This is a genomic window from Burkholderia sp. Bp9140, assembly GCF_003853425.1.
Lineage (GTDB): Bacteria > Pseudomonadota > Gammaproteobacteria > Burkholderiales > Burkholderiaceae > Burkholderia.
Genome location: NZ_QTPQ01000009.1, coordinates 112628 through 167811, shown reverse-complemented (window position 1 = coordinate 167811; position 55184 = coordinate 112628). Strand labels below are relative to the sequence as shown.

Annotated in this window: 54 protein-coding genes, 1 pseudogene and 3 riboswitches (2 of these 58 running past the window's edge); of the genes and pseudogenes, 19 read left to right on the top strand and 36 right to left on the bottom strand. The window is 70.2% G+C overall.

Annotation, left to right across the window (positions count from 1 at the left end):
• On the top strand, positions 1-396 hold the final stretch of the coding sequence (locus DIE21_RS10310; protein WP_124497600.1) for a D-2-hydroxyacid dehydrogenase. 579 nt of this gene lie to the left of the window's left edge; 396 of the gene's 975 nt are visible here — the last part of the coding sequence; its start codon lies beyond the left edge, outside the window; its stop codon occupies positions 394-396.
• Between the two features lie 273 nt (positions 397-669).
• On the opposite strand, the gene DIE21_RS10305 is transcribed toward DIE21_RS10310, so the two are convergent.
• The gene (locus DIE21_RS10305) at positions 670-882 is read right to left on the bottom strand and encodes a hypothetical protein (protein WP_014897011.1); all 213 of its coding nucleotides are present in this window, start codon (positions 880-882) and stop codon (positions 670-672) included.
• 180 nt (positions 883-1062) lie between these two features.
• Between DIE21_RS10305 and DIE21_RS38255 the strand changes: the two genes are divergently transcribed.
• Complete coding sequence (locus tag DIE21_RS38255) at positions 1063-1275, top strand: DUF4148 domain-containing protein (protein ID WP_409364626.1); 213 nt, start codon at positions 1063-1065, stop codon at positions 1273-1275.
• A gap of 150 nt (positions 1276-1425) precedes the next feature.
• On the opposite strand, the gene DIE21_RS10295 is transcribed toward DIE21_RS38255, so the two are convergent.
• From DIE21_RS10295 to DIE21_RS10240, 13 genes are all read right to left on the bottom strand, one after another.
• On the bottom strand, positions 1426-1863 hold the full coding sequence (locus tag DIE21_RS10295; protein WP_124497599.1) for a hypothetical protein: 438 nt from the start codon (positions 1861-1863) through the stop codon (positions 1426-1428).
• Positions 1864-2023: 160 nt separating this feature from the next.
• Positions 2024-2947: an ABC transporter permease gene (locus DIE21_RS10290; RefSeq protein WP_124497598.1), complete on the bottom strand. Its 924-nt coding sequence runs from the start codon at positions 2945-2947 to the stop codon at positions 2024-2026.
• Complete coding sequence (locus DIE21_RS10285; protein WP_124497597.1) at positions 2947-3819, bottom strand: ABC transporter permease; 873 nt, start codon at positions 3817-3819, stop codon at positions 2947-2949. The genes DIE21_RS10290 and DIE21_RS10285 overlap by 1 nt, the downstream gene beginning before the upstream one ends.
• A 46-nt stretch (positions 3820-3865) precedes the next feature.
• Positions 3866-4945 (bottom strand): ABC transporter ATP-binding protein, encoded by a 1080-nt coding sequence (locus tag DIE21_RS10280; protein ID WP_124497596.1) that lies wholly within the window; start codon positions 4943-4945, stop codon positions 3866-3868.
• Positions 4946-4994: 49 nt separating this feature from the next.
• The gene (locus tag DIE21_RS10275; protein ID WP_124497595.1) at positions 4995-6161 is read right to left on the bottom strand and encodes an ABC transporter substrate-binding protein; all 1167 of its coding nucleotides are present in this window, start codon (positions 6159-6161) and stop codon (positions 4995-4997) included.
• A gap of 350 nt (positions 6162-6511) precedes the next feature.
• Complete coding sequence (locus tag DIE21_RS37715) at positions 6512-6832, bottom strand: type II toxin-antitoxin system death-on-curing family toxin (protein ID WP_409364627.1); 321 nt, start codon at positions 6830-6832, stop codon at positions 6512-6514.
• Positions 6833-6901: 69 nt separating this feature from the next.
• A complete protein-coding gene (locus DIE21_RS37155) occupies positions 6902-7075 on the bottom strand; it encodes a hypothetical protein (RefSeq protein WP_185640561.1) in 174 nt (57 codons plus the stop codon).
• Between the two features lie 125 nt (positions 7076-7200).
• Entirely contained in the window at positions 7201-7794 is a 594-nt protein-coding gene (locus tag DIE21_RS10265) for an alpha/beta hydrolase (protein WP_124497594.1), read from the bottom strand.
• Positions 7795-7816: 22 nt separating this feature from the next.
• Positions 7817-9145 carry an MFS transporter gene (locus DIE21_RS10260; RefSeq protein ID WP_124497593.1) on the bottom strand — a complete coding sequence of 443 codons (1329 nt, stop codon included), beginning with the start codon at positions 9143-9145 and terminating at the stop codon, positions 7817-7819.
• A gap of 162 nt (positions 9146-9307) precedes the next feature.
• Entirely contained in the window at positions 9308-10363 is a 1056-nt protein-coding gene (locus DIE21_RS10255; protein WP_059524336.1) for a 3-keto-5-aminohexanoate cleavage protein, read from the bottom strand.
• A gap of 122 nt (positions 10364-10485) precedes the next feature.
• Entirely contained in the window at positions 10486-11334 is an 849-nt protein-coding gene (locus DIE21_RS10250; RefSeq protein ID WP_124497592.1) for a TauD/TfdA family dioxygenase, read from the bottom strand.
• Positions 11335-11344: 10 nt separating this feature from the next.
• On the bottom strand, positions 11345-12325 hold the full coding sequence (locus DIE21_RS10245) for a quinone oxidoreductase (RefSeq protein WP_124497591.1): 981 nt from the start codon (positions 12323-12325) through the stop codon (positions 11345-11347).
• A 33-nt stretch (positions 12326-12358) separates the two neighbouring features.
• Positions 12359-13279: a universal stress protein gene (locus DIE21_RS10240; protein ID WP_124497590.1), complete on the bottom strand. Its 921-nt coding sequence runs from the start codon at positions 13277-13279 to the stop codon at positions 12359-12361.
• A 255-nt stretch (positions 13280-13534) separates the two neighbouring features.
• Between DIE21_RS10240 and DIE21_RS10235 the strand changes: the two genes are divergently transcribed.
• The 3 genes from DIE21_RS10235 (at position 13535) to DIE21_RS10225 (ending at position 18510) form a co-directional block, all read left to right on the top strand.
• Positions 13535-16228, top strand: coding sequence for a LuxR C-terminal-related transcriptional regulator (locus DIE21_RS10235; RefSeq protein WP_124497589.1), 2694 nt, complete (start codon positions 13535-13537; stop codon positions 16226-16228).
• 247 nt (positions 16229-16475) lie between these two features.
• Positions 16476-17600 (top strand): porin, encoded by a 1125-nt coding sequence (locus DIE21_RS10230; RefSeq protein ID WP_124497588.1) that lies wholly within the window; start codon positions 16476-16478, stop codon positions 17598-17600.
• A gap of 205 nt (positions 17601-17805) precedes the next feature.
• Positions 17806-18510 carry a glutathione S-transferase N-terminal domain-containing protein gene (locus tag DIE21_RS10225; protein WP_124497587.1) on the top strand — a complete coding sequence of 235 codons (705 nt, stop codon included), beginning with the start codon at positions 17806-17808 and terminating at the stop codon, positions 18508-18510.
• 133 nt (positions 18511-18643) lie between these two features.
• Here DIE21_RS10225 and DIE21_RS10220 read toward each other — a convergent pair whose 3' ends face one another.
• Positions 18644-19156 carry a MarR family winged helix-turn-helix transcriptional regulator gene (locus DIE21_RS10220; protein WP_124497586.1) on the bottom strand — a complete coding sequence of 171 codons (513 nt, stop codon included), beginning with the start codon at positions 19154-19156 and terminating at the stop codon, positions 18644-18646.
• Between the two features lie 131 nt (positions 19157-19287).
• Here DIE21_RS10220 and DIE21_RS10215 point away from each other — a divergent pair.
• A pseudogene (locus tag DIE21_RS10215) lies at positions 19288-20444 on the top strand (MFS transporter).
• Between the two features lie 244 nt (positions 20445-20688).
• Here the strand turns inward: DIE21_RS10215 and cobM are convergent.
• Genes cobM through cbiE form a run of 4 tightly spaced genes read right to left on the bottom strand, consistent with a single transcriptional unit; the run spans position 20689 to position 24510 of the window.
• Positions 20689-21417 carry a precorrin-4 C(11)-methyltransferase gene (gene cobM, locus DIE21_RS10210; protein WP_124497585.1) on the bottom strand — a complete coding sequence of 243 codons (729 nt, stop codon included), beginning with the start codon at positions 21415-21417 and terminating at the stop codon, positions 20689-20691.
• A 41-nt stretch (positions 21418-21458) separates the two neighbouring features.
• A complete protein-coding gene (locus DIE21_RS10205; RefSeq protein ID WP_124497584.1) occupies positions 21459-22190 on the bottom strand; it encodes a cobalt-precorrin-6A reductase in 732 nt (243 codons plus the stop codon).
• Positions 22187-23275, bottom strand: a complete 1089-nt coding sequence (locus DIE21_RS10200; protein ID WP_124497583.1) for a cobalt-precorrin-5B (C(1))-methyltransferase — start codon at positions 23273-23275, stop codon at positions 22187-22189. Before DIE21_RS10200 ends, DIE21_RS10205 begins: the two co-directional genes overlap by 4 nt.
• Positions 23275-24510 (bottom strand): precorrin-6y C5,15-methyltransferase (decarboxylating) subunit CbiE, encoded by a 1236-nt coding sequence (gene cbiE / locus DIE21_RS10195; RefSeq protein ID WP_124497582.1) that lies wholly within the window; start codon positions 24508-24510, stop codon positions 23275-23277. Before cbiE ends, DIE21_RS10200 begins: the two co-directional genes overlap by 1 nt.
• 203 nt (positions 24511-24713) lie before the next feature.
• A riboswitch (cobalamin riboswitch) is annotated at positions 24714-24907 on the top strand.
• Between the two features lie 106 nt (positions 24908-25013).
• Here cbiE and cobG point away from each other — a divergent pair.
• From cobG to DIE21_RS10170, 5 genes are all read left to right on the top strand, one after another.
• Positions 25014-26375, top strand: coding sequence for a precorrin-3B synthase (gene cobG / locus DIE21_RS10190; protein ID WP_185642750.1), 1362 nt, complete (start codon positions 25014-25016; stop codon positions 26373-26375).
• A complete protein-coding gene (locus DIE21_RS10185) occupies positions 26368-26994 on the top strand; it encodes a precorrin-8X methylmutase (RefSeq protein ID WP_124497580.1) in 627 nt (208 codons plus the stop codon). The genes cobG and DIE21_RS10185 overlap by 8 nt, the downstream gene beginning before the upstream one ends.
• Positions 26991-27725 (top strand): precorrin-2 C(20)-methyltransferase, encoded by a 735-nt coding sequence (locus DIE21_RS10180; protein WP_124497579.1) that lies wholly within the window; start codon positions 26991-26993, stop codon positions 27723-27725. Before DIE21_RS10185 ends, DIE21_RS10180 begins: the two co-directional genes overlap by 4 nt.
• The gene (gene cobJ / locus DIE21_RS10175; protein ID WP_124497578.1) at positions 27722-29431 is read left to right on the top strand and encodes a precorrin-3B C(17)-methyltransferase; all 1710 of its coding nucleotides are present in this window, start codon (positions 27722-27724) and stop codon (positions 29429-29431) included. The genes DIE21_RS10180 and cobJ overlap by 4 nt, the downstream gene beginning before the upstream one ends.
• Before the next feature lie 368 nt (positions 29432-29799).
• The gene (locus tag DIE21_RS10170) at positions 29800-31155 is read left to right on the top strand and encodes a chitinase (protein ID WP_185642749.1); all 1356 of its coding nucleotides are present in this window, start codon (positions 29800-29802) and stop codon (positions 31153-31155) included.
• A gap of 112 nt (positions 31156-31267) precedes the next feature.
• Here DIE21_RS10170 and DIE21_RS10165 read toward each other — a convergent pair whose 3' ends face one another.
• From DIE21_RS10165 to DIE21_RS10150, 4 genes are all read right to left on the bottom strand, one after another.
• Entirely contained in the window at positions 31268-32011 is a 744-nt protein-coding gene (locus tag DIE21_RS10165; protein ID WP_124497576.1) for an IclR family transcriptional regulator, read from the bottom strand.
• Between the two features lie 60 nt (positions 32012-32071).
• Positions 32072-33238 (bottom strand): acyl-CoA dehydrogenase family protein, encoded by a 1167-nt coding sequence (locus DIE21_RS10160; RefSeq protein ID WP_124497575.1) that lies wholly within the window; start codon positions 33236-33238, stop codon positions 32072-32074.
• Positions 33239-33347: 109 nt separating this feature from the next.
• Complete coding sequence (locus tag DIE21_RS10155; protein WP_124497574.1) at positions 33348-34649, bottom strand: CitMHS family transporter; 1302 nt, start codon at positions 34647-34649, stop codon at positions 33348-33350.
• 116 nt (positions 34650-34765) lie between these two features.
• The gene (locus DIE21_RS10150; protein ID WP_124497573.1) at positions 34766-35938 is read right to left on the bottom strand and encodes a CaiB/BaiF CoA-transferase family protein; all 1173 of its coding nucleotides are present in this window, start codon (positions 35936-35938) and stop codon (positions 34766-34768) included.
• Positions 35939-36213: 275 nt separating this feature from the next.
• On the opposite strand from DIE21_RS10150, the gene DIE21_RS10145 reads away from it, so the two are divergent.
• Both DIE21_RS10145 and DIE21_RS10140 read left to right on the top strand, forming a co-directional pair.
• Complete coding sequence (locus tag DIE21_RS10145; RefSeq protein ID WP_124497572.1) at positions 36214-36456, top strand: hypothetical protein; 243 nt, start codon at positions 36214-36216, stop codon at positions 36454-36456.
• Positions 36457-36617: 161 nt separating this feature from the next.
• Positions 36618-37046, top strand: a complete 429-nt coding sequence (locus DIE21_RS10140; RefSeq protein WP_124497571.1) for an NUDIX hydrolase — start codon at positions 36618-36620, stop codon at positions 37044-37046.
• 15 nt (positions 37047-37061) lie between these two features.
• On the opposite strand, the gene DIE21_RS10135 is transcribed toward DIE21_RS10140, so the two are convergent.
• The 7 genes from DIE21_RS10135 to cobW form a co-directional block, all read right to left on the bottom strand.
• Complete coding sequence (locus tag DIE21_RS10135; RefSeq protein WP_124497570.1) at positions 37062-37388, bottom strand: low molecular weight protein tyrosine phosphatase family protein; 327 nt, start codon at positions 37386-37388, stop codon at positions 37062-37064.
• 36 nt (positions 37389-37424) lie between these two features.
• A complete protein-coding gene (locus DIE21_RS10130; protein WP_124497569.1) occupies positions 37425-37997 on the bottom strand; it encodes a DUF1993 family protein in 573 nt (190 codons plus the stop codon).
• 127 nt (positions 37998-38124) lie between these two features.
• Positions 38125-38577, bottom strand: a complete 453-nt coding sequence (locus tag DIE21_RS10125; RefSeq protein ID WP_124497568.1) for a YaiI/YqxD family protein — start codon at positions 38575-38577, stop codon at positions 38125-38127.
• Positions 38578-38652: 75 nt separating this feature from the next.
• Positions 38653-39261, bottom strand: coding sequence for a VWA domain-containing protein (locus DIE21_RS10120; RefSeq protein WP_124497567.1), 609 nt, complete (start codon positions 39259-39261; stop codon positions 38653-38655).
• A gap of 68 nt (positions 39262-39329) precedes the next feature.
• Positions 39330-40412, bottom strand: a complete 1083-nt coding sequence (locus DIE21_RS10115; RefSeq protein WP_124497566.1) for an ATP-binding protein — start codon at positions 40410-40412, stop codon at positions 39330-39332.
• Positions 40409-44218 carry a cobaltochelatase subunit CobN gene (cobN, locus tag DIE21_RS10110; protein ID WP_124497565.1) on the bottom strand — a complete coding sequence of 1270 codons (3810 nt, stop codon included), beginning with the start codon at positions 44216-44218 and terminating at the stop codon, positions 40409-40411. The genes DIE21_RS10115 and cobN overlap by 4 nt, the downstream gene beginning before the upstream one ends.
• A gap of 6 nt (positions 44219-44224) precedes the next feature.
• Positions 44225-45313: a cobalamin biosynthesis protein CobW gene (cobW, locus tag DIE21_RS10105; RefSeq protein ID WP_124497564.1), complete on the bottom strand. Its 1089-nt coding sequence runs from the start codon at positions 45311-45313 to the stop codon at positions 44225-44227.
• Positions 45314-45640: 327 nt separating this feature from the next.
• Positions 45641-45905: riboswitch (cobalamin riboswitch) on the bottom strand.
• Between the two features lie 126 nt (positions 45906-46031).
• A riboswitch (cobalamin riboswitch) is annotated at positions 46032-46267 on the top strand.
• Positions 46268-46376: 109 nt separating this feature from the next.
• Between cobW and cobA the strand changes: the two genes are divergently transcribed.
• Genes cobA through DIE21_RS10085 form a run of 4 tightly spaced genes read left to right on the top strand, consistent with a single transcriptional unit; the run spans position 46377 to position 49526 of the window.
• On the top strand, positions 46377-47186 hold the full coding sequence (gene cobA, locus DIE21_RS10100) for a uroporphyrinogen-III C-methyltransferase (RefSeq protein WP_124497563.1): 810 nt from the start codon (positions 46377-46379) through the stop codon (positions 47184-47186).
• A complete protein-coding gene (locus DIE21_RS10095) occupies positions 47183-47560 on the top strand; it encodes a cobalamin biosynthesis protein (RefSeq protein ID WP_124497562.1) in 378 nt (125 codons plus the stop codon). Before cobA ends, DIE21_RS10095 begins: the two co-directional genes overlap by 4 nt.
• A 34-nt stretch (positions 47561-47594) precedes the next feature.
• The gene (gene cobO, locus DIE21_RS10090) at positions 47595-48197 is read left to right on the top strand and encodes a cob(I)yrinic acid a,c-diamide adenosyltransferase (protein WP_124497561.1); all 603 of its coding nucleotides are present in this window, start codon (positions 47595-47597) and stop codon (positions 48195-48197) included.
• Positions 48198-48200: 3 nt separating this feature from the next.
• Positions 48201-49526: a cobyrinate a,c-diamide synthase gene (locus DIE21_RS10085; RefSeq protein WP_124497560.1), complete on the top strand. Its 1326-nt coding sequence runs from the start codon at positions 48201-48203 to the stop codon at positions 49524-49526.
• Positions 49527-49594: 68 nt separating this feature from the next.
• On the opposite strand, the gene DIE21_RS10080 is transcribed toward DIE21_RS10085, so the two are convergent.
• The 3 genes from DIE21_RS10080 to DIE21_RS10070 form a co-directional block, all read right to left on the bottom strand.
• On the bottom strand, positions 49595-49867 hold the full coding sequence (locus DIE21_RS10080) for a type II toxin-antitoxin system RelE/ParE family toxin (protein ID WP_311767440.1): 273 nt from the start codon (positions 49865-49867) through the stop codon (positions 49595-49597).
• 16 nt (positions 49868-49883) lie between these two features.
• Positions 49884-50129, bottom strand: coding sequence for a type II toxin-antitoxin system ParD family antitoxin (locus DIE21_RS10075; RefSeq protein WP_124497558.1), 246 nt, complete (start codon positions 50127-50129; stop codon positions 49884-49886).
• 119 nt (positions 50130-50248) lie between these two features.
• Entirely contained in the window at positions 50249-51412 is a 1164-nt protein-coding gene (locus DIE21_RS10070; protein WP_124497557.1) for a M20 aminoacylase family protein, read from the bottom strand.
• Between the two features lie 355 nt (positions 51413-51767).
• Here DIE21_RS10070 and DIE21_RS10065 point away from each other — a divergent pair, with 355 nt between their 5' ends.
• Positions 51768-52838, top strand: coding sequence for a type IV toxin-antitoxin system AbiEi family antitoxin (locus DIE21_RS10065; protein ID WP_124497624.1), 1071 nt, complete (start codon positions 51768-51770; stop codon positions 52836-52838).
• Complete coding sequence (locus DIE21_RS10060) at positions 52807-53721, top strand: nucleotidyl transferase AbiEii/AbiGii toxin family protein (protein WP_124497556.1); 915 nt, start codon at positions 52807-52809, stop codon at positions 53719-53721. The genes DIE21_RS10065 and DIE21_RS10060 overlap by 32 nt, the downstream gene beginning before the upstream one ends.
• 42 nt (positions 53722-53763) lie before the next feature.
• Here the strand turns inward: DIE21_RS10060 and DIE21_RS10055 are convergent, their stop codons facing one another.
• The 3 genes from DIE21_RS10055 to DIE21_RS10045 form a co-directional block, all read right to left on the bottom strand.
• On the bottom strand, positions 53764-54192 hold the full coding sequence (locus DIE21_RS10055) for a PIN domain-containing protein (RefSeq protein WP_124497555.1): 429 nt from the start codon (positions 54190-54192) through the stop codon (positions 53764-53766).
• Entirely contained in the window at positions 54189-54455 is a 267-nt protein-coding gene (vapB, locus tag DIE21_RS10050; protein WP_124497623.1) for a type II toxin-antitoxin system VapB family antitoxin, read from the bottom strand. The genes DIE21_RS10055 and vapB overlap by 4 nt, the downstream gene beginning before the upstream one ends.
• A 267-nt stretch (positions 54456-54722) precedes the next feature.
• Positions 54723-55184 carry the 3' end of a GNAT family N-acetyltransferase gene (locus tag DIE21_RS10045; protein ID WP_124497554.1) on the bottom strand. It continues 555 nt past the right edge of the window, so the window shows 462 of its 1017 coding nt (coding positions 556-1017); its start codon lies beyond the right edge, outside the window; the stop codon is at positions 54723-54725.

Below are 55184 nucleotides of genomic sequence, written 5' to 3'. Positions count from 1 at the left end.
CCGCTCGACACGCTGCTGCGCGACAGCGACGTGATCACGCTGCATTGCCCGCTGACGCCGGCGACCCGGAACCTGATCGATGCGGCCGCCTTCGCGCGGATGGCGCGCCGCCCGCTGCTGATCAACACCGCGCGCGGCGGGCTCGTGGATGAAAGCGCGCTCGTCGACGCGCTGCAGTCGGGGCAGATCGCGGGCGCGGGGTTCGACGTGGTGACGCAGGAGCCGCTGCCGGCCGCGCATCCGTTCCACGCGATTCTGTCGCATCCGGCGTTCATCCTGACGCCGCATGTCGCGTGGGCGAGCGACGAGGCGATGCAGGCGCTGGCCGACCAGCTCGTCGACAACGTCACGGCGTTTGCGAGCGGCGAGCCGCGGCATGTCGTGACGGCGGATTGAGTGCGGCATGCGCGATGGTGAGCGGCGACAGTGTGCCGCGCCCGGCGTCGGCAGCGACGCGCCGGCCAGGAGGACGTGAAGACGGGAAGACGCGTTGCGGACAGGACGCCGCAGCGGCATAGGAGAATCGAAGAGAGGTGGTACTTAGCCGACGCGCGACCGGAACCGGTGCGCGTGGGTGCGCGATGCGCGCCGCCGGCGCGTGTCGGCCATCGGCCGCGCGTCGGCGGGAATCAGCGGGGATGGGTCAGCGGGAGCAGCGGGAGGCGACGCTCAGTAAGCGGACATCTCGACGCAAGGATCGACCTTGGACGGCGAGCAGATGACCGAATACTTGGCGCTTTCGCGCATCAGCGCTTCGCCTTCGTGCAGCGCGATCTTGATCTCGGGGTGACGCTCGTACGCAAGGAATGCGGAGCAGACGACCGCGGACATCACGACCAGGGAAAACACAAATTTTTCAAGGGATTGGAAACGTTCGGGCATGGTTCGACCTTTCTTCTAGGTCGTGATTATAGCGCGGATTAAGGGTTTTCCCTATATGCCGGCCCACATGCCGAGGATGGGCCCGGCCGACACGAGTCCGCGTTTGCACCCTTTTTCTTCGTTATTCCGGACTTAAGCGCCGGTCGAACCAGCTGGGCCACCGGTCGCGGCACATCTGTCGTGTCGTTCGCGCAGTCGGCCAGCGGCCCCGTCACGCGTGCCGAGGTCGTCGCCCGGTTACGCCAGCTTCAACAAGCAGGCTGCAAGCCGCTGAAGTGTCAGTATCCGGACGATATCCGCGCCGCCGAGGCACGTGTCGTGCAATCGTCCGGGACCGGCGCGGATGCCGCCGGCTCGACCGGGTCAGTCGCCCGGCGCAGACCGCACCGGTGACCGGTGCCGCCGGGCGCGGGCGCTGACCGGCGCGTGACTCGCACGGCTGCGCGCGGACCGCCGGTCGTCAGCGTCGGAAGAAGGATGATGCGGTCCCGATCGCCGGGACCGTACTCGGCAGAAAGCGCGACGAACCCCGTCTCGGGCGCGTCACTGCGGCGCCGACGCACCGCTGGCCGCATTGCCCGGCCACGCCTTGCCGATCCTGTCGATCAGCGACTTGGCGGCGCCCGTCGCGATCGCGGCGTCGACGCCCGAGGTCTGCCACGAACCGTCGGCGGCCTTGACGAAGGTCAGGTTCGCGCGCGACGGCGCGTAATCGCCGTTGCGCCACGTGATCACGACGTCGCACGTGTAGGTGCGCTCGCCGGTCTTCCTGCAGTCGCCGTCGGGTTTCGCCGAGATCACGTCGGCCGACACGGGCAGCGGCTGGCCGAGCAGCGCGTTCAGGCCGCCGTGGTTTTCCGCTTCGAGCGCGCGGCGCACCGCGGCGTCGACGTCGCTCGATCCGGGGCCGTCGTGGAGCAGGTTGCAGGCGGCGAGCAGCGTGGCCGCACAGCCGAGCGTCAGCAGCGTGGGAAACTTCATGGAACTCCGCGAATCGGGTGAAGGTCGGACGGCATGCGGCAATGCCGGTGAACGCATCGCCGAGCCGGTATGCTGCGTAGTCTGCAACGTCCGCGCATCGCTCGCGGTATCCATTTGTAACCGACTGCACGACGCCCGCGCGCTGCCCGGCCGCTGTCGCTTACTGCCGCTCCTGCTTCACGCGGCTGACCAACTGCGTCGGGCTCACGAACTGCAGCGCGATCACGACCCATACGAGCGTGATGGCCATGTAGATCATCGCCATCGCGTCGATCGACTGCGGTGCGCGCACGCCGGTCGAGAACACCGCGTAATACAGCGCGACGACGAGCGTCTGCGTGCTCGGGCCCGCGGTGAAGAAGGTCAGCTCGAACATCCCGATCGTGCGCACCAGCACGAGCAGCCCGGCCGCGAGCATGCCGGGCACCAGCAGCGGCAGCAGCACGTAGCGGAAATAACGCCACGTGTTCGCGCCGAAGATGCGCGCGGCGGCCTCGAGATTCGGATCGATCTGCTCGATGAACGGCGTCATCACGAGGATCACGAACGGCAGCGCCGGCACGAGGTTCGCGAGGATCACGCCCGGCAGCGTGCCGGCGAGCCCGACCTTGTACATCACGGTCGCCATCGGGATCCCGTACGTGACGGGCGGCACCATCAGCGGCAGCAGGAACACCAGCAGCGCGAAGCGCTTGCCGCGGAACGGCACGCGCGCGAGCGCATAGGCGGCCGGCACGCCGAGCGCGACCGACAGCAGCACGACCGCGCCGACCACTTCGAGCGTCACCCACAGCACGCTCGCGAGCTGGAAGTCTTCCCACGCCTTCGCATACCAGTGCAGCGTGAAGCCCTGCGGCAGCGGTGTACCGAACCAGCGCGTCGCGACCGAGTTCACCGCGACGGTGGCAATCAGCAGCGTCACGTTCAGCAGGAAGAACGCCATCAGCCCCCAGACGAGTGCCTTCCATGCCCGGCCGGCGAGGTTGCTTCTCATCTTCCGTGGTGTCCTCGCGTTGACGGCGCGTGCATCGGGCGCGTCCTGCTTCGGCGGCCAGGTCGGCGCCGCATCATGGTCGGTCGCCATCAGCCCTTGACCCCTGTCACCGGCCCCGTGTAGAAGAAGCGGCGCGCGCCGAGCATCGACGCGACCACCAGCAGCTGCACGAAGCCCATCACGATCGCGATCGCCGATGCGAGCGAATAGTCGTAGCTCTCGAACGCGGCTTCGGCGGCCGCGATCGAGATCACGCGCGTCGGCCCGGCCGGCGCGCCGAGCAGCACGGCCGACGGGAACACCGAGAACGCCTGCACGAACGACAGGCACGCGGCCATCGTGAGACCCGGCACGAGCAGCGGCAGGTAGATCTGCCGGAACTGCTGCCACGGGTTCGCGCCGAGCGTGGCCGCGGCGCGCGCGAGCGTCGGGTCGATGCCGCTGATGTACGACAGCATCAGCAGGAACGCGAACGGAAAGCCCGACACGATCAGCGACAGCAGCACGCCCCAGTAGTTGTGCGTGAGGCGCACTTCGTCGGTATACAGGTGCAGCCCCTGCAGCGCCTGCGGGAACCAGCCGTTCGGGCCGAAGTACGTGAGCATCCCGTCGGCGACGAGCACCGTGCCGAGCGTGACCGGAATCACGAGCAGCGTCGTGACGAACTTCTGGTACGGCGAGTTGCGGCGCAGCGCGAACGCGACGGGCACCGAGATGCCGACGTTGATCAGCGTCGCGGGCACCGCGAGCTTCAGCGTGACGAGCACGGTCGGCCACATCGCGTTGTCGGTGAAGAACTGCACGTAGTTCGCGAGCGCGCCGCCGCCGTTCATCGGCTGGAACGACAGCACGAGGCCGTAGGCGAACGGATAGATGAACAGCGCGACGATGAACGCGAGCGCGGGCGTGACGAGCCACGCCTTCGTGTCGCGCGGCGTGCCGCCGGTCGCGAGCGTGCTCATGCGGTCTCCCGGTGGCGCGCTCCCGTGCGCGCGGGGCGGCGGCCGTTCATTGCGCGGCTCCCGCATAGACGAGCGTGCGCGCCGGCGCGACGCGCAGCCGCAGCCGCTCGCCTTCCGCGAATTCGCCGGCGACCCGCGCCCAGATCGGGCCGAACGGCGTGATCGCGCGGATCAGCGAATCGCGGCCGCCGTACTCGACCGTTTCGACGGTCGCGTCGAAGGCGTTGTCGGCCCCTTCTTCCGCGCGCTCGATGTCGTCGGGGCGCAGCGCGACCACGACGTCCTTGCCGTCGAAGCCGGCCATCGGCACGCCGGTGACGCGCACGCCGGCGGCGGCGACGCTCACGTAGTCGCCGGCCATTCCTTCGAGCGTGAACGGCAGCACGTTGCGATAGCCCATGAAGCGCGCGACGTGCAGGTTGTGCGGGCGCGTGTACACGTCCTTCGGCGACGCGACCTGCTGCACGACGCCCTCCTTCATCACGACGATGCGGTCGGCCATCGACAGCGCCTCGTCCTGGTCGTGCGTCACGTAGATCGTCGCGCGTTCGAGCTGCGTATGGATGCGGCGGATCTCGGCGCGCATCTCGATGCGCAGCTTCGTGTCGAGATTCGACAGCGGTTCGTCCATCAGCACCAGCGGCGGCTCGATGACGATCGCGCGCGCGATCGCGACGCGCTGCTGCTGCCCGCCCGACAGCTGCCCGGGCAGCTTGCCCTCGTGGCCGACGAGCTGCACGAGTTCGAGCGCCTGCTGCGCGCGCCGCCGCGTTTCCTGCTTCGGCAGCCCGCGCATCTTCAGCCCGAAGCCGACGTTCTCGAGCACCGACATGTGCGGAAACAGCGCGTAGTTCTGGAACACCATCCCGAAGCCGCGGCGCTCGGGCGGCAGCACGTCGATGCGCGTGTCGTCGAGCCAGATGCCGCCGCTCGTGAGCGGCTGCAGCCCGGCGATGCAGTTCAGCGCGGTCGACTTGCCGCAGCCCGACGGGCCGAGCAGCGCGATGAACTCGCCGCGCCGGATGTCGAGATCGAGCCCGTTCAGTGCGGCGACCTGCGCGCCCTCCGCGTTGGTGAAGCTGCGGCACACGCCGTCGAGCCGCAACCGTTCGAAACTGTGCTTCATTACGCGCACTCCGTCGGCGCGGGCGCCGCCGCGCCCGCGGGTTGTTGCGTCATTTCGATTTCTGCGAGCCGATCTCGCGGTCCCATTTCTGGAACGCGGCGACCATCGCCTGCGCGTTGAGCGGCTGCACGTGCGGACGATCCGCGAGCAGCTTCGCGTACTCGGGGCGGCCGAACTTCCTGATCACCTCCTGGCTGTGCGCGGGTGCCATCTCGAGCGTCACGCCCTTCACCGACGGGCCCGGATAGAAGTAGCCGTCGTCGTAGGTCATCGCCTGCTGGGCCGGTTCGAGCAGGAAGTTCATCAGCTTGAACAGCACGTCGAGCTTGTCCTTCGGCACGCCCTTCGGGATCACCATGTAGTGCGCGTCGTTGACCCACGTCATGTTGTCGAACGCCTGGATCCGGAAGTCGGCCGGCACGATGCCGAGCGCGCGCGGGTTCAGGTCCCAGCCGGTGACGGTCACGGTCATGTCGCGCGTGCCTTCGCCGAGCTCCTTCATCACGGCCGACGTGCCGCCCGGGTAGTACGGCACGCAGTCGTTGAGCTGCTTCAGGAACGCCCAGGTCTTGTCCCAGCCGTTGACCGGGTCCTGCGGGTTCTTGTCGCCGAGCACGTACGGCAGCCCCATCAGGAACGTGCGGCCGGGGCCCGAGTTGGCCGGGCGCGCGTAGATCAGCTTGTTCGGATGCGCCTTGCACCACGCGAGCAGTTGCTCGGGCGTCTTCGGCGGGTCGCTGACCTTCGCCGGGTTGTATTCGAGCAACGGGCCGGCCGGCATGTAGGTGACTTCGAGGCCGAAGCCCTGCGCGACATCCTGCATCTTGCGCGGGCCGGGCGCGTACCTATCGAGCACGCCGGGGAATGCGCCCGCGTTGTCGGGCAGCAGCTTCAGCCACAGGTTCTGCTCGATGCCGGCGGCCAGTGCGTCGGTGCCCGTCAGCACGAGGTCGATGTCGGCGCGCCCCGCCGCCTGCATCGCCTTGATCTTGCCCGGCAGCTGCGGCGCGGGCGCGTTCGTGAACGTGACGTTCGATACGAGATTCGGGTTCTTCTCCCTGAACGCCTCGATGGCCTTCTGCGTGAGCTGCAGGTTGCCCGCGACGTCGACGACATTCAGCGACACGGGGGCCGCGACGGCGGCCGCGGCCGACAGCGTCAGGCCCAGCGCCAGGGCGATCCGGCGGACACGGCGCGCGATCGTGGTGGTGTTCATGTCTCCTCGCTACGGTCGGTGGATGGGACCTTTCTTTCGGGAAATCATGACGGTGTTATACGATGTCGGTCAACAAAAAACCGAGCGGCGCGGGGCGGGAATTTCCCTAACAAAAACCTTCCGGGAATGCGATCCAAGGGATATCGAGGGTCTCCTCGGATTTCCAGAATCGAACCCATGTCGCGTGTTAAGACGTCGTATATCGACGTAAGGCGGAATGGACCGATTTCGCCGACTATGGCCAAACGCCTCACCACGACGACCGGACGCCAGGATAGTGAGCAGAATTTCCGCGCGCCGTTGAATGATTGAAAGGATGGCTGATGAGAGAACGACGCGACGTGATGTCGTTAGCGGGACCGGGACAGTTCCCAGATTGCACTGAAATATTCAGCCAATTCCTCGCTGGTTACGCCGCCGTCCGCCACATCGACCATAAGATCTTCGAGATCGGCGAGGCGAGGAATCGCAATTCCCTGCTGCTCCATATACGTCAATGCACAGGTGAGGCCGGTGCGCTTGTTGGCATCGTTGAATACGTGCCCGCGTGCGATGGCAACCGCATAGGTCGCGGCAATACCGAACACGTCGTCCAGGCCTCCGCGTAATGGGCATGATTGTCGACGCGATGCAGGGCGGCTTCGACACCGCCCCGGCCGGCATGAGCGAATCCGCTCAGACCGCCAAGGTCCCGGATGATTGCGTCGTGAATCGTGATGACGTAATCAAGATCGAGCAAATCAACGATCTTTCAACGCGACCAGCACATCGCGGTGTTCGGAAATGACTTTTCGGGCGGCGCGAAGCACGTCGCCTTTGTCGGTTTCCGTTGAAGCCTTGATTTCCGCCGTGGGACGGATGATCGTGCGGGGTTTCAGTTCAACCCCGTACAGCGTCTTTCTTTTGGGGGCCATGACAGCATTCCGTCTTGAAAAACATGAGCAATCAGCCACTTGCCTGCATTCGAAACAAGCGGCCGCGTTGCCGCCAATCATAGCGCCCGAAGAGACGATGGCGCGCCCGATTGATGTGGAGAATGTCAGCCTGTCAGCCTGGAACGGCTTTCACCGAGCGCTGCCACCTCCCCGATCAGCCGCTCCGCGTCATGCCACTCGCCATACCCGGACGCCGGGTTCAGGTGCCCGACCTCGCCGAGATCGACGAGCTTGCTGCCCCACCCCGCCGCGAGCGCCTCGGCGCGTTCGAAGCGCGCCAGCGGATCGTTGCGGCTTGCGGCCACGATGCTCGGAAACGGCAGCGGCCGGGTCGGCACCGGCGTCCAGCCGTGCGCGTCGAGCGCATCGGGTGTCGGATAGCCTGCGGGCATCGGCGTATCGAGATCGGCCGGCGCGGCGAGCAGCGCGCCATCGATCGCCCGCGTGGCGTGCTGCGCCCAATGCACGGCGATCATCACGCCCGCGCTGTGCGCGACGAGAATCACCGGCCCGTCGATCGCGGCCAGCGCCGCATCGAGCGCCGCGACGCGTGCATTGCGGCTCAGCTTGTCGGCATCGAGTGGCGCGACGGCGCGCGCGTTCGGCAGGCGTCGTTGCAGATGCGTCTGCCAGTGGTCTTCGACGTGATCGCGCAAGCCGGGCACGATCAGGATGGTGGGCGCGGTCGCCAGGGTCATGCAGCCTCCAGGTGGGTTCGGTTCAGGAAAGACGGGATGCGCGCCGTTCGCGTTCGACGCGCGCGAGATCGGCCGCGTAGCTCGCGCGTCCGATCGCGAACAGCACGGCGGCCGCGAGCGGCACGACGGGAATCCATTGCAGTGCGCCGACGAGCCCGGCGCGATCGGCGGCCCATCCCGTCAGCAGCGGGCCCGGCGCCATGCCGAGCAGGTTGTTGGCGAGCGTGAGCGTCGCGAACGCCGATGCGTGGATCGCGGCCGGCGTCAGGTTCGCGACCATCGCACCCGAGGCGCCGGACGCGCCCGCGCCGACCAGCATCCCCGCGCAGATCAGCGCGAGCTGCAGCGGCCCGGGCGGCAGCCGGAACGCGACCGCGAGGCACACGCCGGTCAGCACGCAATACGCGATCGCGGTCAGCCATTTGCGCGCGCCGTCGGTACGCCCGACGCGATCGGTGACGATCCCGCAGCCGACCATCCCGACGCCCGACAGCAGCACGAAGCCGGCCGCGAGCACGGCGGCGCGGTCCGGCGCCATCGCGTAATAGCGGTTCAGGTAGCTCGGCAACCACGCGAACAGCGCGCCGGGCACGAACAGGTGCAGCCCGCTGCCGACATACGCGCAGATCACCGAACGCGACGCGAACAGCCCCGTCATCAGCACGCGCACGCTGCCGCGCAAATCGCGCGGCGCATCGGCAACGGGCCGGCATGGTTCGACACGGCATGCCGCGAGCCGCCGCTCGGTGACGACGCCGCGGTACGCGACGAGCAGCACGATGCCGAGCGCGGCCATCACGCCGAACGACCAGCGCCAGCCGAGATGCGCGCCGACGAGGCCGCCGAGCGCCATCCCGAACACGGAGCCGAACGCGCCGCCGGCCATGAACGCGCCGGTCAGCGTCGCGCGCAGCCGTGCCGGAAAGATGCTGAGGATCAGTGCGACGCCGACGCTGCCGTACGCGGCTTCGCCGAGCCCGACGAGCCCGCGCGCCACGAGCATCTCGGCGTAGTTGGTCGACAGCGCGCAGCCGAGCGTCGCGACGCTCCATAGCGCGGCCATCAGCACGATGCTGCGCGCGCGGCCGAAGCGGTCGGCGAGTACCGACAGCGGAAACGTCAGCAGCCCGACCAGCAGCGCGACGACGCCGGACAGCGAACCGAGCTGCGTGTCGGACAGCCCCCACGCGTGCTTGAGCAACGGAAACACGGCGTTGAGCACCTGCCGCGACATGTAGTCCGACAGCAGCAGGCCGACGGTCAGCCCGAACACGAGCCAGGCATAGGCCGGCGCGCGGCGGCCGGTGGCGGCCGCCTCCTGCAGCGACGGCTCGACGTGATGAAGCAGCATGCGTGTCTCCTCCGGCACCGGTGCGGCAACGCACCGGCGCGGCTTGCGCGGCCCCGCTCCGTTGACCGGAGTCGGCCCCTGCGCCGCGCGCAGGGACGGGTGCCGCGCCACAACGATCGGCGGGCGGCAGCCGCGGGGGCCGCCGCCCGGTTGCGCGGCGCGTCAGGCCGCGCGCAGCGGTACGCTCAGCTGGCCCGGCCGGCGGTTCGGCGCCATCCCGAGCTGCGCGAGCGTCTCGTCGACGCCGTCGTACTGCACGCCGATCCGGTAGATCGCCTTCGCCTCCTTGCCGGTCGCGATGTCGCGGCCGAGTTCGCGCGCGATCCGCACGCATTGCTCGACCTGCTGCACCGACGTCATCCGGTTGCCCTTCTGGTCGATGATCGTGTCCTCGATCCCGCAACGCGGATGCAGGCCCAGCGCCATCGCGACCGTGTTGATCGGCAGCACGTTCTTCATCAGCGATTCGAGCGTGATGCATGCGCCGTCCGGGCAGCGCCGCACGAATTCCATGAAGTTGTACGGATTCGGGCCGTCGAAGCCGCCGCCGATGCCGACCCACGTGACGTTCAGCGGGCCGCGATAGACGCCGCGGCGGATGATCCGCTCGAGCGTCTCGAGCGCATGCATGCCGGTGAGCTGGAAATGCGGCTGGATGCCGGCCGCCTGCAGCCGGCGCAGGTGTTCGTCGACCCAGCCGGGGCCGGCCGGCACGGTCATCTCGCGGTACGCGTCCCACAGCGCGGCTTCGTTCAGCGACGTGCCGGCGATGTCCTTGCGGTTCATCAGCTCGGTGATGTTCATCTGCACGGTGTTGATCGCGACCGTCACCTGGTCGGGCTTCGGCGTCAGCTCGGCGAGCATGTGGCGCGTGTCGTCGGACAGCCATTTCGCTTCGGCGCCGTCGCCTTCCGGCGCGAACGAGATCGAGCCGCCGACCTGCAGGATCATGTCGGGCACGGCCTCGCGCAGCCGGCCGAGCAGCTCGTTGAATTTCGACAGCCGCTTGCTGCCCTTGCCGTCGAGTTCGCGCACGTGCAGGTGCAGCACCGTCGCGCCCGCGTTGTAGCAGTCGACGGCCTTCTGCACGTGCTCGTCCATCGTCACCGGAATGTCTTCCGGAAAATCGGCAGGCATCCATTCGGGGCCGTACGGCGCGACCGTGATGACCACCTTGTCCTGGTTTTCCGGGTGCAGCGAATCGTCGAGAAATTGCATGTCGTCCTCCAGTGGGAATCGTTTTATTCAAGCGTACGGGCGTGCGTATCCCGTCGCGCCGGGCGGTGGGCCCGGCGCGTTGCATGGGGTCGAGAACCGGTTACGGCGCGGGCGCGCCCGGATCAGTACGGCACGTCGCCGACGATGCCCGCGCGCTCCATCCGGCGCACGCACGGCGGGTAGTCCATCACCGCGTAATGCTGCGTGCTGCGGTTGTCCCAGATCGCGACGCTGTTCTTCTTCCAGCGCCAGCGCACCTGGTATTCGGGGATGTACGCCTGGCTGATCAGGTACTGCAGCAGCTGGCCGGCGCCGGGATTCGCGTCCTGTCCGAAGCGCACGCGCCCGGGCGTGTGGAAGTTCGTGAAATGCGTCGTGAACGCATTCACGTACAGCACCTTCTCGTCCGTTTCGGGATGCGTGCGCACGACCGGATGCTCGGCGTCCGGGTACTGCGCCTTCAACGCGAGGCGCTTGTCGATCGGCATCGCCGCGCCGAAGCTCGCCTCGATGCCGTGGCGCGCGCGCAAGTCGCCGATCTGCTGCTTCACGTGCTCCGGCAGGTGCTCGTACGCGAGCACCATGTTCGCCCACATCGTGTCGCCGCCGACCGCCGGCCCGTCGACGCAGCGCAGCACGCAGCCTAACGGCGGCGCCACGCGCCAGCTCGCATCGCTGTGCCACGCATTCTCGTAGCGGTCGTTCGGCTGGTCGGGCGACTTGTAGATCCGCACGAGCCCCGGGTGCTCGGGGTCGCTGCCGGCGACCGGATGATCCTCGAGCTCGCCGAAGCGGCGCGCGAACGCGACGTGCTCGGCGCGCGTGATGTCCTGGTCACGCAGGAACAGCACGCGATGGCGCAGCAACTGCGCGCGGATCTCGGCGAACAGGCCGTCGTCGTGCACGGCGTCGGCGAGGCTCACGTCCAGCAGCTCCGCGCCGATCGCACAGGTCAGGGGTTCGACTCGCATGCGCGTCTCCTCAGACGATGAATACCGACGAGCCCGTCGTCTTGCGCGACTCGAGGTCGCGGTGCGCCTGCGCCGCGTCCTGCAGCGCATAACGCTGGTTGATCTCGATCCGGATGCGGCCGGCCGCGACGTGCGCGAACAGTTCGCCGGCCAGGTCGTTCTTCTCGGCCGGATCGGCGATGTAGTCGGCCAGCGCCGGACGCGTCAGGTACAGCGAGCCCTTCATCGCGAGGCGCTGCGGGTCGAACGGCGGGATCGGGCCCGACGCGGTGCCGACGCAGACCATCAGCCCGCGCCGCTTCAGCGAATCGAGCGAGCCCTCGAAGGTGTCCTTGCCGACGCTGTCGAACACGACGTCGACGCCGGCGCCGTCGGTCAGTTCGCGCACGCGCTTCGCGACGTCCTCGCGGCTGTAGTCGATCGTATGGTCGCAGCCGTGCGCGCGGGCGATCGCGGCCTTGTGTTCGCTCGACACGGTGCCGATCACCGTGAGCCCGAGCAGCTTCGCCCATTGCGACACGATCAGCCCGACGCCGCCCGCGGCCGCATGCAGCAGGATCGTGTCGCCCGGTGCGAACGCGTGGATGCGGCGCAGCAGGTAGGCCGAGGTCAGCCCGCGCATCGTCATCGCCGCGGCCGTGTCGCATGCGATGCCGGCCGGCAGCCTGACGAGCGGCGCGGCCGCGATCAGCCGTTCGGTGCTGTACGCGCCGAGCGTGTTGAGGAAGCCGGTGTAGGTCACGCGGTCGCCGACGGCGACGTTCGTCACGCCGGGGCCGACCGCCTCGACTACGCCGGCCGCCTCGACGCCGATGCCCGCCGGCAGCGGCACCGGATACAGGCCGCTGCGGAAATACGTGTCGGCGAAGTTCAGGCCGACCGCCTCGTGCCGCAGGCGCACCTGGCCGGGGCCCGGATCGCCGACGTCGACTTCTTCCCAGCGCAGCACGTCGGGGCCGCCGGTTTCGTGGAATCGCACTGCATGTGCCATCTGGTTCTCCGTAGGTATTCAGTCGGATGCGCGTCACGCATCGCCGGGTTCGTCCGCACCCGGCGGCGTCGCGGCTGCGCCGCGCGCCGGGGGCGCGTCCAGTTCGTTCCAGTCGGCCTCGCCCAGGTAGCGCCGCGCGGCCGGGAAAATCACACCTTCGATGCGCCCCATCTGTTCGAATGCGCCGCGCGCATACCCGGCCAGTGCGGCATCGAACGCGGCCGACGGCCGCCCGTCGGCGGCGAGCCGCGCCAGCGCGTCGAGCGCGTGCGCATCGCGGTGCCGCTGGCGGTCGAGCTCGTCGAGTTCGGCCGCGGTGCACTCCGCCCGCATGCGCAATGCCGCGAACAGGCGTGCTTCCGCGGACGTGCCGAAGCGTGCGTCCTGCAGCGCCCCGAGCGATGCCAGCGCCGCCAGCGTGCCGCCCGCGTCGGCGGTCGGCCGCCTCGTGGCGTCCGGGCGTTCGCTCATCGTCATCAGTGCCTGCAGCCGCTCGCCGAGCGCGCGATGCGCGGCGAGACAGCGCGCCATCACGTGCGCCTCGGCCGGCGCATGCCGCGCCGGGCACACGAGCACCGGCACGCCGCTCGTCGCGAGCAGCAACCGCCGTTGCGCGGCTGCGGCTGCATCGGCGTCGTGCGGCAGCGCCGCGACGCCGATCAGGTCGCAGCCGAGCTCGGCGGCGAGCGCGCCGGGCGACGTGTCGCAGGCCGCCGGGTGGCCGGCCCCCGCGATCGCATGGGACAGGCCCTGCGCCCGTGCGGCGGCTTCCACTTTCGCACCGTGTTCCGGCATCCGCGCTCCGGATAAACGCGAGTCGGGCGAGTCCGGCGCGGCGCCGGACAGCACGAACGTGACCCGCGCGCCGACCGCACGCGCCAGTTCGAGCGCATGGCCGATCGCGTCGATGCCGCCGGGCACGCCGTCGACCGTCACGAGCAGATGGCGGTACATCGTGCCGCTCCGCTTATCCGGCGCTCGGCGCGCTGCGTTGCGTGCCGGTCGATACGATGTTCATGGCCCTCTCCTCGTCGCGTTCGTCGGTTGCGTTCGTCACGCATCGGAACCCATGCTATCGACCGGGTGCCGGCGCGGCCCCACTCGTCGCGGGGGGGATTGACGCGCGAACGTGGTTCGGCCGATCCTTCCCCCCACACCCACCCCGGACGCTGGCCCACACGGCATCGCCGGAATCCGACTGCTGCCCCGATGGCCCACCCACCCGATCGCGCCGACGCGCCCCCCACCGAACTCGTGCTGAAGACGACCGCGCCGCGCGTGCCGGCGCAGCTGCTCGCGCGTGCGCGGCTGAGCCTGGCCGCGCCGGCGTTCGACGCCCGGCCCGTCACGCTCGTGCAGGCGCCGGCCGGCTACGGCAAGACCTCGCTGCTCGCGCAATGGCGCCGCGAATCGCTCGCGCTCGGCCGCGCGGTCGTGTGGCTGTCCGCCGACGAGCGCGACGACGCGCCGCGCCTGCTGCAGGGGCTCGTGCAGGCGGTGCGCACCGGGTGCGCGCGGCCCGGCTTCGGGCGCCTGATTCCGGGCGGCGCGGCGCGCGCGCTGGAAGGGCTGACCGCGTGGCTGGCCGAAGTCGCGCAGCTGTCGATCGACGCGCTGCTGATCGTCGACGACGCGGAGCGGCTGCCGGCCGCGGGCCTCGACGCGCTGACCTACGTGCTGCATAACGCGCCGCAGAACCTGCGTGTCGTTGTCGCGGCCCGGCGCGGGCTCGATCACGCGGCCGGCGACCTGCTCGCCGGCGGGCAATGCACGCTCGCCGGCCCCGACTGGCTGCGCTTCACGCTCGACGAGACGATCGCGCTGGTCGGCGCGCGCTTTGCGCAGCGGGTCGACGCCGACGCGTGCGCGCGGCTGTTCGAGCGCGTCGACGGCTGGCCGCTCGGGCTGCAGCTCGCGATGGCCGCGATGGCGCGCTCGGCCGACCCGCGCCAGGCCGTCGACGCGCTCGCCGCGCGCATGGACGGCACCCGCGACCGGCTCGTCGAGCTGCTGCTCGCGAACCTGTCCGCCGACGACACCGCGTTCCTGACGCATACCAGCGTCGCCGACCGCCTGCATCCGTCGCTGTGCGCCGCGCTGCTCGACGATGCGAACGCGCCCGACCGGCTCGCGCGGCTCGTGCGCGACACGCCGCTGTTCATCGCGTCCGACGATTCCGACTGGTGCCGGCTGCATCCGCTCGTGCGCGATACGTTGCGCGACCGTCTGGCGGCGAGCCCGGACGCGGACCGCGGCGCGCTGCATGCACGCGCGGCTGCGTGGCTCGACACACACGGGATGACGGAGGAAGCGGCGCGTCATGCGTATGCGGCCGGCCAGGTCGAGACCGCGTACGCGCTCGCGCAGCGCTGCCTCGAGGACGCGATCAAGCAGGGCCGCATCAACGACGTGCTCGACTGGCTCGCGCTGCTGCCCGATGCGGAGCTCGACAAGCGTCCGACGCTGCGGATCGCGGTCGCCTGGGCGCTGGCGCTCGGCGAGCGCCATGTCGAGGCACGGCACCAGATCGCCGGCATCCTGGCCGATGCCGGCACGCCGGCCGCGATGCGCTACGAATGCGCGCTGATCCTCAGCGCGGCGGCCTACTACGCCGACGAAATCGACCGTTTCGTCGAGCTGTTCGAACCGTGGGCCGACTTCACGCCGCCCGCGGCGACGTGGCTCGCGCAGATGCATGCGAACCGCCTGTCGGCGCGCGCGATCATCGTTGGCGAACCGGCGCAGGCGCGCCGCTTCCAGCAGGCCGCGCCGCGCGGCGAGACGGCAGCCGGGTTCGGCTACGTCGCGCGCTGGGGCGAACTGATCACCGGCCTGAGCTACCTGTGCGAAGGCCAGATCCGGCTCGCGGACGACGCGTTGTCGCCGGCGCTCGCGCGCGCGGAAGCCGACCTCGGGCGCCGCCATCCGCTGACCTGCATGCTCGCGGCGATGTGCGCGGCGATCGCCTACGAGGCCGATCGCGTCGATCAGGCCGCCGCGCTGCTCGCGAACCGGCTCGACGTGCTCGAGCACGCGGGCACGCCCGACACCGTACTGCTCGGCTATCGGACGGCCGCGCGCATCGCGCTGCTGCGCGGCGTCGAGCATCGCGCGATCGATCTGCTCGAAGCGCTCGACGCGATGGGCGTTGCGCGCCGGCTGCCGCGCCTGTCGGTCGCGAGCCTCGCCGAGCAGGTGCGTATTCACGCGGCGCGCTATCGCGAGGCGACCTGTCATGCGCTCGTCGAGCGGATCGATGCGATCGCCGCGGCCGAGTTTCCATCGCACGGGCCGCTGTGGCGGCGCCCGGTCGTGCTGCTGCAGGCGATGGCGCACGCGGGTGCCGCGCTTGCCGCGCGCCGCTGGGACGATGCGTGCGCGGCGCTCGACGAAGCGGCCGTGCTGGCCCGCGAAATGAGCATGGGGCGCGCGCGCATCGAGATCATGGCGCTGAGCGCGTTCGCGCTCGAACAGTCGGGGCACGGCGGCCGCGCGCGGCTCGACGAGGCGATGAACCTCGCGGACATGCTCGGCCTCACGCGCACGCTCGCCGACGCGCATCCGGCCGTCGCCGACTGGGCACGCCGCGCCGGCGACGAGGCGGCCGCGGGCGACGGTCATCCCCGGCCCGCGCAGCCGCAACCGCGCATCGTGCCGCCCGCGCCGCGCAGCACTGCCAGCCCGCGCGCGGTGCCGAGCGTCGTGCTGACACCCAAGGAGCGCGCGATCCTCGAGCTGCTCGCGCGCAACCTGTCGAACAAGGAGATCGCGGTCGCACTCGCCGTCGGCGAGGAAACCGTGAAGTGGCACCTGAAGAACCTGTTCGGCAAGCTCGACGCCAGCTCGCGCAAACACGCGGTGCGCCGCGCGCTGGTGCTCGGGTTGCTCGAAAGCGCGCCTTAGCCGCCTGCACACGTCTGTACCGGCGTTGCCCGGCGGTTGACGGCAACCTCGTCACCGCCGCCCCCATTCAATTCTCCGCAACCCTGCCCCCCGCGCATGGGGGGGAGCGACCGCGCGCCGTTGCGTAGTCTTTCCGCACGGCTCGCGCCGGCGTTGCACCCCGCGCCGTCCCGCCTGCCTCGATGCTTCCCCGCTTTACCCGCACGGGCTCGATCCCGTGCGGTCCATGACGATCCTGGAGACTTCGATGAAGACGAAACTGGCCGCGCTCGCGGCGCTTGCCGGCTGTTCGGCGCTCGCGCATGCGCAATCCTCCGTCACGCTGTACGGCGTGGTCGACACGGGCCTGCTGTACCAGAGCACGTCGGCCGCGTCGTTCGGCCCGAACGCGCCGAACACCGGCAAGGTGTTCCGGATGAAGGACGGCGGCATCTATTCGAGCTTCTGGGGCATCAAGGGCAGCGAGGACCTCGGCGGCGGCTACAAGGTCAACTTCAAGCTGCAGGGCTCGTTCGACAGCGGCACCGGCAGGATGCAGCTGAGCGACACGCCCGGCGCCGTCGCGATCTTCAACCAGGTCGCGTCGCTCGGCGTGTCGGGGCCGTTCGGCACGTTCACGGCCGGCCGCCAGATCGTGCCGATGATCTACGCGATGGCGGACACCGACGTGCGCAACGCGCAGTTCTTCGGCAGCGTGCTGACCGCGTGGCTCGGCCTGAACACCGCGGCCGGCTGGCCGGGGACGAGCACCAACGGCTCGATCGGCGCACTGTACGACAGCAATGCGCTCGTCTATCAGTCGCCGACCTTCGCGGGCGCGTCGATCGCGCTCGAATACGCGCCCGGCGGCGTCGCCGGGCAGTTCCAGGGCGGCACGCGCGAATCGGTCGTGCTCCGGTATGCGAACCACGGGCTCAACGCGTCGGCCGTCTACTACAACGGCCACGACACGAATCCGGCGCCGGGCACGACGCCGACCGGCGTCGACAACAACCGCTTCGTCTACGTCGGCGCGAAATACACGATTCGCGACTTCTCGGTGTCGGCGTCGTACGGCAACGGACGGAATCCCGCGCATGCGGACCGGGTGAACCTCGACATGCTGTCGGCAGGCGTCGGCTATCGCTTCACGCCCGCGCTGCAGGTCGCCTCCGCCGTGTACTACCTGAAGGACCGCAACCGCTCGGAGAACCGCTCGACGGCCGTCGTGCTCACGGCCGACTACAGCCTGTCGAAGCGGACGATGGTCTATGCGCAGGCCGGCCATGTGAACAACCGCGGCACGATGAACCAGATGCTCGTGTACGGGCAGCCGGTCGCGCCCGGGGTCGGCACGACGGCCGCGATGGTCGGGCTGCGGCACAACTTCTGACGACGAAGCGACGCACGGCGCGATGCGCGCGACTCGCGGCGGCCGTCTGCAGCGATCGCGGGGATCGGCTACAGTGGGCGTTTTCGGCGCGCCCCGCCCGCCCGTCGATGCGCGTCGTCCCGCCCCTGCCGCCGTGTCAGGGGCTGCCGGCGACGCGCGGCAGGCCGGCGGATCGCGGATCCTCCACGTTGACAAGCGAACCTTCATGCCCGATCTGTCCGCCTTCCCGATCACGAAAAAATGGCCGGCCCGCCATCCCGACCGTCTCCAGCTGTATTCGCTGCCGACGCCGAACGGCGTCAAGGTGTCGATCATGCTCGAGGAAACCGGCCTGCCGTACGAGCCGCACCTCGTGCGCTTCGACACGAACGACCAGCTGTCGCCCGAATTCCTGTCGCTGAACCCGAACAACAAGATCCCGGCGATCATCGATCCGAACGGCCCTGACGGCCGGCCGCTGCCGCTGTTCGAATCGGGCGCGATCCTGATCTATCTCGCCGACAAGACGGGCCAGCTGATCCCGAAAAACCTCGCGGGCCGCTACGAGACGATCCAGTGGGTGATGTTCCAGATGGGCGGCATCGGCCCGATGTTCGGCCAGGTCGGCTTCTTCCACAAGTTCGCCGGCCGCGACTACGAGGACAAGCGTCCGCGCGACCGCTACGTCGCCGAATCGAAGCGCCTGCTCGGCGTGCTCGACGCGCATCTCGCGAACCGCAAGTGGGTGATGGGCGATACGTACACGATCGCCGACATCGCGATCTTCCCGTGGGTGCGCAACCTGGTCGGGTTCTACGAAGCGGGCGATCTCGTCGGCTTCAGCGAGTTCCGCCACGTCGCGCGGGCGCTCGAAGCGTTCGTCGCGCGTCCGGCCGTCGCGCGCGGGCTCAACATCCCGGCACGCGACTGACCCGCGCAGCGGGCGCAGGGTGTGCGGCCCGCTGTTTCTGCCGCCCGCCGCATCGCGCGGCGGGCGGAAACGCCCGCTTCTCTGCGGCGTTTGCGCGTCCCGCTCGTTCGTCCGGCGTGACGATCCGGCGGCGTCATTGTCCGGCCGACGTCGACGCGCCTGCCTCCAATCCCGCCAGCAGCTTTTCCAGCAACGCTGAAAGTTGCGCCTGCTCCGCCTCCGACAGCACGGCCAGCATCGCGCGCTGATTGTCGACGTGCGCGACCACCGCATCGTCGATCAGCGCGCGGCCGGCGTCCGTCAGCGCGACGAGCGTGCCGCGCCCGTCGGCCGGGTTCGGCCGGCGCTCGACCCAGCCGGCCTTCTGCAGCCGGTCGATCCGCGCGGTCATCCCGCCGGACGACATCATCAGCGCGTCGTACAGCGCGGTCGGCGTGAGCGCGAACGGCGCGCCGCTGCGCCGCAGCGTCGCCAGCACGTCGAATTCGCCGGGCTGCATCCCGTAGCGCGCGAACAGCGGATTGAGACCGTCGCGGGCGATCACGAGCGCGGCCTCCTGCAGCCGTCCCATCACGAGCATCGACGACGCATCCAGATCCGGGCGCTCGACGCGCCATTGCACGAGCGCATGCGCGGCTCGATCCATTAACCCTCCTCGGCTCACCAGTTATCTTGACGTCGAGATAAATTGGCATTTATCTTGATGTCGAGATACTTTACATGAAAACGCACGACACCCCGACGGAGGGGCCGTGCACCGACATCGAGGGCCGTTCCATGAATCGTTTCGCTTCCCCCGCGTGGCGGCTTGCCGCCGTCGTGCTGGTCGGACTGAACCTGCGGCCGGCGCTGGCCGCGATCGGTCCGCTGCTCGACATGATCCAGCGTGCGACCGGCATCGGCGACGGCGCGGCGAGCCTGCTGACCACGATCCCGATCCTGCTGATGGGCCTGGGCGCGCTGAGCGCGCGGCGGCTGCAGCGTGTGACGGGGATTACCGGCGGCGTGTGGTTTGGCGTCGCGCTGATCGGGTTCGCGTGCGCGTCGCGCATCGGTGCGCAGCACGCATGGCTGTTGCTGGCGAGCGCATGCTGCGCGGGCGTCGGGATCGCGATGGTGCAGGCGTTGCTGCCGGGGTTCGTGAAGGCGCATTTTGCGACGCGGATCGGCGGTGCGATGGGCGTCTATTCGACGTCGATCATGGGCGGCGCAGTGCTCGCAAGCGTCGTCGCGCCGTTTGCCGCGGCCCGCTGGGGCTGGCTCGTCGCGCTCGCGGGCTGGGCGCTGCCGGCCGCCATTGCAGCGCTCGCGTGGCCGCTGGCCAGTCGTGGCGGCGACGCACTGGCGGCCGGGCCGACGCGCGCGGCCGCTTCGACGTCGGTGGCGCTCGCGCGGCCGTCGCGCTCGCCGCGCGCCTGGCGGCTCGCGATGTTCTTCGGGATCGCGACGGGCGCCTACACGCTCGTGCTGACGTGGCTGCCGGCAGCCTGCTCGGCGGCGTGACGCTCGCGGAAGTCGTCGCGGGGCTGGCGATCTCGGCGACGATCGACCGCCTGCCCGATCGCCGGCCCGCACTGCACGCGGCGATCGCGTCGCTGCTCGTCGGATTGCTGGTGATGCTGGCTGCGCCCGACGCGCTCGCGATGCCCGCCGCGCTGCTGCTCGGCGCGGGGATCGGCGCGCTGTTCCCGCTGTCGCTGATCGTCACGGTCGACCACGCGGCGACACCGGCCGACGCCGCATCGCTGACGGGGTTCGTGCAGGGCGTCGGCTATCTGATCGCCGGGTTGTTTCCGTTCGCGGCCGGCGTCGTGCGCCAGCATCTCGCGGATCTGACGCCGGCATGGATCGCGATGGCATGCCTGTGTGTCGCGCTGTTCGCGCTTGCGGCGGGGTTTGCACCGAGGTTCGCGCGAACTGTCGCGCGTGCGTAGGCAACCGGCGCGTCAGCCGCCTGCTTGGCGCGCCCGTTCGGCCAGGAACCGCCGACGGGCGCCGCTGCAAGTCGCACGCATCTTCGTCGCCTAGCCGGCAAACGCGGATCGCCTGCCGCATGCCGCCGGCCAGTGCGCCGACCCGTTGCTCGCGGATCGGCATGAGCCGAGCGCATGGCTCGGGCGTCAGCGTGCGCGTGATGTCCGCGATCGCCGCGCCGAGCGCCGGCCGGCGCGTGCGTGGTCAGCCGGCGCCCGCATACAGCGTCGAATCCGCGAACCCCTCCGCATCGAGCACGCGCCCGATCAGAATCAGCGCGGTGCGCTCGATCCGCGTGCCCTGCACCTTGCCGACGATGTCGGCAAGCGTCCCGGTCACGCGCTCCTCGTCGGGCCAGCTCGCGCGATAGATCACCGCGACGGGGCACTCGGGCCCGTAATGCGGCAGCACTTCGTCGACGATCCGCGCGAGATGCCGCACGCCCAGATGGATCGCGAGCGTCGCGCGATGCGCGGCGAGCGCGCCGAGCGCTTCGCCTTCCGGCATCGTCGTCTTGCCCGCGAAGCGCGTGAGGATCACCGTCTGCGCGACGCCGGGCAGCGTCAGCTCGACGCCGAGCGTGGCCGCGCACGCGGCCGTGGCCGTCACGCCCGGCACGATTTCATACGGAATCCCGAGCGCGTTCAGGCGGCGGATCTGTTCGCCGATCGCACCGTACAGCGAGGGATCGCCCGAATGCACGCGTGCCACATCCTGCCCGTTCGCATGCGCGTCGGCGAGCAGCGCGACGATCGCGTCGAGGTCGAGTTCGGCCGTATTGACGACCTGTTCCGCGCGATGGCCGTCGAGCACGGCCGGCGGCACGAGCGAGCCCGCATACAGGATCACCGGGCACGTGCGCACGAGGCGCTGGCCCTTCACCGTGATCAGCTCCGGGTCGCCAGGGCCCGCGCCGATGAAATACACCGTCATCCAGAAATCTCCGTCAATTCATGGGGCAGCCGATTGCGGCATCACATGCGCGCGGCCGGGTCGAGCGCGTCGAGCAGTGCGGCGGCCGAGTCGAACGCGCGGTCGGCGTCGGGCAGCAGCGGTCTTTTCAGCATCACGACCGGCAGCCTGCGTTCGCGCGCGACGTCGAGCTTGGCCTCGGTCGCGGCGCCGCCGCTGTTCTTGCTGACGACGACATCGATGCCCGCGAGCGCGAACAGCGCGCGTTCGCTCTCGAGCGTGAACGGCCCGCGCGCGGCGACGATCTGCGCGCGCGCGTTGCCGGGATGCGGATCGAGGCAGCGCACCAGCCAGAACTGGTGCGGCGGGATCGCGTCGAGATGCGCGAGCGGTTCGCGGCCGAGCGTGAACAGCGGCCGCCGGAACGGCGCGAGCGCGGCCTCGATGCCGGCCCAGTCGTCGACCATCCGCCAGTCGTCGCCGGGCCCCGGCGTCCACGGCGCGCGGCGCAGCGCCCACAGTGGCACGCCCGCGTCGCGCGCGGCTGCTGCTGCGTTCGCGCTGATTTGCGCGGCGTACGGATGCGTCGCGTCGATCACGAGGCCGATGCCGGCGCTGCGCAGATACGCGGCCAGCCCCGCCGCCCCGCCGAAGCCGCCGACGCGGACGTCGCAGCGCAGATCGTCGGGCACCTTGCCGAGGCCCGCGAGGCTGTAGACGTGTCGCGGACCGAGCGCGCGTGCGATCTTCAGCGCGTCGCCGGTGCCGCCGAGCAGCAGGATGCGCGCGCTCATCGTGCGCGCCCGACGAAGCGGCCCTGCCGGTCGATCGCGAACATCTCGACCACGACCGATGCCGGCACGATGTCGCGCACGACCCGCAACGCTTGTGCGCAGACGAGGTCGCCGAGCGGCACGCCGTCGGCCAGCGCAAGCTTCAGCGCTTCCTGGCTGGTATTCGCCGCGCGCATCGCGGCCTGCAGCGCCTCGTTCGCGCCGGCCTCGGCCGCCCACTGCGCGAGCAGCGCCAGGTCGATGCTCGAATGGCGGCTGTGCAGGTCGAGATGGCCGGCCGCGAGCTTGCTGAGCTTGCCGAAGCCGCCGCACATCGACAGGCGCGCGACCGGCGCGCGGCGCAGGTGCTTCAGCACCGCGCCGGCGAAATCGCCCATCTCGATCAGCGCCATGTCGGGCAGGCCGTAGTGCGCGCGCATCGCATCCTCGCTCGCGTTGCCGGTGCATGCGGCGATGTGCGTGATGCCGTTCGCGCGGGCAACGTCGATGCCCTGGTGGATTGACGCGATGTACGCCGAGCACGAGAACGGCCGCACGATGCCGGTCGTGCCGAGGATCGACAAGCCGCCGACGATGCCGAGGCGCGGGTTCATCGTCTTCAGCGCGAGCGCCTCGCCGTCCTCGACGCCGATCGTCACGTCGAAGCCGCCCGCGTAGCCGTATTCGGCCGCGAGCGCGTCGAGGTGCATGGTCATCATCTGGCGCGGCACCGGATTGATCGCCGGTTCGCCGACCGGCAGCGTGAGTCCCGCGCGCGTGACGGTGCCGACACCCGGCCCGGCATGAAAACGCACGCCGGGCGCGGCCGACAGCGCGACGCGCGCGAAGATCAGCGCGCCGTGCGTGACGTCCGGATCGTCGCCGGCATCCTTGATGGTGCCGGCCTCGGCGCCGTCGGCCGTGGTCCGGCAGAACGCGAGCCGCATCATCACGTGCTGTCCCTTCGGCAACACGATCTCGACCGCATCGACCGCGCGGCCCGCGAGCAGCAGGCGCGCGGCGGCGAGCGACGTCGCGGTCGCGCAACTGCCGGTCGTATAGCCGAACCGCAGCGGTGCCGGTTGTTCGGGGGTTTCGTCGCGCATCACGCGAGATCCGGGAGGTCCGTTGCCGCGGCATCGGGCTTGCGCACGTCGTACAGCGTGACCGGCAACGGCTGCCGCCACGTGTCGAAGCGGCCGAGCGGCTCGGCGTGCGCGAGCGATACGCGTGTGAGCGTGCCGCCATGCGCGTCGCGCCATGCGGCGAGCGCCAGCTCGCCCTGCAGCGTGACCGCGTTCGCGACGAGCCGGCCGCCGGGCTTCAGCGCCGACCAGCACGCATCGAGCACGCCCGGCGCGGTCGCGCCGCCGCCGATGAAGATCGCATCGGGCGCGGCGAGCCCCGCGAGCGCATCGGGCGCGCGCCCCGCGACGAGTTGCAGGCCCGGCACGCCGAGCGCGTCGCGGTTGTGTTCGATGAAGCGCTGCCGCTCCGCATGCGACTCGATCGCGATCGCCTGGCACGACGGATGCGCGCGCATCCATTCGATGCCGATCGAGCCGCTGCCCGCGCCGACGTCCCACAACAGTTCGCCGGGCGCGGGCGCGAGGCGGCCGAGCGTCAGCGCGCGCATGTCGCGCTTGGTGAGCTGGCCGTCGTGGCGGTACGCGTCGTCCGGCAGGCCGGGCGTGAGGGCGCGGCGCGGCGCATCGGGGCCGGCCCGGCAGTCGAGCGCGACGAGGTTGAGCGCCGCGGTTTCGGCGATGTGCCAGTCTTGCGCGAGGCCGTCGAGACGCCGCTCGAGCGGGCCGCCGAGATGCTCGAACACGCTGATGCGCGTCGGGCCGAAGCCGCGCGCGGCGAGCTCGGCCGCCACTGTGGCCGGCGTGCGGCCGTCGGCGCTCAGCACGAACAGGCGCCGGCCCGGCAGCAGGTGGCGCGCGAGCGTCGCGAGCGGCCGGCCGACGAGCGACACCGCGCCGACGTCCTGCAGCGCCCAGCCGAGCCGCGCGGCCGCCAGCGACAGCGACGACGGGGCGGGCAGCACGCGCCATTCGTCAGGGGACAGTTCGCGCGCAAGCGTGGCGCCGACGCCGAACAGCATCGGGTCGCCGCTCGCCAGCACGCAGACGGGCGCGCCGCGCCGCGCGAGCAGGCCCGACAGGTCGAACGGCGACGGCCATGGCTCGCGCGCGGCCGGCAGCCGCGCCGGCAGCATGTCGAGGTGCCGCTTCGCGCCGACGACCCGCGTCGCCTCGAGCAGCGCGCGCCGCGCGCTGCGTCCGAGCCCCGCGTAGCCGTCGTCGCCGATGCCCACTACCGTCAGCCACGCCGTCATGCACCCTTCCCCATCGTCCGGTTCCATCGCGTCGCCGCACGGCGGCCGTGAAGGCGCCGGTGCGGACGTCCGCATTGCGAAAGTCGGCATGGTACCGTGTTCCTCCGCGCGTTTCATCTGCGGGCCCACCGGTGCCGGGTCGCGTTCCGCTTCGGACACGGAGCCATTCGGCGGTCGCGAAGCGCCGGTGAAATCGGGTATCCTACGGCCGTTCGTTCGCCGGTGCCCTTCGGGGCCGAAGAGGGAACACAGGGCGCGCCGCGCGCCGCTGTGGCTGCCCCCGCAACTGTAGACAGCGAGCCGATCTCCCCCCCTCATGCCACTGGTTTCACCGGGAAGGCCGGGAGCCGGCGCCGACCTGTCAGCCAGGAGACCTGCCGGCCTGAAAGTGCGTGCGTGCCAGTCGGCGTCGGGCGGGGTGTACCGATGCGTTGGCCGCGGCGCGACACTGTCCCGGTATCCCGTTGAGTTCCGCCCCCGTTTCGATTCCTGCGTCGCCCGTCGTGCGCCCATCGGCTTGCCCGGGGCTCGTGCGCGTCGTCGCGGCCGCCGACGGCGGGCTGTGCCGGATCAAGCTGCCGGGCGGCCGGCTCGACGCGCGGCAGGCACGCGCGATCGCCGCCGCGGCGCGCGCCTGCGGCTCCGGCGCGATCGACGCGACCAATCGCGCGAATCTCCAGCTGCGCGGCATTCGCGATGGCGCGGCCGATCCGCTGGCCAGCGCCCTGCTCGACGCGGGGCTCGGCCCGCGCACGCGCGCCGGCGATGCCGCCGGCGACCGGGCCGCGCTAGCCTCGAGCGACGACGTCCGCAACCTGATGCTCAGCCCGCTCGCCGGGCTCGATCCCGCCGCGCTGCTCGACAGCCGCGCACTCGCGCTGCCGTTGCTCGACATGCTGACGCACGAGCCGCGCCGCGGCGCGCTGTCGCCGAAATTCTCGATCCAGCTCGACGGCGGCGAATCGGTCGCGGCGCTCGATCATCCGCACGACATCTGGCTCGCCGCGCGGCGTCGCGGCGACGGCGCGGTCCGCATCGCCGCGGGCCTGGCTGGCTGTCCGCCGGTCTCGTCCGACGATTCGCCCGCTTCGTTCGACGTGGCGCCGGACCAGGCCGTCGCGCTCGTCCGCGCGTTGCTGCTCGCCTTCCTCGATCTGGCGCCGGCCGACGTCACGCGGATGCGCGCGTTGCTCGCGACGGGCGGCGAACGCGCGTTGCGCGCGCGCGCGCAGCACTACGTCCCCTTCCCGCTCGAGACCGATCCGGCGCTGGCCGGCTGGCGGCGCATGCAAGCGGATGCCGCGCTGCGTTTCGGCGCGCGGCCGTCGCTCGACACGGCGCGCTGCAGCGTCGGCGCGCAGTTCGTGCTCGGCCGGCTCGACGCGACGCAACTGGAGCGGCTCGCGGCACTGGCCGAAGCCGAAGGCGACGCCACGCTATCGATGACGCCGTGGCAAGGCGTGTTCGTGCACGGCGTGCGGCACGCACGCGCGCCGGCCGTGCTCGATGCGCTCGCGTCGCTCGGCCTGGTGTGCACGACATCCGACCCGCTGGCGGCGCTGGTGGCCTGCACCGGGAGCGCGGGCTGCGCGAAGTCGCGCGCCGATACGAAACACGATGCACGCGCGCTGGCCGCGCGCGTCGGCCATCCGGTCGACGTGCACCTGACCGGCTGCGAGCGCCACTGTGCGCTGCCGCACCCGGCGACGCACACGCTCGTCGCCGTCGCGCCCGCACGCTACGACCTTTACCGGCGCGACGCCGCCGCGGGCCTCGGCGCCCCGCTCGCGCGCCATCTGACGATTGACCAGGCCGCGGCCCGACTGACGGGCGCGCGGCACAGCCAGGACACCACCGATGCTTGACTACATTCGCGACGGGCAGGAAATCTACCGCCAGTCGTTCGCGACGATCCGCGCCGAGGCCGACCTGTCGCAGGTTCCGCCCGATCTCGAGAAACTCGCGGTGCGCGTGATCCACGCGTGCGGGATGGTCGATGTCGCCTACGACCTGCGCTTTTCGGCCGGCGCCGGCACGGCGGGCCGCGCGGCACTCGCGGCCGGCGCGCCGATCCTGTGCGACGCGCGGATGGTCGCCGAAGGCATCACGCGCGCGCGGCTGCCGGCCGGCAATCGCGTGACCTGCACGCTCGGCGAACCGGACGTGCCTGAGCTCGCGCGGCATCTCGGCAACACGCGCTCGGCCGCGGCGCTCGAACTGTGGCGCCCGCATCTGGCCGGCAGCGTCGTCGTGATCGGCAACGCACCGACCGCGCTGTTCCACCTGCTCGACATGATCGACGCCGGCGCGCCGCGCCCCGCGTTGATCCTCGGCTTTCCGGTTGGCTTCATCGGCGCGGCCGAGTCGAAGGCGATGCTCGACGCGGACAGCCGCGGCGTGCCGTACGTCACGCTGCTCGGCCGGCGCGGCGGCAGCGCGATGGCGGCCGCCGCGGTCAACGCGCTCGCGACGGAGGCCGAATGACGGCCCCGCGCGGACGCCTGTTCGGGGTCGGCGTCGGCCCCGGCGACCCCGAGCTGATGACGATCAAGGCGCTGCGCGTGCTGCAGGCCGCGCCGGTGGTCGCGTATTTCGTCGCGAAGGGCAAGAAAGGCAATGCCTACGGGATCGTCGAAGCGCACCTGCTCGATGCGCAGACGCAACTGCCGCTCGTCTATCCGGTGACGACCGAGGCACTGCCGCCGCCGCTCTGCTACGAGACGGTGATCGCCGACTTCTACGACACGGCCGCCGAAATCGTCGCGTCGCATCTCGACGCCGGGCGCGACGTCGCGGTGATCTGCGAAGGCGATCCGTTCTTCTACGGGTCCTACATGTACCTGCACGATCGCCTCGCGCCGCGCTACGACACCGAAGTGATCCCGGGCGTGTGCGCGATGCTCGGCGGCACGGCCGTGCTCGGCCAGCCGCTCGTCTATCGCAACCAGAGCCTGTCGGTGCTGTCCGGCGTGCTGCCGGAAGACGAATTGCGCGTGCGGCTCGCGCAGGCCGACGCGGCCGTCGTGATGAAACTCGGCCGCAACTTCGACAAGGTGCGGCGCGTGCTCGACGAACTCGGGCTCGCGAAGCGCGCGCTGTACGTCGAGCGCGCGACGATGGCGACCCAGCGCATCGTGCCGCTCGACGACGTCGATCCGATGGCGTCGCCGTATTTTTCGCTGCTCGTCGTGCCGGGGGAAAAATGGCAAGGATGACGACTCCGCCCGCGATCGTGATTCTCGGCGCGGGCGCGCTCGATACCGCGCGGCGCATCCAGGCGCGTTATCCGGGGGCGCTCGTGCACGGGCTCGCGTCGCGCGTCGACGCCGACGTGCCGTTCGACGAACTCGGCGCGCACCTGCGCGGGCTTTACGCGCGCGGCCTGCCGATCGTCGCGCTGTGCGCGGCCGGCATCGTGATCCGTTGCGTCGCGCCCGCGCTGGCCGACAAGGGTGTCGAGCCGCCCGTGCTCGCGGTCGCGGAAGACGGCTCGGCCGTCGTGCCGCTGCTCGGCGGACTGACGGGCGTCAACCTGGTCGCGCGCGAAATCGCCGAATGCCTGGGCGTCGCCCCGGCGATCACGACGAGCGGCGAACTGCGCTTCGGCGCGTGCGTGCTCAATCCGCCCGACGGCTATGCGCTTGCCGATCTCCAGCAAGGCAAGCGGTTCGTGTCGGACCTGCTCGCGGGTGCGGCCACGCGCATCGACGGCGCGGCACCGTGGCTCGACGACGTCGCGCTGCCGCGCGACGACGCGGCAGCGCATGCGATCCGCGTGACGCCCGATGCGTGGCGCGGCGCGCGCGACGAACTCGTGATCCATCCGCGCAGCGTCGTGGTCGGCATCGACGCACGTGGCGTGCGGGCCGATGTGTCGCCGTCGCTCGCCGAACGCATCGACGCGCTGCTGGACGTACACGGCCTCGCGCGGCTGGCGCTCGCCGCGCTCGTCGCGCCAACGACGTTGCTCGGCGATGCGCGGGTCGAAGCGGCGGCGCACACGCTGGGCGTGCCGCTGCGCTTCACCGATGTCGAAGGCGACACCGATGCCGCCGCCGTGCTCGGCAGCACGTTGCGCGTGGCACACACGGTGCGCGCAACCTCCGGCGGCCTCGCGTGCGCGGTCGCTGCGCAACCCGTCGATCCCGCCGCGCTCGGCCGTGCGCGCGGCCGCCTGACGGTGTTGGGCCTCGGCCCGGGCGATGCCGCGTGGCTCACGCCCGCCGCGCGCAGCGCGCTCGCGGAAGCGACCGATATCCTCGGCTACACGACCTACGTGACGATGGCCGGCCCGTTCCGCGCGGACCAGCGCGTACACGGCACCGACAATCGCGAGGAAATGCAGCGTGCGCGCCATGCGTTCGAACTGGCGGCCCAGGGCCGGCGCGTTGCGGTCGTGTCGTCGGGCGACCCGGGCGTGTTCGCGATGGCCGCGGCCGTGCTCGAAGCGCTCGACGAAGCGCGCGACCCGCACTGGGCCGCGGTCGAGCTGCGCGTCGAACCCGGCGTATCGGCGTCGCTCGCGACCGCCGCGCAGGCCGGCGCGCCGCTCGGCCACGATTTCTGCGCGATCTCGCTGTCGGACAACCTGAAGCCGTGGGACGTGATCGAGACGCGCCTGCGGCATGCGGCGCAAGCCGATCTGGTGATGGCGTTCTACAACCCGATCTCGCGTGCGCGGCCGTGGCAGCTCGATCGTGCGCTCGATGCCGTGCGCGCGCATCGCGCGGCCGATACGGTCGTCGTGCTCGGCCGCGATATCGGGCGACCCGGCGCGACGCTCGTGACGACGACCCTCGGCGCGCTGCGCAGCGATCAGGTCGACATGCGCACGATGGTGATCGTCGGCTCGTCGACGACGCGGCGTTTCGCGATCGGCGACGGCCGCGAGTGGGTGTATACGCCGCGTTGGTATCGCTGAATGCGGCCGCGCAACGCGCGGCCGGCGCACATCGCGCGATGTCGGTGATCCGCATGCCGGCCTGCGTTGCCGGTTCGCCGGAACCGGTTCATGCATGCGCCGGCCGTGCCCGGCGGCACGGGTCGAGCGTCGCGCGCGTCAGCTTCACCGCGCCATCGGGCGGAAAAATCGCCCGCCCCGCGTTTCGACATGCGCGCGAATCGGCAAGATTGTTACGTGTCGAGAATCGAATAACGAAAAGAACACCTAAGTATTCACGATTCGGCGCGAATCCTCCAAGATGAGCACGCCGCCGGCCGGGCATGCCCGGTCGCCCGCCCGGCGGCGATACGCGGGCCAGCGTATCCCTCTTCCACTTGGAGAACACAATGAACAACGACGTGTTGCCGCGATTCAACCCGCGCGCGCTTGCCGCGGGCTGTCTGCTCGCCGTGGCGAGCGTGTCCCACGGCGCCGGCGCCTATGCGCCCTTCGTCGACGTGACGCTCTACCCGACGCCGCTCGTCGACCGGATCGGCGTCCAGCAAGGCATCCAGCAGTTCACGCTCGCGTTCGTGGTCGCGGGCAGCGGCTGCGCGCCGTCCTGGGGCGGCGTGCAGCCGATCGGCAATGGCGCGGGCGGCGATCTGCTCGCGTCGCTGTCGACGTCGATCGCGAGCTATCGCGCGAAAGGCGGCGAGATCGCCGTCTCGTTCGGCGGCGCGAACGGCACGCCGCTGATGCAGGCGTGCTCGACCGTTCCCGCACTGAAGACGGCCTACCAGACCGTGATCGACACCTACGGCCTCACGCATGTCGACTTCGACATCGAGGGCGCGTCGCAGCAGGACGGCGCCGCCGTCGCCCGCAACTTCCAGGCGCTCGCGCAACTGCAGTCCGACTACGCGGCGAAAGGCAAGCCGCTGCACGTGACGCTGACGCTGCCGACGATGCCGACCGGGCTCACGCAGGATGGCGTGAACGTCGTCACCGCGGCCATCGCGAACAAGGTCGCGTTCGACGCGGTGAACCTGATGACGATGGACTACGGCCCCGCGAACATCGACATGGGCGCGGCCGCGATCAGCGCCGCGCAGGCGCTCTACGCGCAGCTCGACACGGCGTTCAAGTCGGCGGGCCAGCCGAAGACCGGCGCTCAACTTTGGCAGATGGTGGGCGTCACGCCGATGATCGGGATGAACGACGTGCAGGGCGAAACCTTCACGCTCGCGAATGCGCAGGGCGTGCTGAATGCGGCGATCGGCAACGGCTACGGTTTCTTCGGCAACTGGTCGGTCGGCCGCGATCGGCCGTGCCCGAACAACGGCGCGTATGTGGCGCCGACCTGCTCGGGCATCGTGCAGCAGCCGTACGCGTTCGCGGCGATCTTCCGCAAGCTCGACGGCAAGTGGGGTACGGGCGTCACGCAGGATCCGAACTATGGAGGCGGCTCCGACGGCGGCACGCCGCAGCCCGGCGCACCCTGGTCGGCCGGCCAGGTCTATACGGCCGGCGCGACGGTCACGTACCAGGGCACGACGTACCAGGCGCAATGGTGGACGCAGGGCGACGTGCCTGGCCAGGCGAGCGTGTGGAAAGCGATCGGCGGCGGCACGGCAACGTGGTCGGCAACGACCGCGTACCAGGGTGGCACGTGCGTGATGTACCAAGGTGCGAAATACTGCGCGAAATGGTGGACGCAAGGCGACAACCCGAGCGCCGGCGGCGTGTGGGTGAAGTCGTGACGCCGGCACGCGCCGGCGCGTGACATGCCGGCCGCGGCCGTTCCCGGGCGCTGTCCGGCGCCACGGCGAACGGCCGCCGAAGCAGGCGCCCCGCCCTGCTTCGCGGCCCTTGCTAGCCGCGCCCCTGCTCGGCCAGCAGCCGCGCCTTCGCATCGACCAGCAGCACCGCATGCGTATCGCGATGCTGGCGGATCCGCTCGGTCGGCCCGACGACCGACAGCCCGTACCAGTCGCCGTCGAGCGTCAGCGCGACCGCGATCGCCGACAGCTCGGGCGCGCTTTCGCCGAAGTTCTCGGCCCAGCCGAGTGCGCGAAACCGCGCGGTTTGTGCGACGAGCGCCGGCAGGTCGGTCACCGTCGCATCGGTGAAGCGTTCGAACGAAAGTTGCGCGCCGAGCGCCTGCTGCGCATCGCTCGCGAGTTCCGCGAAGATCGCCTTGCCGATCGAGTTCGCATGCAGCGGGCGCAGCTCGCCCGGCTGGCGCGTATAGCGGATCGCCTGCTCGGACTCGACGACGTCGAGATACGTGACCGACGCGCCGTGGATCTTGCCGAGCACGGCCGTCTCGCGGCTGGCATCGCGCAGCGCGACCAGATGCGGATGCACGATGTCGACGACGGGATCGGTCGCGTCGATCGCGGCGGCGATCGTCTGCAGGCGCCGCGTGGGGTAGTAGCCGCCGCGCTTGCGCACCTCGTACAGATAGCCGCGGCTCACGAGCGTGCGCGCCATCGCCAGGCAGCTCGACGCCGGCACATTGAGCAGGCGCGCGAGTTCGGTGAGCGGCAGCGGCCGCCGTTCGGCGGCGAACAGCTCGAACAGGTCGAGCGTGCGGGCAACGAGTTTGACGTCCATGACGAGCGCTTGATTCGGAACGGGAAACCGCGCGCCGGGCCGGCCGCCGGGTCGGTACGGTCAGTACGACTTCGGCAGCCCGAGCACCTTCTCCGCGATGTAGCACAGGATCAGTTGCGGACTCACGGGCGCGAGCCTCGGAATCATACACTCGCGCAGGTAGCGCTCGACATGGTATTCCTTCGCGTAGCCCATCCCGCCGTGCGTCGCGATCGCCGTCTGGCACGCCTGGAACGCGGCTTCCGCGCCGAGGTACTTCGCGGCGTTCGCCTCGGCCCCGCACGACTGCCCCGCGTCGTAGCGCGTCGCGGCCTTCATCACCATCAGCCACGCGGCCTCGAGCTGCATCCACGCCTGCGCGAGCGGATGCTGGATCGACTGGTTCTGCCCGATCGGCCGGCCGAACACGACACGCTCGCACGCATACTGCGTCGCGCGCCGCAGCGCGGCCTGCCCGAGCCCGATCGCCTCGGCGGCGATCAGGATCCGCTCGGGGTTCAGCCCGTGCAGCAGGTAGCGGAAGCCGTCGCCCTCGTTGCCGATCAGATCGGCGCGCGGCACGCGCAGGTTGTCGATGAACAGCATGTTCGAATCGACGGCCTTGCGGCCCATTTTCTCGATCTCGCGCACCTCGACGCGCGAACGGTCGAGGTCGGTGTAGAACAGGCTCAGCCCGTCGGTCGGCTTCGCGACCTGGTCGAGCGGCGTCGTGCGCGCGATGATCAGCATCTTGTTCGCGACCTGCGCGGTCGAGATCCAGATCTTGCGGCCGCTCAGCACGTAATGGTCGCCGTCGCGGCGCGCCTGGGTGCTCAGGTGCGTCGTGTCGAGGCCCGCGTCGGGCTCGGTCACCGCGAAGCAGGCCTTGTCGCGTCCGGCGATCAGCGGCGGCAGGAAGCGCGCCTTCTGCGCGTCGTTGCCGAACACCTGCACCGGGTTCAGCCCGAAGATGTTCATGTGGACGGCCGAGGCGCCGGACAGGCCGGCGCCCGACGCGCTGATCGCGCGCATCATCAGCGCGGCCTCGGTCATCCCGAGCCCGGCGCCGCCGTGGGCCGGGTCCATCGCGATGCCGAGCCAGCCGGCCTCGGCGAGCGCCGCGTGGAAGTCGGACGGAAACCCGCCCGCGCGATCGCGTTCGAGCCAGTAATCGTCGCCGAAGCGTTCGCAGATTTTCTCGATCGCGCTTTCGATCGCGCGCTGGTCGTCGGTCAGGTCGAACTGCATGGATTGCTCTCCAGGAAAACGTGAACGGCCGCGCGATTCCCCATACGACGCCGGGCTTGGAGGGGCCGCCTCGGTGGAAGCCGGCGCGGCGCGACAGGTACGCGGACGCTCACAACGGAAACACGCCCGCCACGACCGCGGCGAAGACCATCAGCACGGTGGCGGCGAACAGGAACGGAATCGTGAATTTCTGGTGCTCGGCCAGCTCGACGCCGGTCAGGCCGACGATCAGGAACGTCGCGGGCGTGAGCGGGCTGACCGGAAAACCGGTCGTCATCTGGCCGAGCAGCGCGGCCTGCGCCATCTGGATCGGCGGCACGCCGAGCAGCTTCGCGCTTTCCGCGAGCACCGGCAGCACGCCGAAGTAGAACGAATCCGGATCGAACAGCAGGCTGAGCGGCATCGACAGCAGGCCGAGCACGAACGGCAGGTGGCGCGCATGCTCGACCGGCACGTGCGCGACGACGACCTCGGCCATCGCCTTCAGCATTCCGGTGCCGGACATGATTCCCGTGAACGCGCCGGCCGCGAGCAGCACGCTCGCCATCATCAGCGCGGCCTTCGCATGCGCGTCGATCCGCTCGCGTTGCGCCTGCACGTCCGGATAGTTGATCACGAGCGCGGCCACCGTGCCGAGCATGAACATCACCATCGGATCGACGATGCCCGACACCAGCGTGCCGAGCACGACGAGCGTCAGCGCCAGGTTGATCCGGAAGCGCCCGGGCCGGCGCAGCGCGCGTTCGGCGTCGGTCAGCACGCGCGGTGCGATCGCGAGCAACGCCGCGCCCGCGCGATCGAGCCCGAGCCGCTTCGCCTCGCGCACACCCAGCACGTAGGCGGTGCCGAACACGAACACGAGCCCGACGAGTTGCACCGGGATCATCGGCATGAAGATCGCCGAGCCGGGAATGTGCAGCGCGGCCGATGCGCGCAGCATCGGCCCGACCCACGGCAGGAAGTTGACGCCGGCCGCCATCGACGCGACGCACGCGAGGATCCGCCGGTCCATCCCGAGCCGCGTATAGAGCGGCATCATCGCGGGCAGCGTGACGAGAAACGTGACGGCGCCCGAGCCGTCCAGGTGGATCAGCAGCGCGAGCAGCGCCGAGCCGACCACGATGCGCGGCGGATGGCAGCCGATCACGCGCAGCACGCCCGCGATGATCGGGTCGAGCATCCCCGCATCGGTGAGGATTCCGAAAAATAGAATCGCAAAAACGAACATCCCGGCGATCGGGCCGATGTTCTGCACGCCGTGCACGATGAACTTTCCGGTCGAGAGTCCGAAGCCGGCCGCGAGCGACGCGGCCACCGGCACGACGATCAGTGCGACGAGCGGCGACAGCCGCTTCGTGATGATCAGGCCGAACAGCGCGACGATCGCGATCGCGCCGATCCATGCGAGCATGATGTGTCTCCTCTTGTGCCGCCGCGCATCGGTGGCGGTGCGGCGTGATGTCCGAAGCGTCGCGCGGTCGTGCGGCGGCGCCGGACGCCATCGCACGGGCACGGCCGCCATGCGTGTCAGTTCCGGCGCGTGCCGCTGTCGGTGCTGTCGCGTTCGTCGTCGGCAAACACCTGCGCCGCATGTTCGTTCAGCGCGGGCGGCGGCCGCCGGTACGTGGCCGGCGTGCGGCCGAGCTTGATCGGCGACGCGATGCCGCGATGCCGGCCCAGTTCGACCTTCATCCGCCGATGCGCGACGTGCGGATGGTCGAGCGCCGCGTCGAGCCCGAGCACGGGCGCGCACGGCACGCCGCGGCGCATCAGCTGCTCGGCGAGCGCCGCGCCGTCGTGCGCGGCCAGCGCCGTTTCGAGCAGCGCGCGCAGCGCTGCGCGGTTCGCGCTGCGCGCGCGGTTGTCGGCGAAGCGCGGGTCGTCGGGCCAGTCGCGCGTGCCGAGCACGTCGCACAACGCGGCGAACTGCCCGTTGTTGCCGACCGCGAGAAAAATGTCGACGCTCGCGGTCGGAAAGCTGTCGTACGGCGTGATGTTCGGATGCGCGTTGCCGGTGCGCACCGGCGCCTTCCCGGAATGGAAGAAATTCGGCGTATGCGGATGCAGGATCGACAGCGCGCAGTCGAACAGCGTCGATTCGACGAACTGGCCGCGCCCGCTCGCATCGCGCTCGCGCAGCGCCATCAGCACGCCGAGCGCCGCGTTCAGCCCGGTGACGAGATCGACGATCGGCACGCCGACGCGCAGCGGCGCGCCCCCTGCTTCGCCGTTCACGCTCATCAGGCCGGCCAGCGCCTGCACCGCCGCGTCGTAGCCGGGCAGCCCGCCGAGCGGGCCGTCCGCGCCGAAGCCCGACACGCGGCAATGGACGAGGCGCGGAAAGCGCGCATGCAGCGCGTCGAAGCCGAGCCCCCAGCGTTCCATCGTGCCGATCTTGAAGTTCTCGACCAGCGCGTCGGCGTGCTCGAGCAGGCCGAGCAGCCGCTCGCGATCGTCCGGCTTCGTCAGGTCGAGCGCGATGCCGAGCTTGTTGCGGTTCACGCCGAGGAAATACGACGCGGTGTCGCCGTCGAACGGCGGGCCCCAGGTGCGCGTCTCGTCGCCCGACGGCGGTTCGACCTTGATCACCTCCGCGCCGTGGTCGGCGAGGATCTGCGTCGCGTACGGGCCGCCCAGCACCCGCGACAGATCGATGATGCGCAACCCCGCCAACGCGCCTTGCTGCTGCAGCTCCGCCATGCGTCTCGCTCCTGCTTCCGGTTGATCGGATCGCCGGTTTCGTCGGGCCGGCATCGGCGCGCCCCGACTTCCCGGACTGTGAAGGTTAATTCTTGTGCGTGAATTTATATTCACACTCAGGAATTTTATTGTCAAGCCGGACATGCGGCATCCGCCGCGCGGATCGCGCGGCCGCGCCCAACCGGGGACGACACCGAGCGCGCGCCGGTTGCGGCGCCCTGCCGCCGTTCGCTAAGCTCGTGGAACGTGCTTATCTGGCGAAAGACGGAGATTTCATGAAACGCATGCTGTTCGCGGCCATCGTGCTGGCGTCGACGCTGGGCGCCGCCCGCGCGCAAACTCAGACCTTCCATTTTGGCGAGGGACAATTACAGCCGCGGGCCGCCGCGCCGACGGCTCGGCCGGCGCCCACGCGCCCGCATGTGACGGCGCCGCCGCATCATCGGCGTACCGTCCACAAACGGCGCCACGGGCGGTCCGGGAAGCCGGCGCGCTCGGGGATCGACACGCACGCGTGACGCGATGCGCGTTGCGCGAGGCAACGCACGGAACTGTCACGAATGCCCGGTATGATCGGCGCGGCGGCTTTCATGCCGTCGTGCCCGTCGATCGGGCGACCGGCCGGCAGCCCCGGTCGACGCGCATTTTCCTCCACCATTCAGCACCCGTTTTGCCGAACATGAATACCGGGCCGGATACCGTCGCCAGCATCAAGGAACGCGCCACGATCGTGTGCCGCCAGCGCAGCAGCGTGCTGCTGGTCGCCCGTACCGCCGCGCGCTGGTCGCTGCCGGGCGGCACGATCCGGCGCGGCGAGACGCCGCTCGAGGCCGCGCAGCGGGAACTGGCGGAGGAAACGCGGCTGGAGGGACTCGCGCTCGACTACGCGGTGCAGTTCGGCGGCCTCACGAAGCTCCATCACGTGTTCGTGGCCGAGGTGCCGAAACACCTGACCCCGCGCGCGAGCAACGAGATCGCGCGCTGCAAGTGGTTCGACGTCGAGCGGCTCGAGACGCTGCGCGCGAGCGTGCCGACCCGCAAGATCATCGAACTGCTGCACCTCGATCGTTTTTCGGCGTTCGTGGACGGGGCGCATCGGGCGCGTTGAGCCGACCCGCGCCGGTCACGCGCGCAGAAACGGCCCGGCCTTGCGTTCGAGCAGCGCGACCAGTTCGGGCTGCATGTACGCATAGCGGTCGGGAATGTCGAGACAGACGATCTTCTTGTGCTTCAACCGGGCGCCGAACCGCGCGGACAGCCTCGCCTTGTGTGTGCGCTCCATCACGAACACGATCTCGGCCCATTCGAGCTGCGCCGCGCACAAACGCGTGTCCGCGTCGGGCGCGAGGCCCGCGGAGTCGGTTTCGACGCCCGGCCAGGCGGCGAACAACGCCTCGGCCGTCGGGCTGCGCAGCCGGTTGCGGCTGCAGACGAACAGCGCCCGCGTCATGCCGGAGCGCCGCGGCCGGGGCGTCCGCTCATCCGTTCAACCTTGCGGAATCGTGCCGGGCCGCACGTACGCCAGCATGTGCGGCACGTAGTCGGCCTTGCCGAGCTCGACGCCGTCATGGCGCAGGATCGCGTATGCGGCGATCGCGTGAAAGTAGAACTGCGGCAGCGCCCAGTCGCGCACGTACTGCTCGCCCGTCATGTCGAACGCGATGCCGTTCGGCAGCTCGAGCGTGATCGGCAGCGCGGCGCCGCCATCGAGCGCGTCGGGCGCGAGTTCGCCGAGGAATGCGATCGTGCCGGCGAGGATGCCCTGCGCGTCGCTCAGCGTGCCCGGCTGCGCATCGGCATGCCAGCCGGCTTCCCGCAGTGCCAGCAACGCAGCCGGCAGCGGCTCGCCGCGCAGCCGGTAGACGGGCTCCATCGCCTGGAAGCACGAGAACCGCACCTGTGCGGCGAGCGGATACATGTCGGGCGCCAGCTTCAGCGTCAGCATCGCATCGGGCGCGTCGCCGGCGGCCTGCCGGTGCGCCGCGGCCTTGTCGAGCCACGCGGATTGCGCGCGCAGCATCTGGGTCAACGTCGGAACGAGAAGTTGGGTCGGTGACATCCATGCCCTCCGATGGGTCGTTCGCGCCACGATATCAAGGTCGCGGCGAATCCGTATTCTGCCGTAGCCGACGATTCGACGCGAAACCGGTGACGTATCGCATGCCGGACGACCGGCGCCCGGTGCGTCAGGGCTTGCCGTGGCGTGCCAGGAACCGGTCGAGCTGCGACGCGAACGCCTTGCCGTCGCGTGCGCTGAACGGCGCCGGCCCGCCCGTGTCGATGCCCGCGCTGCGCAGTTGATCCATCATCGCGCGCGTCGACAGGCGTTCCTCGATGTTCTCGCGGCTGAACCAGTTGCCGCGCGGGTCGAGCGCATGCGCGCCCTTGTCGAGGACGGCCGCGGCCAGCGGGATGTCGGCGGTGATCACGAGATCGCCGGCTTCCGCGAGCTCGACGATCCGCGCATCGGCCACGTCGAAGCCGGCCGGCACCTGCAGCGCCTTGATGAACGGCGACGGCGGCGTGCGCAGGAACTGGTTCGCGACCAGCGTCACGCAGATCTCGGCACGACGCGCGGCGCGAAACAGCATGTCCTTGATGACGGCGGGACACGCGTCGGCATCGACGAGTACTTGCATGGCAGGCATTCCGGTGAGCAGAAACGGCGATCATAGCGCAGCGCCGGCGATCGTCCCGCGCGGCCGCTGATACGATCAGCCGGTCAGCCCGGTGCACAGCGACGCGGCCGTCCTCCATTGCGCGCCCCACGCATCGGCGAGCCGCCTGCCCTGCCCGAGCCGCACGGCCGCGTCATCGAAATCGACGAACACGACATGATCGGCCGCCGCCGGTTTCGGCGGCGTGTCGCGCGTGCGTCCGTCGGACAGCACCCACAGCCAGCGCTGCTGGTCCGGCGTACGCCGTGCAGCGTGCGCCAGCAGTTGCGCGGCGGCCGCGATGCCGTCCGCGAGCGGCGTGCCGCCGCCGCCGTCCACCGGTTCGAGCCAGCGTGCATTCCACCAGCGCGGCACGGCCGGGCCGAAACGCCGTGCGGCGCCGTCGCCGCCGAAGCAGATCAGCGCGGTTTCCACACGCTCGCGCGCGGCCTGATCGAAGTACGCGACGATCAACCCTTTCGCGAGCGCGAGCCGTTCGTGCGACAGCATCGACGCCGAACAGTCGAGCACGAAACAATGGAGTGCGCGCGGTGTGCCGGCCTGTTTGCGGAAACGCAGATGGTCGGCGTGCAGCGGACCGCCGCGCTTCGCGGCGAGCGTCGCCGGCCACGCAACGGCCGTGCCGGCACGCGCCGACCCCGGCACGCACGCGGCGGCGCCTGGCTGCCATCGAGCACCGCGAACGGCATTCGCGGCGGCGTCGGCTCGATGGCTCAGCGTTTTTTTAGCGGCAGCGGCACCACGCCTTTGACGTTGCTCAGTCCGGCCGGCTCGGGCGGCAGGTAGCCCCAGTCGCCTTGCGACGCCGTCGCATCGTTGCGTGCCGCGCCCGGTCGAGCGTCGGGCTGCCGGCGCGTGTCCGGCGGCGAACGGTCGGCGCGGTCGTTGTCGCTGCGCGCTTGCGACGCGCCCGACGACGGCGGCGTACCCGCATGACGCCGATGCCGCAGCACCGCGTCGGCCACGCGTTCGACATGCGACACCGTCACCGCGTCAGCCTGCTCCAGCGCCGCGAGCGCGCGCGCGGCGCGCAGCATCACGAGGTCGGCGCGCAAGCCGTCGACGGCCGCGTCGATGCACAGCGCGCTGACGCGTGCGTGAACCGCATCGTCGAAATCCAGCGTCGACAGCCGTGCCCGCGCCGCGTGAATCCGGTCGCCGAGTCCGCGCTGCGCAGCCGCGTGACGCACTCGAAACGCGTCCGGATCGAGATCGAACGCGAGGCGCGCCTTCACGATCTGTTCGCGCCGTGCGGCGTCGAAGCAGTTCTCGAGCTCGACCATCAGCCCGAAGCGGTCGAGCAGTTGCGGGCGCAGTTCGCCCTCCTCGGGATTCATCGTGCCGACCAGCACGAAGCGCGCGTCGTGCGCGTGCGACACGCCATCGCGCTCGACCACGTTCACGCCGCTCGCGGCGACGTCGAGCAGCGTATCGACGAGCCCGTCGGCGAGCAGGTTCACTTCGTCGACGTACAGCACGCCGCGATGCGCGCGCGAGAGCAGGCCCGGCCGGAAGCGCACGCCGTTTTCAGCAAGCGCATGCGCGAGATCGAGCGTGCCCGTGACCTGTTCGTCGCTTGCCGACAGCGGCAGCGTGACGAATTCGCCTTCGGGCAGCAATTCCGCCAGCGCGCGCGCCGCGGTCGATTTCGCGGTGCCGCGCGGCCCGCTGACGAGCACGCCGCCGAGCGACGGGTCGATCGCCGCGAGCAGCAGCGCCTGCTGCAGCGGTTGCTGCGCGACCAGCGCCGCGAACGGGAACACCGCGCGTGCACGGTGCGTCGTCGGATCGGTCATCGCCGTCCCCCTTCCTGGAGTTGTTCGCTGTCGAGCCAGACCGCTTCGATCCGCTCGCGATAGTCGCCCGGCTGCTGCCACAGCCCGCGCTGCATCGCTTCGACGAAGCGTTCGCAGATGCCGTGCAGCGCCTTCGGGTTGTGTCGTTCGAGGAACGCGCGCGTGTCGTCGTCGAACAGGTACGCGTCGGCGACGAGCGCGTACTGGTGGTCCGACAGCACGCGCGCGGTCGCGTCATAGCCGTACAGGTAGTCGACGGTCGCGGCCATTTCGGCCGCGCCCTTGTAGCCGTGACGCTTCACGCCGTCGAGCCATTTCGGGTTGACGACGCGCGATCGGATCACGCGCGCGATCTCCTCGCGCAGCGTGCGCATCTTCGGCGCGACCGGGTTCGCGTGGTCGCCGTGGTAGATGCTCGGCTGTTGCCCGGACAGGTGCCGCACGGCCGCCGTCATCCCGCCCTGGAACTGGTAGTAGTCGTTCGAGTCGAGGATGTCGTGTTCGCGGCTGTCCTGGTTCTGCACGACGACGTCGATCGCCGCGAGCCGCTCGCCGAACACGTCGGGCGCGGCGTCGCCCGCGCTGTTCTGCGCGTACGCATGGCCGCCCCACCGGCGGTATGCGTCGGCAAGCTCGGCGTCGCTCTGCCAGCGGCGCTGGTCGATCAGGTCCTGCAGGCCCGCGCCGTAGCTGCCCGGCCGCGCGCCGAACACGCGCCAGCCGGCCCGACGCCGCGCTTCGTCGGGCGCCACGCCCTGCTCGATCCATTTCGCGCGTTCGCGCTCGATGCGTGCGCGGATCGGGTTCAGTTCCTCCGGCTCGTCGAGGGCGGCAACGGCCTGCACGGCCGCGTCGAACAGGTGCATCAGGTTCGGGAACGCGTCGCGGAAGAAGCCCGACACGCGCAGCGTCACGTCGATGCGCGGCCGGTCGAAGATCTCGATCGGCAGGATCTCGAAGTCGGTCACGCGATGACTGCCGTGCGCCCATTTCGGCCGCACGCCGATGAGCGCGAACGCCTGCGCGATATCGTCGCCGCCGGTGCGCATCGTGGCCGTCCCCCACACCGACAGCCCGATCGCGCGCGGATAGTCGCCATGATCCTGCAGATGGCGTTCGATCAGCTGCTGCGCGGATTTCAGCCCGAGCGACCACGCGGCCTGCGTCGGCACCGCGCGCGTATCGACCGAATAGAAGTTGCGTCCCGTCGGCAGCACGTCTGGACGGCCGCGCGACGGCGAGCCGCTCGGCCCCGGCGGCACGAAACGGCCGTCGAGTCCGCGCAGCAGCTGGCGCAGTTCCTCGCCGCCGCACGCGTCGAGCGCGGGCATCAGCGTCGCGCGCACGCGTTCGATCACCGCGAGCGTGTGCGGCCAGTCGCCGGGTGGCTGGGTGTCGATGCCTGGATCGACCGAGGCATCTGCGCACAGCCCGTCCAGCCACTGCTGCGCAAGCCGTTCGAGCCGCTCGCGCGTATCGCCCGCATGGCGCCACGGCGACGCGTCGAGCGCCTGCAGCGCGGCGGGCCGCGGGCCCGTCCACGGCGCGGCCCAGTCGGCCGCGAGCGGATCGAAATCGTCGCCGAGCGCGAGATCGCGCGCGAGCGCGGCGATCAGTCCCGCGCGCTCGCCCTTGCCGTCGCCGACCGGAAAGCGTGCGAGCGCGAGCAGCGTATCGCGCCGCTGACGATCGGCCGGCGACGCGCCGAACACGTGCAGCCCGTCGCGAATCTGCGCTTCCTTCAGTTCGCACAGCCACGCGTCGACGCGCGTCAGCAGCGCATCCTCGTCGCCCGTATCGCGCGGCGGCGACACGCTCAGCTCGTCATGCAGCCGGTGTTCGGCGATCGTCGCGAGGATCGTCTTGCGCAGCAGTTTCGCGCGCCGCGCATCGACCATCAGTGCTTCGTAGTACTCGTCGACCTGCCGTTCGAGATCCTGCAGCGGGCCGTAGTTTTCCGCGCGCGTGAGCGGCGGCATCAGGTGATCGACGATCACCGCCTGCGCGCGGCGTTTCGCCTGGCTGCCCTCGCCCGGATCGTTGACGATGAACGGATACAGGTGCGGCAGCGGCCCGAGCGTCAGGTCGGGCCAGCACGCGTCGGACAGCGCGACGCTCTTGCCCGGCAGCCATTCGAGGTTGCCGTGCTTGCCGAGGTGGATGACCGCGTCGATGCCGAACGCGTCGCGCAGCCAGAAATAGAACGCGAGGTACGCGTGCGGCGGCACGAGGTCCGCGTCGTGGTAGCTCGCATAGTCGTTCTCGTCGCGCGATCGCGACGGCTGGATGCCGACGAACACGTTGCCTGCGCGCCAGCCGGCGATCGTGAAGCGCCCCTGCCGCAGCGTCGGGTCCGCTTCAGGCGCGCCCCAGCGTGCGCTCAGCGCGTCGCGCACGGCGGCCGGCAGCCGCGCGAAATGCGCGACGTAGTCGGCCAGCGCGAAACTCTGGAACGCGGGGCGCAGTGCGCGCACGGCCGGGTCGTTGGTCACGCCTTCGGTGAGCCGCGCGATCAGCGCGTCGCCGTCGTCGGGCAGGTCGGCCACGGCATAGCCCGCATCGCGCAGCGCCGCCAGCACGCGCAGTGCGGACGCCGGCGTATCGAGCCCGACGCCGTTGCCGATCCGCCCTTCGCTTTGCGGGTAGTTCGCGAGGATCAGCGCGATGCGCTTGTCGGCATTGTCGAGCGTGCGCAGCCGGCACCAGCCGCGCGCGAGCGCCGCGACGAACGCGATCCGTTCGGCGTCCGGCTGGTAGCGCACGACGTCGACTTCGGTGTGCGGACAACGATATGCCAGCCCCTTGAAGCTCACCGCACGCGTGACGATGCGGCCGTCGACTTCAGGCAATGCGATGTGCATCGCGATGTCGCGCGCGTGCAGGCCCTGGTTGTCGGCCACCCATGCGTCGCGGTTGCCGCCGGACAGGATCACCTGCAGCACGGGCGCATCGCCGGCGAGCACGTCGGGCTCGGGACTGTCGATCGCGCCGGCCGCGAAGGCCGTGGTGTTCAGCACGAGCGCGACGCCGTGCGTGTCGCAGAGCTGGGTGATGACCTCGCGGCTCACCGCGTCCTTCAGCGACGTGACCGCGATCGGCAGCGGATTGAGCCCTTCGCGCACGAGCGCATCGGCCAGCGCGTCGAACACGGCCGTGTTCGCGGCCTGCCAGTGCGCGCGATAGAACAGGATCGCGACGACGGGCGCACCAGGCGTCCAGCGCGCCCGCCAGTCGTCGACGCTCGCCGGGTCGCGCGCCGGGTGATACAGCGCGGCGGCCGGCAGCGGGCGCGGCTGCTCGGGTTCGTCGCCGAAGCCGAGCGTATGGAATGCGATGCTGCGCAGCAACGCTTCGGCGTTGTGCATCCCGCCTTCGCGCAGGTAGCGCCACCACAGCCGGCACAGGTCGGGCGCGACCGTGCTCTTCGCGACGAGGTTCGGGTCTTCCTGCAGGTCGCCCGAGAACATCGCGAGCCGTTGCCTGCGCTTCGATGCGAGCGACACGGCCTGCTCGATCCCGTACGGCCAGTACGCCTCGCCGCCCAGATGGTCGATCACGACCGTCTTCGCATGACGCAGCACGTCGTCGACATAGAAATCGACCGACGCCGGCTGCCGCAGGAACGTGACGTTCGCGAGCCGCACGCTCGGGAAGCCGGGCGGCAGCTTCGGCACGATGCTGGCCAGCAGCGACAGCGTCGTGTCGGCCGAGCTCAGGATCACGATGTCGGCCGGCTGCTGGTCGATCCGGACGACGCCCTGCGTATCGTCGACGAAGCCGCCCGGCGTGGTGCGCAACAGATGCATCGCGCGTTACGCCTGCTGCATTTCGGCCGCGCACGCGGCATCGAACGCGCGCTGCAGCGCGGCCGCGTCGAGATCCTCGCCGATCAGCACGAAGCGGCTCGCGCGCGGCTCGCCGTCCTGCCAGCGGCGGTCGAAATAGCTGTCGAAGCGGCGGCCGACGCCCTGGATCACGAGCCGCATCGGCGCCTCGGGCAGCGCCGCGAAGCCTTTCGCGCGATAGATCGTGTGCGTCTCGACGACACGCTGCAGCGCGGCCATCGTCGCGTCGCGCGAGCCCGCATCGCCCGCCACCACCACCGAATCGAACTCGTCGTGATGGTGGTCGTGATCGCCGTCGTCGGCCGAGCCGTGATGGTCGTGCCGCAGGTGGATCGTTTCCTCCGACGCCGACTCGAGCCCGAGCAGCATCGCGAGGTCCAGTTCGCCGCGCGTCGCGCGCACGATCTTCACCTGCGGGGGAATTTCCTCGCGGATCGCGGCTTCGATCTCGGCGAACTGCGCATCGGCGACGAGGTCGGCCTTGTTCACGATCACGAGATCGGCGGACGACAGCTGGTCGGCGAACAGTTCGTGCAGCGGCGATTCGTGGTCGAGGTTCGGATCGGCGCGACGCTGCGCGTCGACGGCCTGCGGGTTCTCGGCGAACTGGCCGCTCGCGGCAGCCGGGCCGTCGACGACGGTCACGACCGCGTCGACCGTGAAGCTGTTGCGGATCGTCGGCCAGTTGAAGGCCTGCACGAGCGGCTTCGGCAGCGCGAGGCCGGACGTCTCGATCAGCACGTGATCGATGTCGGCGCGGCGCTCGACGAGCGCTTCCATCACCGGATAGAACTCCTCCTGCACGGTGCAGCACAGGCAGCCGTTCGCGAGTTCGTACAGCTGGCCCGACGCTTCGCCCTGCGCGCCCTCCGTATCCTCGCAGCCGATGCCGCAGCCCTTGAGGATTTCGCCGTCGATGCCGAGCTCGCCGAATTCGTTGACGATCACCGCGATGCGGCGGCCTTCGGCATGCTGCAGGATGTGGCGCATCAGCGTGGTCTTGCCGCTGCCGAGAAAGCCCGTGACGATCGTGACGGGAAGCTTGCGTAGGGTCATGGTAGGTCCTGTGGCGAAAATGGAATCAGGCCGGGATCGTCGCGTCGAATGCGGCGCGGCATGTCATCTGGCGGATCGCGGGGATGTCGCGGCTCGGTCCGGACGGACGGCTGCGCAACGGACGGCACGACGAATCGGACATGACGCTTCCTTGCGAACGGTCGACATGGTGAATGCCAACACGGCCGCCGGCCCTGCCCGCGCCGCCTGCCGTTCTCCGTTCGGGTCCGCGCACGTGCATGCGACGGACGGATCGGCGGAGAAAGCGGGAAACGCTCGGGCGTCGGGCGTGCTGCGGCCGTGGACGATGCGCCGCCTCCCCGCGGCGCTGAACCCCAACGTTTCGGCCGGTATCCGGGCTGACGAACACGCCGCTTCGCCTTCCCGGATGCACGGCATCCAGTGGCAGTCGTCCGCATGCGGCGGGCATGCGGCGAAGCGGCGCTGCGTGGCGCTTGCGCGCGACGCGTTCGCTTACCGTTGCGGGGGCAGCACAGGTTGGCTCGACTGCGGCGCAGGCGGGCTCCCTGTTTCCCGTTTAACTGCGCGCGCCGGAGGAGCGCGCGCGAGCACCAAAACGCGTGCGAGTGTAGGCGGCGGTGCCGGGAGCGTCAAGGCGGAACGAGCTGCCGCGGGGTGTTCGGCATGGCCGCGGCGCCGCATCCGGGGCCACATCCGGCGCCCGCGCGGCGGGTTCGCGCGGGCCGGCCGCTGTGCTATCGTATGCGCCGCGTTCGGTGCTCGCGTGCGCATTCCGCGCACGCAGTTAAACGGGAAACAGGAGGCGGAAGTCCGGCCGGCCTGTGCTGTCCCCGCAACGGTACGCCGCCCGCGCGCCGCGGTTCCCCCGCACGCGCCCAGGCCGCCCGCGATGCCACTGCCCTTCAGCGGGCGGGAAGGCTGCGGCCTGGCAAGCGGCCAGCCCGGATACCGGCCGACGCAAGGGGCGAGCCCGATGCTCGCCGAACGCCCGATCCGCGGGGGACGGATGGGATGCGCATTCCGCCCGCGCTTGCGCGGGCTTCGCTCGATCCGTCATGCATTGCCTGTCCGCCGGCCGCCGATGTGCCGCTCGCTGTCCCCTTTCCACTGCCACGACACGGTGCGCGCCGTGCCGCGTCCGATGAGCCGCGCATGGCTCGTCGGCGCCGGCCCCGGCGACGCCGATCTGCTGACGCTGAAGGCCGTGCGCGCGATCGCCGCGGCCGACGTGCTGCTCGTCGACGATCTCGTGAACCCCGACGTATTGCGCCACGCGCGTGCCGACGCACGCATCGAGCACGTCGGCAAGCGCGGCGGCCATGCCTCGACGCCGCAGGAAACGATCGTCGCCGCGATGCTCGCGCATCTGCGCGCGGGCCGCAGCGTCGCGCGGCTCAAGGGTGGCGATCCGTTCGTGTTCGGCCGCGGCGGCGAGGAACTGCTCGCGCTCGGCGCGGCCGGTTTTCCGGTCGAGGTCGTCAACGGCATCACGGCCGGTATCGCCGCGCCGGCCGCGCTCGGCATTCCGGTCACGCATCGCGGCGACGCGCAGGGCGTGATCTTCGTCACGGGCCACGGCGCGGGCGCGGACGAACCCGACTGGCGCGCGCTCGCCGCGACGCGGATGACGATCGTGATCTACATGGGCATTCGCCGGCTCGACGCGATCGCGGCCGCACTGCGTCACGGCGGCCTGGCCGGCGACACGCCGTGCGCGGCGATCGAGAACGCCACGCGTGACGGCCAGCGCCACGTGCTCGCGACGCTCGACACGATCGTCGAACGGGTGGGCGCAACCGGCATCGGTTCACCGGCGATCGTCGTGATCGGCCGCGTCGCGGCGCTCGCCGGCGATCCCGCGGTGCGCGCGGCGCTCGGCGGCCGCGCATGATGCGCGTCGCGCTCGGCGTCGGTTTCCGCACGGGCGTGACGGCCGCGCAACTCGATGCCGCGATCCGCGCGGCGCTGGCATGCTACCCGGACACCGAGCCGGCCGTCGTCGCCACGCTCGCCGACAAGGCGCGTGCCCGGCCGCTGCGCACGCTGTGCGCACGGCGCGGCTGGCCGCTCGTCGCGTTCGACGCGGCGCAGCTCGCGCATTGCCCCGAACCGGCGTTGAGCGGCCCGTCGGCCGCCGCGCTCGCGCGTTTCGGCGTCGCGGGCGTGGCCGAGCCGTGCGCGCAGCTCGCGGCGCCGCATGGCCGGCTGCTCGGCCCCAAATCCATCCGGGACGGCGTGACGGTCGCGCTCGCCGGCCCGCTCTGAACCCTTTGTTTCGCTTTCGACAGGACGATTCCCGATGAAGACCGATGCCGAATCCCATCAGCGGATGACCGAACGCCGCCGCGCCGGCCATGAAAAGAAGCAGGCTGCCGCCACCCAGGAAAAGGGCCTGCTGATCGTCAACACCGGCAACGGCAAGGGCAAGAGCACGGCCGCGTTCGGCATGGCCGTGCGCGTGCTCGGCCATGGCATGCGGCTCGGCGTCGTGCAGTTCATCAAGGGCGCGCTGCACACGTCCGAGCGCGACTTCCTCGGCGCGGTCGCGGAATGCGACTTCGTGACGATGGGCGACGGCTATACGTGGAACACGCAGAACCGCGACGCCGACATCGCGACCGCGCGCAAGGGCTGGGACGAGGCGCGCCGGATGATCGAAAGCGGCGAGTACCGGATGGTGATCCTCGACGAGCTGAACACCGTGCTGAAGTACGAATACCTGCCGCTCGACGAAGTGCTCGCGACGCTCGTCGCGCGGCCGGATTCGGTGCACGTCGTCGTCACCGGCCGGCATGCGCCCGATGCGCTGATCGATGCGGCCGACCTCGTCACCGAAATGAGGCTCGTCAAGCATCCGTACAAGGAGCAAGGCGTGAAGGCCCAGCGCGGCGTGGAGTTCTGACCGATGCCGGCCTGCCCCGCGCTGTTCGTCAGCGCGCCCGCGTCCGGCCAGGGCAAGACGTCGGTGACGGCCGGACTCGCGCGGCTGCACCGCCGGCTCGGCCGGCGCGTGCGGGTGTTCAAGACCGGGCCGGACTTTCTCGACCCGATGCTGCTCGCGCGCGCGAGCGGCGCGCCCGTGCACGCGCTCGATCTCGGGATGGTCGGTGAAGCCGGCTGCCGCGCGCTGCTCGCCGAGGCCGCGCGCGACGCGGACCTGATCCTGATCGAAGGCGTGATGGGGTTGTTCGACGGCACGCCGAGCAGCGCCGATCTCGCGGCGGCGTTCGGCGTGCCGGTCGTCGCGGTGATTTCCGCGAAGGCGATGGCGCAGACGTTCGCGGCGGTCGCGTTCGGGCTCGCCCGGTTCCGGCCGGAGGTGCCGTTTCACGGCGTGCTCGCGAACCGCGTCGGGTCGCCGCGACACGCGGAACTGTTGCGGCAGGCGCTGCCGGACGACTTGCGCTGGCTCGGGCACGTGCCGGCCGATGCGGGCATCGCGCTGCCGGAACGGCATCTCGGCCTGCACCAGCCGGCCGACATCGGCGACCTCGATGCGCGGCTCGATCGTGCGGCCGACGTGCTCGCGCAGACGGCGCTCGCCGAATTGCCGCCGGCCGTCTCGTTCGCGGAACCGGACGTCCGCACCCCGCTGCCGCGCGCGCTTGCCGGCAAGCGGATCGCGATCGCGCGCGATGCGGCGTTCTCGTTCATCTATCCGGCCAATCTCGCGCTGCTCGATGCGCTGGGTGCGCAACTGCGGTTCTTTTCCCCGCTTGCCGACGAACCCGTGCCCGGCGAGTGCGACGCGCTGTTCCTGCCGGGCGGGTATCCGGAACTGCATGCGGCGACGCTCGCGGCGAATGCCGTGACCGCGCGGACGATTCGCGCACACGCGGCGGCCGGCCGGCCGATCGTCGCGGAATGCGGGGGCATGGTGTATCTGTGCGAGTCGCTGACCGACGTGGATGGCGCGACGACGCCGATGCTCGGGCTGCTGTCAGGCCATGCGACGATGCAGCGCCGGTTCGCGGCGCTCGGGATGCAGCAGCTGGATACGCGCACCGGGCCGATGCGCGGCCATACGTTTCATTATTCGCGGCTCGACACGCCGCTGGTGCCGGTGGCGGCCGCCGCCCGGCCCGATGGGGCGCACGGCAGCGGCGAGGCCGTTTATCGCGCGGGTTCGATCGTCGCGACGTACATGCACATGTACTGGCCGTCGAATCCGGAGGCGGCGGTGGCGTTGTTCAGTGGGGACGTGTTCCAGTTCGGCACATGCCGCAATTGAACCGAGACGGCACGTCATACCGGAATTGCGGGCCGTTTCGACGTGATCGCACTGCGCGGTGCGCGCGATTACAGATGCCGCTCGAGGTCCATTCGCTGATGCAGAATCCGGATTACATCGAGCGAGTCGTCCGTTTCGCGATAGAACACGACGTGTGAGCTCACTGCGTACCGGCAATAGCCGTCGCGAACAACGCAAGTCCGGCCGACCTTTTCGCCGCGCGCCAGCGCTTCCATGGTTGCAATCAGATCGCGGTGGTAGTGGTCTGCCTGCCCGATCGACCCATGCTCGGCGGTATAGCGCCAAATGTCTTCGAGATCGAGTTCGGCCAGTGGGGTCAATTGAAGCTGTCGACCCTTAACCGCCATGCGATCCCCGCATGCGCGTCAGGAACGCCTCGCTATCGAATGGCTTGGGCGCTCCCGAGGCTTCACCGGCCTTCAACGCTTCTTGCAACGCACGCACCTGCGTTTCGTGTGACTCGAGGAGCCGCAAACCAGCCCGTACGACATCGCTTGCAGAGCCATATCGCCCGGATTGCACTTGAGCATCGACGAATTCGGCAAAGTGGTCACCAAGGGAAACGGATGTGTTTCGGGGCATGGATCACCTCCTTTTCAAGGCAATTATCATGTACCAAAATTTGGTACATATTGCATTCGGCTGCCGGAACGGCTTACCGATGCCCGGCCCCGGCCCCGGACCTCACGCCGCACACTCCGTCACACCAGAAACGTCTCGGCCAGCTTGACCCAGTACGACGCGCCGGTCGGCAGCGCCGCGTCGTTGAAGTCGTAGCCGGGGTTGTGCACCATGCAGCCGCCCTCCCCGTCGCCGTTGCCGATGATCAGGTAGCAGCCCGGCCGCCGTTCGAGCAGGAACGCGAAATCCTCGCTGCCGGTGAGCGGCACCATCCCGTCGATCAGGTGCGCTTCGCCGACCCACTCGCGCGCGACGCCGCGTGCGAACGCGGTCATCTCCGCATCGTTGACGAGCACCGGGTAGCGGCGCTGGTAGTCGATCGTCGCGGTCGCGCCGAACACGGCCGCCTGCGCATGAACGACTTCCTGGATGCGCGTCTCGAGCAGGTCGCGCACCTCGGGCTTCAGCGCGCGCACGGACAGGCGCATCTGCGCGCGATCGGGAATCACGTTCGGCGCCTCGCCCGCGTGGATCGCGCCGACCGTGACGATCGCCATGTCGAGCGGCGACACGTTGCGCGACACGATCGTCTGCAGCGCGATGACGATCTGCGCGCACACGACGACGGGGTCGATCGCCTTGTGCGGCACCGCGCCGTGGCCGCCGCGCCCCTGCACGTCGACGATCACGGTATCCGACGACGCCATGAACGGCCCCGGCAGGAAACCGAACTTGCCCGTCGGGAAGCCCGGCATGTTGTGCATCGCGAAGATCGCGTCGCACGGGAACTGCTCGAACAGCCCGTCGTCGAGCATTTTCTTCGCGCCGCCGAGCCCTTCCTCGGCCGGCTGAAAAATCAGGTTCAGCGTGCCGGAAAAGCGTCGCTCGCGCGCCAGGTGCTTCGCGGCCGCGAGCAGCATCGCCGTGTGGCCGTCGTGGCCGCACGCATGCATCTTGCCGGGGATCGTGCTCTGGTACGGCAGGCCGGTCGACTCGTGGATCGGCAGCGCGTCCATGTCGGCGCGCAAGCCGAGACGCTGCGTGCCGTTGCCGATCTTCATCTGCGCGACCACCCCCGTGCCGCCGAGCCCGCGATGCACCGCGTAGCCCCATGCCTGCAACTGCTCGGCAACGAGGTCGCTCGTCGCGAATTCCTCGAAGCCCAGTTCGGGGTGGGCATGAATGCGGTGCCGGATCTCGATCATTTCGTCGGCGAGGCCTGCGGGGATCACGCTGTGCGTCACGGTGTCGTCTCCTGGGTTCGGTGGGGAATGTGCAGGCAAGGATAGTCCGTTGGGCAGCAACCGGACAGACAGAAAGTCGTCGCGGTGGCAACCTGGAGTTGCCGGTCGATCACGGCGGCACATGACGCATCGCACGGCGGGCGAAAACCAGCCATCCGGGCGACTGCCGCGCAAGACCGGAATTCGCGACACCGCGTGTTCAGTCTCGATTCTGCAGGGGGAGCGTTCGTTGATTGCCGTTCAACATTCCGGAATAATTCCTCTATATCAACGGGTTAAGAAAATTTGTTCATTTTTTGACTGGTGTACATTTTTTGTGTACGCTGATGAAAAAGTGAACAAGCGACCCGCCCTGATGCCCGAGAACGCCACCCTGCCGATAGCGGAACAGCACGTGCTCGACGAAGCCTGCACCGCGTTCGAACGCGCGACCCGGCGCTTCGACGCACGGCCCGTGCGCGTGCCGGTCGCATACACCGCGCACGCCGACGCGATGATCCGCTTCCGCATTGCCGGGCAGACCTTCGAGATGCCGGCGGCCGTGAGCATCGGTGTCGATTCGGTGCAGGACGCGCGCGCGGCGCTGCGGCGCCGCGGCGGCGCCCCGCTGCCCGGCGAGCGGCCGCTGATGCTGGTCGCGCCGTACGTGTCGGCCGAACTGGCCGCCCGCCTGACCGATCAAGGCATCCCGTTCCTCGATACCGCCGGCAATGCGAGCCTGATCCAGCCGGAGGCAACCGTGCTGATCTCCGGCCGGCCGAAACCCGCCCGCACGCCGCGCCGGCAGGCGTCGCGCGCGACGACGCCCAAGGGGCTCGCCGTGATGTTCGCGCTCGCGACGCAGCCGGGCCTCGTCGCGCAACCGTACCGGGCGATCGCCGCCGCGTCGGGCGTCGCGCTCGGCACGGTCAATCTCGCCATGGACGACCTGCTCGCGCGCGGCCTCGTCGCGCAGCGGCGCAATGGCGAGCGCCTGATGCCCGACTGGCCGCGCTTCATGCAGGAATGGGTCGCGCTGTATCCGAGCCGCCTGCGCGCGAAACTGCCGGCCCGGCGATTTGCCGCCGTCGCGCCCGACTGGTGGCGCACCTTCGATTTCGCGGCATTCGATGCGCGGCTCGGCGGCGAACCGGCGGCCGACCTGCTGACGCACGACCTGAAGCCGGCCGCGGTCACCGTCTATACGCACGGCGCCGTGTCGAGCCGCCTGCTGCTCCAGGCGCGCCTGCGCCCGGACGAGCGCGGCGACGTCGAGCTGCTCGAAGCGTTCTGGCCGCCGTCGCCGGCGCTCGACTGGCGCGAGCAGGACGTGCCGCTCGTGCCGCCGCTGCTGATCTATGCGGATCTCGTCTCGTCAGGAGACAGCCGCAATCTTGCCGCCGCCGAACACATCCATGACCGATACCTCGCCCGCCCGCCCGCTTGAACCGCTTGAAGTCGACGCGCGCCGGCCGCTCGAGCCGGCGGCGGTCGCGCTGCTGCAGGCGGTCGGTGCCGCCTGCGCGCGGCTCGACACGGCATTCGTCGTCGCCGGCGCAACCGCGCGCGACATCCTGATGTGGCATGTCCACGGCATCCGGCCGGTGCGTGCGACGCGGGACGTCGACGTCGCCGTGTGCGCGGTGAGCTGGCCGTTTCACGAGCGGCTCGTCGATGCGCTCGTCGCGACCAGGCAATTCGCGCGCGCGCCGAAGCATCAGCAGACCCTGCTGTTCGACAGCGGGACGCGAGGGTTTCGCACGGCGCTCGATCTCGTGCCGTTCGGGCCGCTCGAAGCACCGCCCGGCGAGATCACGTGGCCGCCGCTCGGCGATTTCGTGCTGAACGTGCTGGGCTTTCAGGAGGCGGTCGATACGGCGCTCGCCGTGTCGATCGCCACCGGCATCGCGGTGCCGGTGGCGAGCCTGCCGGCGCTTGCGCTGCTGAAGTTGCTTGCGTGGAAGGACCGGCGCGCGCGCCAGAACAGCGACGCGTACGACCTGCTGTTCCTGCTCACGCATTTTCACGACGCGGGCAATCGCGAGCGCATCTGGGACGTCGCGCCCGATCTGCTCGAACGGCACGGCTTCCAGCCGGAGCTGGCGGCGGCGGCGCTGCTGGCGCGCGAGGCGAAGCGGATTGCTTCGCCGCAGACGCACGATGCGATCCGCGCGCTGTTATCTGACGACGCGACTTACGCGACGCTCGGGCAGGATCTGCAGGCCCGCGCGTTCGCGCTGCTGCCGGGTGAATTCAGCGATGACGCCGACCGGTATCTCGACGCGTTCCGCGGCGCTTTCCTCGCGGATCCGCCCGTGCCCCGCACATGATGTGCGACCGCGCGACAGCAACGCCATCGCGCATTCACAGCCCTAGCCCTGGGCCGAGGCCGCCCAGTCTTCGAGCGACAACCCCGCGACGCGGCTGAATTCGCGACGATTGTTCGTGACGAGCACGGCACCGGCCGCGATCGCGTGACCGGCGATCGACGCATCGTTCGCGCCGATCGGTGTGCCACGTGCGGCAAGGTCGACGCGAATCGCGGCCGTCGCATCGACCGCCGCGGCATCCCACGACAGCACACCGTCCAGCCGCGCGACAAAGGCCGTGACGAGTTCCGCATGCTTCGGCGATGCCTTTCTGCCGACCGCGCCGAACCGCATTTCGGCATAGGTGATCGCCGACACGACGATCCGGTGCTGCGCATTGACGCACGACTGCAACCGGGACAACACCACGGGCGGCCGCTCGCGCATGATGAACGAACAGATGTTCGTATCGAGCATGTAGAGCGTGGTCACCGGCGCGACTCCGGCGGTGCGTCGTTATCGGCACCGGACAGGTCGAAACGGCCGGATTCGACGACAGCCGGGCGCTCGACGAGGAAATCGGCATCGGCCAGCGGTTCACTTGCGAACGACAGCCACGTCGGCCGCACCGGACGCAGCAGCAGCGTGTCGCCCTCGCGGCGGATTTCGAGTTCCGTCACACCCTCGAATTCCATGTCCTTCGGGATGCGGATTGCCTGGTTACGGGCGTTCTTGAAAATGGAAACGGTGCGCATGAGCCACTCCATGGGAGTACGATGCGCCCATTCTAGGCATATGCCGGCATATGTCAATGTCGGGGAGCATGGATCGGGGATCGCGCCCGATGCCGTCGCGGGGGTGCTTGCCATGTCGTCACGACCAGTCTGCGATGAGGGAGCGGTCCATTCTTCCTCATGCTGCTCGCCCGATCCATATCCCGAACGGCCGATGCCCGCCCTTCTCGCCGCGCGAAACGTCGACGCTTGCAAATCGGCGCATCGACGCTTCGCGCCCCCGTCCCGTCACGGCAACCGGAAAGTGTCGAAGAATGTCTCGCGCTCCATCACGGTGAGCGCCGCGCGCTTGTGCGGGAAGTCGAACTCCTTCAGCGTATGGAACCCGAGCCGGTGCATGTACGCGATATGCCGCACGTGATCGACGCGCGGCTCGCCGACGAGCCGCTGCGTGCGCGGTTCGTCGACGAACATGTAGTGCAGCACCCCGCTCCACCACGCATGCAGCTTGCCCGCGCTCTGGAAGCGCGAGTCGCCGATCAGCAGGTGCAGCCCGCGATCGTGGTCGTGCGCGTCGTAGAACGGCGCGAGGCGGTCCTCCTTCGCCCAGTAGAACTCGAAATACCCGAACGGCGTGTCGTCGAAATAGCCGATCATCGGATGCATGTGCGGATCGGCAAGCCGCTCCGCGAGATACGCGGCGTGCTCGTCGAGCGTGCCGCGCTGATCCCAGAAATGCGCGACGCGATC

What these genes read in the sequence shown, in the direction of transcription:
- DIE21_RS10165 (WP_124497576.1), bottom strand. Translation starts at nt 32,011, where the DNA reads ATGGACGTCAAACTCGTTGCCCGCACGCTCGACCTGTTCGAGCTGTTC.
- DIE21_RS10145 (WP_124497572.1), top strand. Translation starts at nt 36,214, where the DNA reads ATGAAACGCATGCTGTTCGCGGCCATCGTGCTGGCGTCGACGCTGGGC.
- DIE21_RS10155 (WP_124497574.1), bottom strand. Translation starts at nt 34,649, where the DNA reads ATGCTCGCATGGATCGGCGCGATCGCGATCGTCGCGCTGTTCGGCCTG.
- DIE21_RS10250 (WP_124497592.1), bottom strand. Translation starts at nt 11,334, where the DNA reads ATGCGAGTCGAACCCCTGACCTGTGCGATCGGCGCGGAGCTGCTGGAC.
- DIE21_RS10260 (WP_124497593.1), bottom strand. Translation starts at nt 9,145, where the DNA reads ATGCTGCTTCATCACGTCGAGCCGTCGCTGCAGGAGGCGGCCGCCACC.
- DIE21_RS10160 (WP_124497575.1), bottom strand. Translation starts at nt 33,238, where the DNA reads ATGCAGTTCGACCTGACCGACGACCAGCGCGCGATCGAAAGCGCGATC.
- DIE21_RS37155 (WP_185640561.1), bottom strand. Translation starts at nt 7,075, where the DNA reads ATGGCCCCCAAAAGAAAGACGCTGTACGGGGTTGAACTGAAACCCCGC.
- DIE21_RS10225 (WP_124497587.1), top strand. Translation starts at nt 17,806, where the DNA reads ATGCCCGATCTGTCCGCCTTCCCGATCACGAAAAAATGGCCGGCCCGC.
- DIE21_RS10275 (WP_124497595.1), bottom strand. Translation starts at nt 6,161, where the DNA reads ATGAACACCACCACGATCGCGCGCCGTGTCCGCCGGATCGCCCTGGCG.
- cobN (WP_124497565.1), bottom strand. Translation starts at nt 44,218, where the DNA reads ATGCATCTGTTGCGCACCACGCCGGGCGGCTTCGTCGACGATACGCAG.
- DIE21_RS10285 (WP_124497597.1), bottom strand. Translation starts at nt 3,819, where the DNA reads ATGAGCACGCTCGCGACCGGCGGCACGCCGCGCGACACGAAGGCGTGG.
- DIE21_RS10180 (WP_124497579.1), top strand. Translation starts at nt 26,991, where the DNA reads ATGACGGCCCCGCGCGGACGCCTGTTCGGGGTCGGCGTCGGCCCCGGC.
- DIE21_RS10245 (WP_124497591.1), bottom strand. Translation starts at nt 12,325, where the DNA reads ATGGCACATGCAGTGCGATTCCACGAAACCGGCGGCCCCGACGTGCTG.
- cobM (WP_124497585.1), bottom strand. Translation starts at nt 21,417, where the DNA reads ATGACGGTGTATTTCATCGGCGCGGGCCCTGGCGACCCGGAGCTGATC.
- DIE21_RS10220 (WP_124497586.1), bottom strand. Translation starts at nt 19,156, where the DNA reads ATGGATCGAGCCGCGCATGCGCTCGTGCAATGGCGCGTCGAGCGCCCG.
- DIE21_RS10255 (WP_059524336.1), bottom strand. Translation starts at nt 10,363, where the DNA reads ATGCAATTTCTCGACGATTCGCTGCACCCGGAAAACCAGGACAAGGTG.
- DIE21_RS10095 (WP_124497562.1), top strand. Translation starts at nt 47,183, where the DNA reads ATGATGCGCGTCGCGCTCGGCGTCGGTTTCCGCACGGGCGTGACGGCC.
- cobO (WP_124497561.1), top strand. Translation starts at nt 47,595, where the DNA reads ATGAAGACCGATGCCGAATCCCATCAGCGGATGACCGAACGCCGCCGC.
- DIE21_RS10115 (WP_124497566.1), bottom strand. Translation starts at nt 40,412, where the DNA reads ATGACCGATCCGACGACGCACCGTGCACGCGCGGTGTTCCCGTTCGCG.
- DIE21_RS10185 (WP_124497580.1), top strand. Translation starts at nt 26,368, where the DNA reads ATGCTTGACTACATTCGCGACGGGCAGGAAATCTACCGCCAGTCGTTC.
- DIE21_RS10150 (WP_124497573.1), bottom strand. Translation starts at nt 35,938, where the DNA reads ATGGCGGAGCTGCAGCAGCAAGGCGCGTTGGCGGGGTTGCGCATCATC.
- DIE21_RS10075 (WP_124497558.1), bottom strand. Translation starts at nt 50,129, where the DNA reads ATGCCCCGAAACACATCCGTTTCCCTTGGTGACCACTTTGCCGAATTC.
- DIE21_RS10235 (WP_124497589.1), top strand. Translation starts at nt 13,535, where the DNA reads ATGGCCCACCCACCCGATCGCGCCGACGCGCCCCCCACCGAACTCGTG.
- DIE21_RS10135 (WP_124497570.1), bottom strand. Translation starts at nt 37,388, where the DNA reads ATGACGCGGGCGCTGTTCGTCTGCAGCCGCAACCGGCTGCGCAGCCCG.
- vapB (WP_124497623.1), bottom strand. Translation starts at nt 54,455, where the DNA reads ATGCGCACCGTTTCCATTTTCAAGAACGCCCGTAACCAGGCAATCCGC.
- DIE21_RS10170 (WP_185642749.1), top strand. Translation starts at nt 29,800, where the DNA reads ATGAACAACGACGTGTTGCCGCGATTCAACCCGCGCGCGCTTGCCGCG.
- DIE21_RS10240 (WP_124497590.1), bottom strand. Translation starts at nt 13,279, where the DNA reads ATGTACCGCCATCTGCTCGTGACGGTCGACGGCGTGCCCGGCGGCATC.
- cobW (WP_124497564.1), bottom strand. Translation starts at nt 45,313, where the DNA reads ATGACCCTACGCAAGCTTCCCGTCACGATCGTCACGGGCTTTCTCGGC.
- DIE21_RS10125 (WP_124497568.1), bottom strand. Translation starts at nt 38,577, where the DNA reads ATGCAAGTACTCGTCGATGCCGACGCGTGTCCCGCCGTCATCAAGGAC.
- DIE21_RS10140 (WP_124497571.1), top strand. Translation starts at nt 36,618, where the DNA reads ATGAATACCGGGCCGGATACCGTCGCCAGCATCAAGGAACGCGCCACG.
- DIE21_RS10085 (WP_124497560.1), top strand. Translation starts at nt 48,201, where the DNA reads ATGCCGGCCTGCCCCGCGCTGTTCGTCAGCGCGCCCGCGTCCGGCCAG.
- DIE21_RS10295 (WP_124497599.1), bottom strand. Translation starts at nt 1,863, where the DNA reads ATGAAGTTTCCCACGCTGCTGACGCTCGGCTGTGCGGCCACGCTGCTC.
- DIE21_RS10265 (WP_124497594.1), bottom strand. Translation starts at nt 7,794, where the DNA reads ATGACCCTGGCGACCGCGCCCACCATCCTGATCGTGCCCGGCTTGCGC.
- DIE21_RS10205 (WP_124497584.1), bottom strand. Translation starts at nt 22,190, where the DNA reads ATGAGCGCGCGCATCCTGCTGCTCGGCGGCACCGGCGACGCGCTGAAG.
- DIE21_RS10060 (WP_124497556.1), top strand. Translation starts at nt 52,807, where the DNA reads ATGACCGATACCTCGCCCGCCCGCCCGCTTGAACCGCTTGAAGTCGAC.
- DIE21_RS10230 (WP_124497588.1), top strand. Translation starts at nt 16,476, where the DNA reads ATGAAGACGAAACTGGCCGCGCTCGCGGCGCTTGCCGGCTGTTCGGCG.
- DIE21_RS10290 (WP_124497598.1), bottom strand. Translation starts at nt 2,947, where the DNA reads ATGGCGACCGACCATGATGCGGCGCCGACCTGGCCGCCGAAGCAGGAC.
- DIE21_RS10280 (WP_124497596.1), bottom strand. Translation starts at nt 4,945, where the DNA reads ATGAAGCACAGTTTCGAACGGTTGCGGCTCGACGGCGTGTGCCGCAGC.
- DIE21_RS10065 (WP_124497624.1), top strand. Translation starts at nt 51,768, where the DNA reads ATGCCCGAGAACGCCACCCTGCCGATAGCGGAACAGCACGTGCTCGAC.
- DIE21_RS10200 (WP_124497583.1), bottom strand. Translation starts at nt 23,275, where the DNA reads ATGCGCGACGAAACCCCCGAACAACCGGCACCGCTGCGGTTCGGCTAT.
- DIE21_RS10305 (WP_014897011.1), bottom strand. Translation starts at nt 882, where the DNA reads ATGCCCGAACGTTTCCAATCCCTTGAAAAATTTGTGTTTTCCCTGGTC.
- cbiE (WP_124497582.1), bottom strand. Translation starts at nt 24,510, where the DNA reads ATGACGGCGTGGCTGACGGTAGTGGGCATCGGCGACGACGGCTACGCG.
- cobA (WP_124497563.1), top strand. Translation starts at nt 46,377, where the DNA reads ATGTGCCGCTCGCTGTCCCCTTTCCACTGCCACGACACGGTGCGCGCC.
- cobJ (WP_124497578.1), top strand. Translation starts at nt 27,722, where the DNA reads ATGACGACTCCGCCCGCGATCGTGATTCTCGGCGCGGGCGCGCTCGAT.
- DIE21_RS10130 (WP_124497569.1), bottom strand. Translation starts at nt 37,997, where the DNA reads ATGTCACCGACCCAACTTCTCGTTCCGACGTTGACCCAGATGCTGCGC.